Origin of the sequence: Streptomyces sp. NPDC058796 (assembly GCF_042745235.1) — a bacterium.
Taxonomy (GTDB): domain Bacteria; phylum Actinomycetota; class Actinomycetes; order Streptomycetales; family Streptomycetaceae; genus Streptomyces.
In genome coordinates, this window is sequence record NZ_JBHYOP010000009.1 from 253,286 (window position 1) to 307,688 (window position 54,403).

The 54,403-nt window shown below is 73.5% G+C and carries 54 protein-coding genes and 1 pseudogene (1 of these 55 only partly in view); 26 read left to right on the plus strand and 29 right to left on the minus strand.

Going from position 1 to position 54,403, the window contains the following annotated elements; all coding sequences use genetic code 11:
* Positions 1–127 precede the first annotated feature (127 nt).
* Positions 128–1,546, minus strand: a complete 1,419-nt coding sequence (locus tag ACFW47_RS23755) for a PepSY-associated TM helix domain-containing protein (protein WP_386306954.1) — start codon at positions 1,544–1,546, stop codon at positions 128–130.
* 138 nt (positions 1,547–1,684) lie between these two features.
* On the opposite strand from ACFW47_RS23755, the gene ACFW47_RS23760 reads away from it, so the two are divergent.
* Positions 1,685–2,335 (plus strand): peptide deformylase, encoded by a 651-nt coding sequence (locus tag ACFW47_RS23760; protein WP_386306956.1) that lies wholly within the window; start codon positions 1,685–1,687, stop codon positions 2,333–2,335.
* Between the two features lie 72 nt (positions 2,336–2,407).
* Here the strand turns inward: ACFW47_RS23760 and ACFW47_RS23765 are convergent, their stop codons facing one another.
* Complete coding sequence (locus ACFW47_RS23765; protein WP_386277705.1) at positions 2,408–3,844, minus strand: dihydrolipoyl dehydrogenase family protein; 1,437 nt, start codon at positions 3,842–3,844, stop codon at positions 2,408–2,410.
* A gap of 120 nt (positions 3,845–3,964) precedes the next feature.
* On the opposite strand from ACFW47_RS23765, the gene trxA reads away from it, so the two are divergent.
* A complete protein-coding gene (trxA, locus tag ACFW47_RS23770; RefSeq protein WP_386277707.1) occupies positions 3,965–4,354 on the plus strand; it encodes a thioredoxin in 390 nt (129 codons plus the stop codon).
* Between the two features lie 7 nt (positions 4,355–4,361).
* On the opposite strand, the gene ACFW47_RS23775 is transcribed toward trxA, so the two are convergent.
* Both ACFW47_RS23775 and ACFW47_RS23780 read right to left on the minus strand, forming a co-directional pair.
* Complete coding sequence (locus ACFW47_RS23775; protein WP_386277709.1) at positions 4,362–5,396, minus strand: LacI family DNA-binding transcriptional regulator; 1,035 nt, start codon at positions 5,394–5,396, stop codon at positions 4,362–4,364.
* A 100-nt stretch (positions 5,397–5,496) separates the two neighbouring features.
* A complete protein-coding gene (locus ACFW47_RS23780) occupies positions 5,497–6,165 on the minus strand; it encodes a TetR/AcrR family transcriptional regulator (protein ID WP_386277711.1) in 669 nt (222 codons plus the stop codon).
* A gap of 144 nt (positions 6,166–6,309) precedes the next feature.
* On the opposite strand from ACFW47_RS23780, the gene ACFW47_RS23785 reads away from it, so the two are divergent.
* Positions 6,310–6,873: an NAD(P)H-dependent oxidoreductase gene (locus ACFW47_RS23785; RefSeq protein WP_386277714.1), complete on the plus strand. Its 564-nt coding sequence runs from the start codon at positions 6,310–6,312 to the stop codon at positions 6,871–6,873.
* A 56-nt stretch (positions 6,874–6,929) separates the two neighbouring features.
* Here ACFW47_RS23785 and ACFW47_RS23790 read toward each other — a convergent pair whose 3' ends face one another.
* The gene (locus ACFW47_RS23790; RefSeq protein WP_386277716.1) at positions 6,930–7,835 is read right to left on the minus strand and encodes a LysR family transcriptional regulator; all 906 of its coding nucleotides are present in this window, start codon (positions 7,833–7,835) and stop codon (positions 6,930–6,932) included.
* Positions 7,836–7,943: 108 nt separating this feature from the next.
* On the opposite strand from ACFW47_RS23790, the gene ACFW47_RS23795 reads away from it, so the two are divergent.
* Together ACFW47_RS23795 and ACFW47_RS23800 are read left to right on the plus strand one after the other, a co-directional pair.
* On the plus strand, positions 7,944–8,147 hold the full coding sequence (locus ACFW47_RS23795; RefSeq protein ID WP_100047687.1) for a hypothetical protein: 204 nt from the start codon (positions 7,944–7,946) through the stop codon (positions 8,145–8,147).
* A 109-nt stretch (positions 8,148–8,256) separates the two neighbouring features.
* Positions 8,257–8,598, plus strand: coding sequence for a hypothetical protein (locus ACFW47_RS23800; protein ID WP_386277719.1), 342 nt, complete (start codon positions 8,257–8,259; stop codon positions 8,596–8,598).
* A gap of 6 nt (positions 8,599–8,604) precedes the next feature.
* On the opposite strand, the gene ACFW47_RS23805 is transcribed toward ACFW47_RS23800, so the two are convergent.
* Entirely contained in the window at positions 8,605–9,561 is a 957-nt protein-coding gene (locus tag ACFW47_RS23805) for a TerC family protein (protein ID WP_386277721.1), read from the minus strand.
* Positions 9,562–9,738: 177 nt separating this feature from the next.
* On the opposite strand from ACFW47_RS23805, the gene ACFW47_RS23810 reads away from it, so the two are divergent.
* Together ACFW47_RS23810 and ACFW47_RS23815 are read left to right on the plus strand one after the other, a co-directional pair.
* Positions 9,739–10,962, plus strand: a complete 1,224-nt coding sequence (locus ACFW47_RS23810; RefSeq protein ID WP_386306958.1) for a polysaccharide pyruvyl transferase family protein — start codon at positions 9,739–9,741, stop codon at positions 10,960–10,962.
* A gap of 30 nt (positions 10,963–10,992) precedes the next feature.
* Positions 10,993–12,420 carry an FAD-dependent oxidoreductase gene (locus ACFW47_RS23815; protein ID WP_386277725.1) on the plus strand — a complete coding sequence of 476 codons (1,428 nt, stop codon included), beginning with the start codon at positions 10,993–10,995 and terminating at the stop codon, positions 12,418–12,420.
* Positions 12,421–12,432: 12 nt separating this feature from the next.
* Here the strand turns inward: ACFW47_RS23815 and ACFW47_RS23820 are convergent, their stop codons facing one another.
* Genes ACFW47_RS23820 through ACFW47_RS23840 form a run of 5 tightly spaced genes read right to left on the minus strand, consistent with a single transcriptional unit; the run spans position 12,433 to position 16,751 of the window.
* The gene (locus tag ACFW47_RS23820; protein ID WP_386277727.1) at positions 12,433–13,449 is read right to left on the minus strand and encodes an RNA polymerase sigma factor RpoD/SigA; all 1,017 of its coding nucleotides are present in this window, start codon (positions 13,447–13,449) and stop codon (positions 12,433–12,435) included.
* 36 nt (positions 13,450–13,485) lie between these two features.
* Positions 13,486–13,830 carry a DUF6343 family protein gene (locus ACFW47_RS23825; protein ID WP_386277730.1) on the minus strand — a complete coding sequence of 115 codons (345 nt, stop codon included), beginning with the start codon at positions 13,828–13,830 and terminating at the stop codon, positions 13,486–13,488.
* Between the two features lie 31 nt (positions 13,831–13,861).
* Positions 13,862–14,287 (minus strand): CBS domain-containing protein, encoded by a 426-nt coding sequence (locus ACFW47_RS23830; RefSeq protein ID WP_386278585.1) that lies wholly within the window; start codon positions 14,285–14,287, stop codon positions 13,862–13,864.
* The gene (locus ACFW47_RS23835) at positions 14,281–14,724 is read right to left on the minus strand and encodes a PPC domain-containing DNA-binding protein (protein ID WP_386277732.1); all 444 of its coding nucleotides are present in this window, start codon (positions 14,722–14,724) and stop codon (positions 14,281–14,283) included. Before ACFW47_RS23835 ends, ACFW47_RS23830 begins: the two co-directional genes overlap by 7 nt.
* Before the next feature lie 56 nt (positions 14,725–14,780).
* Complete coding sequence (locus tag ACFW47_RS23840) at positions 14,781–16,751, minus strand: BTAD domain-containing putative transcriptional regulator (protein ID WP_386277734.1); 1,971 nt, start codon at positions 16,749–16,751, stop codon at positions 14,781–14,783.
* Positions 16,752–16,907: 156 nt separating this feature from the next.
* Here ACFW47_RS23840 and ACFW47_RS23845 point away from each other — a divergent pair, with 156 nt between their 5' ends.
* The gene (locus ACFW47_RS23845) at positions 16,908–17,786 is read left to right on the plus strand and encodes an alpha/beta fold hydrolase (protein ID WP_386306960.1); all 879 of its coding nucleotides are present in this window, start codon (positions 16,908–16,910) and stop codon (positions 17,784–17,786) included.
* A 141-nt stretch (positions 17,787–17,927) separates the two neighbouring features.
* Entirely contained in the window at positions 17,928–19,190 is a 1,263-nt protein-coding gene (locus tag ACFW47_RS23850) for an MFS transporter (RefSeq protein WP_386306962.1), read from the plus strand.
* A 1,067-nt stretch (positions 19,191–20,257) separates the two neighbouring features.
* On the opposite strand, the gene ACFW47_RS23855 is transcribed toward ACFW47_RS23850, so the two are convergent.
* Entirely contained in the window at positions 20,258–20,686 is a 429-nt protein-coding gene (locus ACFW47_RS23855; RefSeq protein WP_383276036.1) for a VOC family protein, read from the minus strand.
* Positions 20,687–20,849: 163 nt separating this feature from the next.
* Here ACFW47_RS23855 and ACFW47_RS23860 point away from each other — a divergent pair, with 163 nt between their 5' ends.
* Complete coding sequence (locus ACFW47_RS23860) at positions 20,850–21,491, plus strand: LysE family translocator (protein ID WP_386277741.1); 642 nt, start codon at positions 20,850–20,852, stop codon at positions 21,489–21,491.
* Positions 21,492–21,537: 46 nt separating this feature from the next.
* On the opposite strand, the gene ACFW47_RS23865 is transcribed toward ACFW47_RS23860, so the two are convergent.
* Both ACFW47_RS23865 and ACFW47_RS23870 read right to left on the minus strand, forming a co-directional pair.
* Entirely contained in the window at positions 21,538–21,963 is a 426-nt protein-coding gene (locus tag ACFW47_RS23865) for a PPOX class F420-dependent oxidoreductase (RefSeq protein WP_386277743.1), read from the minus strand.
* Positions 21,964–22,046: 83 nt separating this feature from the next.
* On the minus strand, positions 22,047–22,937 hold the full coding sequence (locus ACFW47_RS23870) for an NAD(P)-dependent oxidoreductase (RefSeq protein ID WP_386277745.1): 891 nt from the start codon (positions 22,935–22,937) through the stop codon (positions 22,047–22,049).
* A 193-nt stretch (positions 22,938–23,130) separates the two neighbouring features.
* On the opposite strand from ACFW47_RS23870, the pseudogene ACFW47_RS23875 reads away from it, so the two are divergent.
* A pseudogene (locus ACFW47_RS23875) lies at positions 23,131–23,523 on the plus strand (type II toxin-antitoxin system PemK/MazF family toxin).
* Here the strand turns inward: ACFW47_RS23875 and ACFW47_RS23880 are convergent.
* The gene (locus tag ACFW47_RS23880) at positions 23,508–24,347 is read right to left on the minus strand and encodes a TIGR02452 family protein (protein WP_386277747.1); all 840 of its coding nucleotides are present in this window, start codon (positions 24,345–24,347) and stop codon (positions 23,508–23,510) included. The pseudogene ACFW47_RS23875 and the gene ACFW47_RS23880 overlap by 16 nt on opposite strands.
* 286 nt (positions 24,348–24,633) lie before the next feature.
* Here ACFW47_RS23880 and egtA point away from each other — a divergent pair, with 286 nt between their 5' ends.
* The 4 genes from egtA to egtD are packed head-to-tail and all read left to right on the plus strand — an operon-like array spanning position 24,634 to position 29,046.
* A complete protein-coding gene (gene egtA / locus ACFW47_RS23885; RefSeq protein ID WP_386306964.1) occupies positions 24,634–25,935 on the plus strand; it encodes an ergothioneine biosynthesis glutamate--cysteine ligase EgtA in 1,302 nt (433 codons plus the stop codon).
* Positions 25,932–27,287, plus strand: coding sequence for an ergothioneine biosynthesis protein EgtB (gene egtB, locus ACFW47_RS23890; RefSeq protein ID WP_386277751.1), 1,356 nt, complete (start codon positions 25,932–25,934; stop codon positions 27,285–27,287). Before egtA ends, egtB begins: the two co-directional genes overlap by 4 nt.
* Positions 27,287–28,087 (plus strand): ergothioneine biosynthesis protein EgtC, encoded by an 801-nt coding sequence (egtC, locus tag ACFW47_RS23895; RefSeq protein ID WP_386277753.1) that lies wholly within the window; start codon positions 27,287–27,289, stop codon positions 28,085–28,087. Before egtB ends, egtC begins: the two co-directional genes overlap by 1 nt.
* A complete protein-coding gene (gene egtD, locus ACFW47_RS23900) occupies positions 28,084–29,046 on the plus strand; it encodes an L-histidine N(alpha)-methyltransferase (RefSeq protein ID WP_386306967.1) in 963 nt (320 codons plus the stop codon). The genes egtC and egtD overlap by 4 nt, the downstream gene beginning before the upstream one ends.
* A gap of 30 nt (positions 29,047–29,076) precedes the next feature.
* Here egtD and ACFW47_RS23905 read toward each other — a convergent pair whose 3' ends face one another.
* Positions 29,077–30,339 (minus strand): extracellular solute-binding protein, encoded by a 1,263-nt coding sequence (locus ACFW47_RS23905; RefSeq protein WP_386306969.1) that lies wholly within the window; start codon positions 30,337–30,339, stop codon positions 29,077–29,079.
* A gap of 249 nt (positions 30,340–30,588) precedes the next feature.
* On the opposite strand from ACFW47_RS23905, the gene ACFW47_RS23910 reads away from it, so the two are divergent.
* Complete coding sequence (locus tag ACFW47_RS23910) at positions 30,589–30,804, plus strand: dodecin (protein ID WP_386277759.1); 216 nt, start codon at positions 30,589–30,591, stop codon at positions 30,802–30,804.
* A 21-nt stretch (positions 30,805–30,825) separates the two neighbouring features.
* On the opposite strand, the gene ACFW47_RS23915 is transcribed toward ACFW47_RS23910, so the two are convergent.
* Positions 30,826–31,317 (minus strand): hypothetical protein, encoded by a 492-nt coding sequence (locus tag ACFW47_RS23915; protein ID WP_386277761.1) that lies wholly within the window; start codon positions 31,315–31,317, stop codon positions 30,826–30,828.
* A gap of 59 nt (positions 31,318–31,376) precedes the next feature.
* On the opposite strand from ACFW47_RS23915, the gene ACFW47_RS23920 reads away from it, so the two are divergent.
* On the plus strand, positions 31,377–32,396 hold the full coding sequence (locus ACFW47_RS23920; protein ID WP_386277763.1) for an LLM class flavin-dependent oxidoreductase: 1,020 nt from the start codon (positions 31,377–31,379) through the stop codon (positions 32,394–32,396).
* 63 nt (positions 32,397–32,459) lie between these two features.
* Positions 32,460–34,805, plus strand: a complete 2,346-nt coding sequence (locus tag ACFW47_RS23925; RefSeq protein ID WP_386306972.1) for an ATP-binding cassette domain-containing protein — start codon at positions 32,460–32,462, stop codon at positions 34,803–34,805.
* 45 nt (positions 34,806–34,850) lie between these two features.
* On the opposite strand, the gene ACFW47_RS23930 is transcribed toward ACFW47_RS23925, so the two are convergent.
* The 6 genes from ACFW47_RS23930 to ACFW47_RS23955 form a co-directional block, all read right to left on the minus strand.
* Positions 34,851–35,741 carry a DUF2382 domain-containing protein gene (locus tag ACFW47_RS23930; protein WP_386277768.1) on the minus strand — a complete coding sequence of 297 codons (891 nt, stop codon included), beginning with the start codon at positions 35,739–35,741 and terminating at the stop codon, positions 34,851–34,853.
* A 72-nt stretch (positions 35,742–35,813) separates the two neighbouring features.
* Positions 35,814–36,632 (minus strand): lysophospholipid acyltransferase family protein, encoded by an 819-nt coding sequence (locus ACFW47_RS23935; protein WP_386277770.1) that lies wholly within the window; start codon positions 36,630–36,632, stop codon positions 35,814–35,816.
* On the minus strand, positions 36,632–37,402 hold the full coding sequence (locus tag ACFW47_RS23940) for a GNAT family N-acetyltransferase (protein ID WP_386306974.1): 771 nt from the start codon (positions 37,400–37,402) through the stop codon (positions 36,632–36,634). Before ACFW47_RS23940 ends, ACFW47_RS23935 begins: the two co-directional genes overlap by 1 nt.
* Positions 37,403–37,606: 204 nt before the next feature.
* A complete protein-coding gene (locus tag ACFW47_RS23945; protein WP_386306976.1) occupies positions 37,607–38,353 on the minus strand; it encodes a succinate dehydrogenase/fumarate reductase iron-sulfur subunit in 747 nt (248 codons plus the stop codon).
* Positions 38,350–40,299 (minus strand): fumarate reductase/succinate dehydrogenase flavoprotein subunit, encoded by a 1,950-nt coding sequence (locus tag ACFW47_RS23950; protein ID WP_386277776.1) that lies wholly within the window; start codon positions 40,297–40,299, stop codon positions 38,350–38,352. Before ACFW47_RS23950 ends, ACFW47_RS23945 begins: the two co-directional genes overlap by 4 nt.
* Before the next feature lies 1 nt (position 40,300).
* Positions 40,301–40,972 carry a succinate dehydrogenase gene (locus ACFW47_RS23955; protein WP_386278587.1) on the minus strand — a complete coding sequence of 224 codons (672 nt, stop codon included), beginning with the start codon at positions 40,970–40,972 and terminating at the stop codon, positions 40,301–40,303.
* Between the two features lie 131 nt (positions 40,973–41,103).
* Between ACFW47_RS23955 and ACFW47_RS23960 the strand changes: the two genes are divergently transcribed.
* Complete coding sequence (locus ACFW47_RS23960; RefSeq protein WP_386306978.1) at positions 41,104–41,988, plus strand: LysR family transcriptional regulator; 885 nt, start codon at positions 41,104–41,106, stop codon at positions 41,986–41,988.
* Between the two features lie 171 nt (positions 41,989–42,159).
* Here ACFW47_RS23960 and rmdA read toward each other — a convergent pair whose 3' ends face one another.
* The 3 genes from rmdA to ACFW47_RS23975 all read right to left on the minus strand — a co-directional run bounded on the left by rmdA (position 42,160) and on the right by ACFW47_RS23975 (position 46,289).
* Entirely contained in the window at positions 42,160–44,304 is a 2,145-nt protein-coding gene (gene rmdA, locus ACFW47_RS23965; RefSeq protein ID WP_386277780.1) for a cyclic Di-GMP phosphodiesterase RmdA, read from the minus strand.
* Complete coding sequence (locus ACFW47_RS23970) at positions 44,301–45,113, minus strand: SAM-dependent methyltransferase (RefSeq protein ID WP_386277782.1); 813 nt, start codon at positions 45,111–45,113, stop codon at positions 44,301–44,303. Before ACFW47_RS23970 ends, rmdA begins: the two co-directional genes overlap by 4 nt.
* A gap of 225 nt (positions 45,114–45,338) precedes the next feature.
* Positions 45,339–46,289 (minus strand): SCO0930 family lipoprotein, encoded by a 951-nt coding sequence (locus ACFW47_RS23975; protein WP_386277784.1) that lies wholly within the window; start codon positions 46,287–46,289, stop codon positions 45,339–45,341.
* A 320-nt stretch (positions 46,290–46,609) separates the two neighbouring features.
* Between ACFW47_RS23975 and ACFW47_RS23980 the strand changes: the two genes are divergently transcribed.
* The 3 genes from ACFW47_RS23980 to ACFW47_RS23990 all read left to right on the plus strand — a co-directional run bounded on the left by ACFW47_RS23980 (position 46,610) and on the right by ACFW47_RS23990 (position 48,655).
* The gene (locus ACFW47_RS23980) at positions 46,610–47,176 is read left to right on the plus strand and encodes a hypothetical protein (RefSeq protein WP_386277786.1); all 567 of its coding nucleotides are present in this window, start codon (positions 46,610–46,612) and stop codon (positions 47,174–47,176) included.
* A 16-nt stretch (positions 47,177–47,192) separates the two neighbouring features.
* The gene (locus ACFW47_RS23985; protein WP_386277788.1) at positions 47,193–47,957 is read left to right on the plus strand and encodes a DUF4239 domain-containing protein; all 765 of its coding nucleotides are present in this window, start codon (positions 47,193–47,195) and stop codon (positions 47,955–47,957) included.
* A 188-nt stretch (positions 47,958–48,145) separates the two neighbouring features.
* Positions 48,146–48,655, plus strand: coding sequence for a hypothetical protein (locus tag ACFW47_RS23990; RefSeq protein WP_386306980.1), 510 nt, complete (start codon positions 48,146–48,148; stop codon positions 48,653–48,655).
* Between the two features lie 62 nt (positions 48,656–48,717).
* Here the strand turns inward: ACFW47_RS23990 and ACFW47_RS23995 are convergent, their stop codons facing one another.
* On the minus strand, positions 48,718–49,212 hold the full coding sequence (locus tag ACFW47_RS23995) for a hypothetical protein (RefSeq protein WP_386277792.1): 495 nt from the start codon (positions 49,210–49,212) through the stop codon (positions 48,718–48,720).
* Between the two features lie 331 nt (positions 49,213–49,543).
* On the opposite strand from ACFW47_RS23995, the gene ACFW47_RS24000 reads away from it, so the two are divergent.
* Entirely contained in the window at positions 49,544–50,209 is a 666-nt protein-coding gene (locus ACFW47_RS24000) for a class F sortase (protein WP_386277794.1), read from the plus strand.
* 30 nt (positions 50,210–50,239) lie between these two features.
* On the opposite strand, the gene ACFW47_RS24005 is transcribed toward ACFW47_RS24000, so the two are convergent.
* Positions 50,240–51,076 carry a polysaccharide deacetylase family protein gene (locus ACFW47_RS24005; RefSeq protein WP_386306982.1) on the minus strand — a complete coding sequence of 279 codons (837 nt, stop codon included), beginning with the start codon at positions 51,074–51,076 and terminating at the stop codon, positions 50,240–50,242.
* A gap of 110 nt (positions 51,077–51,186) precedes the next feature.
* On the opposite strand from ACFW47_RS24005, the gene ACFW47_RS24010 reads away from it, so the two are divergent.
* Both ACFW47_RS24010 and ACFW47_RS24015 read left to right on the plus strand, forming a co-directional pair.
* Complete coding sequence (locus ACFW47_RS24010) at positions 51,187–51,645, plus strand: universal stress protein (protein ID WP_386306984.1); 459 nt, start codon at positions 51,187–51,189, stop codon at positions 51,643–51,645.
* A gap of 102 nt (positions 51,646–51,747) precedes the next feature.
* The gene (locus ACFW47_RS24015; protein ID WP_386277800.1) at positions 51,748–53,163 is read left to right on the plus strand and encodes an amino acid permease; all 1,416 of its coding nucleotides are present in this window, start codon (positions 51,748–51,750) and stop codon (positions 53,161–53,163) included.
* On the opposite strand, the gene ACFW47_RS24020 is transcribed toward ACFW47_RS24015, so the two are convergent.
* Positions 53,160–53,975 (minus strand): alpha/beta fold hydrolase, encoded by an 816-nt coding sequence (locus ACFW47_RS24020; protein ID WP_386277802.1) that lies wholly within the window; start codon positions 53,973–53,975, stop codon positions 53,160–53,162. The two genes, ACFW47_RS24015 and ACFW47_RS24020, sit on opposite strands and share 4 nt — an antisense overlap.
* Before the next feature lie 57 nt (positions 53,976–54,032).
* Between ACFW47_RS24020 and ACFW47_RS24025 the strand changes: the two genes are divergently transcribed.
* On the plus strand, positions 54,033–54,403 hold the 5' portion of the coding sequence (locus tag ACFW47_RS24025) for a MarR family winged helix-turn-helix transcriptional regulator (RefSeq protein WP_386277804.1). The gene runs 103 nt beyond the window's last position; the window shows 371 of its 474 coding nt (coding positions 1–371); it begins with the start codon at positions 54,033–54,035; its stop codon lies off the right edge, out of view.

Here is a 54,403-nt window from a genome sequence, read left to right on the forward strand (position 1 = left end):
TGCGCCCACCCCCCGCGGGGTCGCGCCGCGGTGTGGGGGGGGTGGTCGGGGGACCATCGCGCCCCCCCGCCGCGGGCCCGGGGGGGTGCGGTGGGTACGGCGCCGTACCCACCGCTCGCCCGTCCGCTCACCTCGCCGCCGCTCTCCCCTCCCCGGCCCGGCGCCCGCGCCGGTGGGCGATCTCGCCCAGCACCACGTCGACCGCGACGAACACGGCCAGGGGGATGCCGAGCAGTGGCACGAACCAGCCGAGGACGGCCACCGCCGCCAGCAGCGGGACGAGCAGCGCCGGCGGGACGTGCTGCCACGCGCCGCGCGGGACCGGGCGGCCGAAGGCCGGGCCCCGGCCACGCTGCCACCACATGCGGTAGCCCCAGACGATGAGCAGGACCAGACAGGCGGCCAGCAGCATCAGGACGATCTGGTTGGGCAGCCCGAACAGGCTGCCGGTGTGCAGGTCGATGCCCCAGCGGCTGAGCTTGGCGAGCACCGGGTAGTCGGCGAAGCGCAGTACGTCGGTCACCTCGCCGGTCGCCGGGTCAACGGCGACCGAGTCCTGCTTCTCGGGCCAGCTGCGCTGCACCTGCTTGACGACGTAGGCGGAGGACGCGTCGGCGGGCGGGACGATCTCCACGGGGTCGCCCAGGCCCTCGGCGCGCGCGGCGGCCAGGACCTTGTCGAGACCGACGCCGTGCGCGGCGTCCCCGCCGGCGCCCGCCGCCGCGCCGTGGCCCGCGTGCTCACCGCCCCCGGCGGCCGACGCCGACACGGACGGGGTGGTCTGACCGAGCGAGACGCGTAGCTCCTCGATGTTCGCGCCGGCGTACGTCGACCAGGTCAGGCCGGTCGCCGAGAGGAAGACGAAGCCGGCCGCGACCCAGGCGCCGACCGTGCCGTGCAGGCCCAGGGTGCGGCGCCGGCCGCTGGTGCCGCGCAGCCTGCGCCGGGCCCGGCGGCGGGAGAACCACAGCACCAGGCCGCCGCCCGCGATCACCCACAGCCAGCTGGCGGCGAACTCGCTGTACAGACGGCCGGGTTCACCCAGGTGCAGGTCCCGGTGGAACTCGTCGATCCAGGTGCGCAGCGGCAGCGCCCCGGTCGATCCGTACTGCTCCAGCGCGCCGCGCACCTCGGCGGTGTACGGGTCGACGAAGACCGCGAGCGTGTGGTCCGGGTCCACGCCCGGGGCGCCGGACAGCAGCACCCTGGTGGTGGCGTCGGCCTCGGGCGAGGGCCGAACGGCCGACACCGTGCCCTCGGGATGGGCCTTGCGGGCGGCGGCGACCTGCTCGGAGACGGGCAGCTTGCGGTCGCCCACGTCCGGGACCGTCAGCTCGTGCGCGTAGACCATCTTCTCGGCCGGGAACGAGGCGGCGTACAGGAAACCCGTGGCCGCCGCGACCAGCAGGAACGGGGCCACGACGAGGCCGGCGTAGAAGTGGAGGCGCAGGACGAGCGGGCGCAGCGCGGACCACCCGCCGGGTCTCGGCGGCGGGGTCGCCGGCCCTGGGGCCTCATCGGTGGGGGTTGGGGAGGTGGTCGTCATCGATGGCGCTCCGGGGCGTCGTGGGGACGGGGGGTCCCAGTGGTCGGAGCCGGAGCGCGTGAGGTTCCCCAGCGGTGAGGTGACGTGCGCCACAGCGCTGGTGGCGATGGGTGCTGTGGGCCGTGGCATCCTGGCGCGATGGGAACTCCGAGTGACCGCACGCCTCTTGCCGAGCGTGTGGAGGAACTGCTCCTTGCCGGTGGGCCGTTGCCGATCACCGAGGCCGGTGACCCCGTGCTGCGGCGCGCGGCCGAGCCGTTCGACGGGCAGTTGGCGCCGCCGCTGCTGGCACGGTTCGTCGAGGCGCTGCGTCTGACCATGCACGCCGCGCCGGGGGTCGGACTGGCGGCGCCGCAGGTGGGGGTGCGGCTCAGGATCGCGGTCATCGAGGACCCGGCGCCGGTGCCTGAGGAGGTGCGGGCGGCCCGGGGGCGGGTGCCGCAGCCGTTCCGGGTGCTGGTCAATCCGTCGTACGAGCCCGTCGGGGACGTCCGGGCCGCGTTCTTCGAGGGCTGCCTGAGCGTGCCGGGCTGGCAGGCGGTGGTGGCGCGGCACGCTCGGGTGCGGCTGCGGGCGCGGGACGAGCGGGGGCGGGAGGTGGACGAGGTGTTCTCGGGGTGGCCGGCGCGGATCGTGCAGCACGAGACGGATCATCTCGACGGGGTGCTGTATCTGGACCGGGCGGAGATGCGGTCGCTGGCTTCGTCGCGGGCGATGGCTCAGTGGTGGGGGCAGGTCACCCCGGAGCGGGCGGCGGGGGAATTGGGATTCGGGCTGCCGGGGGTCTGAGGGGCGGCTGCGGGGGCGGCGGGCTGCCTTTACCACCGCCCACCCGTGCCGCCCCCGGGAGTACCTCCCGGGTCAGTTGTCGCGGTAGGCCTCCAGCAGTCGCAGCCACGCCTCGCTGATCGTCGGGTAGGACGGGACCGCGTGCCACAGGCGGCTGATCGGTACCTGACCGGCGACGGCGACGGTCGCGGAGTGGATCAGTTCGCCGACGCCGGGGCCCACGAAGGTGACGCCTCGGACGATCTCGTCCTCCAGGTCGACGACCATCCGGGCGCGCCCCTTGTAGCCGTCGCCGTAGAGGCTCGCGCCGGCCACCGTCGCGAGGTCGACGTCGACGGCACGGACCCGGTGTCCGGCCCGCTCGGCGTCGGCGAGGGAGAGGCCGACGGACGCCGCTTCGGGGTCGGTGAACACCACTTGGGGCACCGCGTCGTGGTCGGCGGTCGCGGCGTGGGCTCCCCAGGGGCCCGACTCCAGGTCCGGTTCGCCCGAGGCGCGGGCGGCGATGGCGGCGCCCGCGATGCGGGCCTGGTACTTGCCCTGGTGGGTGAGGAGCGCGCGGTGGTTGACGTCGCCGACGGCGTAGAGCCAGTCGTGGCCCTCCACCCGGAGGCTGTCGTCGACGGTGAGCCAGGCGCCGGGTTCCAGGCCGACGGTCTCCAGGCCGATGTCGGCGGTGCGGGGCGCGCGGCCGGTGGCGAAGAGGATCTCGTCGGCCTCGACGCGGTCGCCGGTGTCGGTGACGGCGACGACGGTGCCGTTCTCGCGGACCACGGACTCCACGGAGGTACCGGTGCGGATCTCGACGCCGGCCTCGGTGAGCGCGTCGGCGACCAGTTCACCGGCGAACGGCTCCATGCGGGCGAGCAGGCCGTCGCCGCCGCGCACCAGGAGCGTCACCCTGGAGCCGAGGGCCTGCCAGGCCGCGGCCATCTCGACGGCGACGACCCCGCCGCCGACCACGATGAGCCGCCCCGGCGCGCTTTCCGCGCTGGTGGCCTCGCGGCTGGTCCAGGGGCGCGCTTCGGCGAGGCCCGGCAGGTTCGGGAGGGCGGCGCCGCTGCCGGTGCAGACGGCGACGGCGTGCCGGGCGGTCAGCGTCCGGCGGGTGCCGTCGGGGGCGGCCACCTCGACCGTGCGCGGTCCGGCGAGCCGCCCGTGCCCGCGGTACAGGTCGGCACCGATGCCCTCGACCCACTGGACCTGGCCGTCGTCCTTCCAGTGGGAGGTGAACTCGTCGCGGCGGGCGAGGACGGCCGTGGCGTCCAGGGGCTCGCTCGCCGGCCCGCTCAGGCCGGGCAGGCGGCGGGCGTCCGCGCGGGCGATGACGGGGCGCAGCAGGGCCTTGCTGGGCATGCACGCCCAGTAGGAGCATTCGCCGCCGACCAGTTCGCTCTCCACGATCGCGGTGGTCAGACCGGCCGCGCGGGTGCGATCGGCGACGTTCTCCCCCACGGGGCCCGCGCCGATCACGACGACGTCGTACGCGATGGAATCCGTTTGCGTCATGGGGTCAGTCTGGTGGGTGGTGTGCGACGTGGCCACATGGGTACGTGCGCGGAATACCCACCAGGTCGGCAGTGTTGTGCCGACGGTTTACGCACCCGAACCCAGGAAGAGGGTCACACCATGAGCAGCACCGTGGAGCTCACCAAGGACAACTTCGACCAGACGGTCACGGACAACGAGTTCGTCCTGATCGATTTCTGGGCGTCGTGGTGCGGTCCGTGCAAGCAGTTCGCGCCGGTCTACGAGAAGGCCGCCGAGGCCAACCCCGACCTCGTGTTCGGCAAGGTGGACACCGAGGCGCAGCCGGAGCTGGCGCAGGCCTTCGGCATCCAGTCGATTCCGACGCTGATGATCGTCCGGGACCAGGTGGCCGTGTTCGCGCAGCCGGGCGCGCTGCCCGAGGAGGCGCTGACCGACGTCATCGGCCAGGCCCGCAACCTGGACATGGACGAGGTCCGCAAGGCGGTCGCCGAGCAGCAGGCGCAGGCCGGCGGGCAGGACGGTCAGTAGGAGCCGGTCAGCTCGACTCCCGGTGCACCACCGCCGCGCCCAGCACCTCGTGCCGCTCGGGCGCGGCGCCGGGGTCGTGGACCGCGCGGTCGACCAGCGCGGCCAGGTCGCGGCCGGAGGGCAGCTCCAGGTGGACGGTGCTCAGCCGGGGCCGCAGCAGGCGCCCGAGCATCAGGTCGTCGGCGCCGATCACGGCGGTGTCGCCGGGGATGCGGACGCCCTCGTCCTGGAGGGCGCGCATGAGCAGCATCGCGTACTCGTCGTTGTAGGCGAACACGGCGTCGAGGCCGAGTGAGTCCCAGCGGGCGGCCAGCCGGGCGGCGGCCCCTTCGTCGTAGGCGAGGGGCAGCTCGGTGACGGTGGCGTCCGTGTCGCGCACGGCTCGGCGGGCGCCGGCCAGGCGGGGCGCCGAGAAGACCTCCAGGCCGTCCTCCGCGGGCACGACGACGCCGATGCCGCGGTGTCCGCGCTCGTGGAGGTGGCGGACCGCGCTGTGCCCGACGATCTCGTGGTCCATGAGCAGGGCGTGCGCCCCGTCGACGGCCTCGTGGCCGAGGGTGACGACCGCCCGGGCGCCCGAGCGTTTGAGGATCTCCACGCCTCGCGGCCCCAGCCCGGCACCGGGGACGAGGACGGCGACCGGGCGGAGTTCGGCCCAGGCGCGGGCCGCCTCGTCGCCGTACAGGCCGGCGCCGCCGTACTGCACGACCGTGTAGTCGAGGCGGCCGAGGGCCCCCTGGAGTTCGCTGAGGAAGCGGCTGTAGAGCGGGCCGGCCGGGAAGGACGGCGCGGGCATCAGGACGGTCCGGCTGTGTCCGGCGCGCAGGGAGCGGGCGGCGGCGTGCGGTACGTATCCGAGTTCCCTGGCGGCCTCGTGGACGCGGCGGCGGGTGGGCTCGCTGATCCGGACGGCGCTGGTGTTGTTCAGGACGTAGGAGACGGTCGCGCGCGAGACGCCGGCCAGGCGGGCCACATCGGCGCTCGTGGGGACGGAGCGCGGTGCGAGGGACTCGGGGGCGGGCGGTTTCGGTATCTGCACCATGACGTACGGCATCTTGGCAGAGGCCGCGAGGGGCGCGCCGGGCGGGGCGGCGTCGTCCGGACCGGACGAACTTCCTTACCGGGGCGGGCCGGTGGCCGACTCAGGCCGGGGTCTCGGTGCGGGTCACCCGCGCGACCAGGTCCAGCCAGCCCTCCCGCAGCCGCTGCGGGGGCACCCCGCACTGTTCGGTGAGGTGGTGGACCAGAGCGGCGTCCAGGTACGCCAGCAGGGTGTGGGAGAGCAGCTCGCTGTCCGCGTCCGGGACCGCCTGCCGCAGCAGCAGCGCCACGTGGCCGCGCAGGAAGAGGCGCGGAGCGGACGTGTAGCGGCGTTCGGCGCTCGGCTCGGCGGCCAGCTGGAGTTCCAGTTCGTCGATGGAGCGGCGCAGCATCGCGCAGCCGAAGGCGCGCAGCCGCTCGACGGGCGGGGCGCCGGGCCCCAGGGGCGGCGGGCCGCCCAGGATCGCGGCCTGGAACTTCTTCTCGGAGTGGTCGAGCAGTGCCATCAGCAGGCCGGTGCGGTCGCCGAAACGGCGGAAGACCGTGCCCTTGCCCACCGAGGCGGCCGCGGCCACCGCCTCCATCGTGACGGCGGCGGCGCCGTGCTCGGCGACCAGCCGAGCGGCGGCCTCCAGCAGCCGTGCCCGGTTGCGCGCGGCGTCGGCGCGCAGGCAGGGCTCGTCCGCCTCGGCCCCCGTGCCGAGCTGCAGCAGCTCGGGCGGGCCGACGGTCTCCTCGGGCTTCGGGAAGGGCGGCAGGGCGGCGGACATGAAGCCAGCGTAAAGCATCGGGAAGAAAACTGGACCGCGGTCCGTTTGGGATGTTAGAACTTAAACGGACCCCGGTCCGGATCGTTACGGCAGTGTTTCAGCAGCGTCTGCGCCCGCAGCGCCGCGCCATCAGTGGGAGTACTCATGTCTGTCCGCATCCTTGCGCTCGTCGGCAGCCTTCGCGCCGGTTCGCACAACCGCCAGCTCGCCGAGGCGGCCGCCAAGTTCGCGCCGGAGGGCGCCGAGGTGCAGCTGTTCGAGGGGCTGGCCGACATCCCCTTCTACAACGAGGACATCGACGTGGAGGGCAACGTCCCGGCCGCCGCGGTGAAGCTGCGCGAAGCCGCCCAGGCCGCCGACGCCTTCCTGTTCTTCTCGCCCGAGTACAACGGCACCATCCCGGCCGTCCTGAAGAACGCCATCGACTGGCTGTCCCGCCCGTACGGCGCCGGCGCCCTCTCCGGCAAGCCCGCCGCCGTCGTCGGCACCGCTTTCGGCCAGTACGGCGGCGTGTGGGCGCAGGACGACACCCGCAAGGCCGTGGGCATCGCCGGCGGCAAGGTGATCGAGGACATCAAGCTCTCCATCCCCGGTTCGGTGACCCGCTTCGCCGAGACCCACCCGGCCGACGACACCGAGGTCGCCGCCCAGCTGACCGAGGTCGTCACCCAGCTGCTCGGCCACGCCGACGAGGCCGTCGCCGCCTGACGGCAGCGCCGCACCCACGGGACCGGAGCCGCGCACGGCTCCGGTCCCGACGTGTGTCAGGCCACCGCCGTCACCGCCAGCGAGCGCAGTTCCTCCAGCGCCACCGCGACCGCCGGACGCCGGTGGCCGCCGCTGCGGGTGCAGGTCAGCAGCTTGCGGTGCGGCCGGCCGGCGCAGGGCACCCGCACGATCGGCAGCCGCGGAGCCAGCCGGGCGAGCCTCGGGACCAGCGCCACGCCGAGCCCGTTGGCGACCAGGTGGCCGGTCACGTTCCAGTCCCGCGCGAGGTGGACCACGTCGGGCGTGAACCCGGCGGCGCCGCACGCCGACATCACGTGTGTCCGGCAGGGGCTGTCGGCCACGGGGGCGATCCAGGGCTCGTGCGCGACATCGGCGAGGTCGGCGCCGTCCCGTCCGGCCAGCGGGTGGCCCTCCGGGACGACCAGGTCGAACGGGTCGTCCATGAGCGGCCGCTGGTCGAAGCGCGCGTCCGCGGCCGGCGGGTTGGACGGGGTCGCCTCCACCACCGCCAGATCCGCCTCCCCCTCGAAGAGCAGGTCGAAGCTCTCCCCCACCTCGACCTCCCGGATCTGCACCGACAGCCGTGGATGCCGCTCACGCAGCCGCGCGGCCATCGGCGCCAGCAGCACCGCGACGGCCACCGGGAGCCCCGCCACCCGCAGCGGCCCGGCGGGCATCCCCTCTCCCGCCCGCAGGTCGAGCTCCGCCTCGTCCCAGCGGGCCTGGATGGCGTCGGCGTGCGCGAGCAGGCTCTCGGCGGCCGGGGTGAGCCGCACGCCCCGGCCCTGCGGCTCCAGGAGGTCGACACCCAGGTCGCGGGCGAGCTGCCGGATCTGCTGGGAGGCCGCGGACGGGGTGAAGTGCAGGGCGCGGGCCGCCGCGGTGACCGTGCCGTAGTGGGAGACGGCCCTGAGGACGTGCAGCCTGCGCAGGTCAATCATGAAGTGCACGCTTCACGGTCGAGTCCGTAAAGTCAACCTGGACGTGAACGGATCCGGGACCGCACGCTGTGTGTGTCGCAACGGTCGATCAAGCCACGAGGAGAAGCCATGTCCAGCACGACCGGTGTCGCCTGCCCGCACTGCGGGTGGCCCGACGGTGCCGAACCCTTCCAGGTGCTGTCCGCGCACCCCACCGCGGCGGGCGGCACCCTGTGGACCCGGTGCGCCTGCGGCTCGCTGCAGGCCCGCGTCGTCGACGGCCACGGCACCCGCGTCGTCTCGCGCGGCAGGCCCACCCCGGCGGGCTGCTGAGGCGATGGCCGGGCCGGCCGGGGCCACCCTGACAGGTCCGAGGTTCACGCGGCGGCCGCCGCCCCGTTGACTGGTCACGCCGACAAGACGCGACCTCACGGGAGTACGCATGCGCCGCAGGAAGAGCCTCGTCAGGGCGGGCCTCGCCGCCACCGCCTCCGCCCTGGCCCTCACGGCCGCCGGCTTCGCCGGGCCCGCACAGGGCGCACCGACGGCGGCCGGTGTGGACTGCGACGGCTGGGTGCACAACAACAATCCGGACCACGGCATCGCCGGCTGCAGCAACAACACCGACCGGACCATCACCTTCCGCGCCGAGGTGGTCTGCGGCTGGGCACCCGACGTCTCGGGCCAGTGGGTGACGCTGGCGCCCGGCCAGTACGGCGAGTCCTCGGGCGTGTGCGCGATCTACAGCTCGGGGGTCGGCAGCGTGGGCTGGACCATCCAGTAGAACGGGTCAGGCGTCCCGTTCCTCCTGCCGCCTCGCGGCCACCAGGCTGGTCACCGTGGTGACCGCGAGGACGAGCACGATGAAGCCCAGGGAGAACGGGATGCCGATCTCGGGGACGTGGACCCCGGACTCGTGCAGGGCGTGCAGCACCAGTTTCACGCCGATGAAGCCGAGGATGACCGACAGACCGTAGGAGAGGTGGACCAGCCTCTTCAGCAGTCCGCCGATGAGGAAGTACAGCTGGCGCAGGCCCATCAGGGCGAAGGCGTTGGCCGTGAAGACGATGTACGGGTCCTGGGTCAGGCCGTAGATCGCGGGGATGGAGTCCAGGGCGAACAGGACGTCGGTGGAGCCGATCGCCAGCATCACGACCAGCATCGGGGTCATGACGCGCTTGCCGTTCTCCTCGATCCACAGCTTGGTGCCGTGGTAGCGGTCGGCGACCCCGAAACGGTGCTCGATCGACTTCAGCAGCTTGTTCTCCTCGTACTCCTCGTCGTGGCCGCCCTTGCGGGCGTCCTGGACGAGCTTCCAGGCCGTCCAGATCAGGAAGGCGCCGAAGATGTAGAAGACCCAGGAGAAGGCGGAGATGATCGCCGCGCCGGCCGCGATGAACGCGGCGCGCAGCACCAGGGCCACGATGACGCCGACCATGAGCACCCGCTGCTGGTACTCGGAGGGCACCGCGAACTTGGCCATGATCAGGACGAAGACGAAGAGGTTGTCGACGCTGAGGGACTTCTCGGTGATGTAGCCGGCGAAGAACTCGCCTGCCGGGGCGCCGCCGGCGGCCACCCACAGCCCCACGCCGAACAGACAGGCCAGGACCACCCAGACGGCCGTCCAGATCCCCGCCTCCCGGATCGACACGTCGTGCGGCTTGCGGCCGATGAAGAAGTCGGCGGCGACGAGGACGCACAGGCCCGCGACGGTCAGCAGCCAGACCGTGAGCGAAACGTTCACTGGTGCTCCTGTTGCGGTGGGGGACGAAAGCGGGGGCCGGACCACGGACAGGTTCTTGGACAGGGTGTTTCCACGGGGCGGCGCAGGCAACCCGGCACCGTGCCCGATCCGCGCGGCCGCGCGATCCGCGCACCGCGGCCGGCGGGCCGGCCCACTCCGATCCGACGGGAGCCCCGGATGACCACTGCCCCCTCCCCTCCGCACCATGCCCTGCCGGGCCCGCGCATCGGCGTGCTCGGTTCCTACGGCGGCTTCAACACCGGCGACGAGGCGATCCTCACCTGCGTCCTGAGCTGTCTGCGTGCCCAGCGGCCCGGCGCGCGCCTGGTCGTCATGAGCCGCAACGCAGAGCACACCCGCGCCCATCACCCCGACGCCGACGAGGTGGTGCCCTGGGAGGGGGTCAGCCGCAACCACGTCCTGGACGTGCTGCCCGGGCTGGATCTGCTGGTGCTGGGCGGCGGCGGAATCCTCTACGACGGCGAGGCGCGGCGCTACCTGCGGCTGGTGCGCGCCGCGCAGACCCGGTCCGTGCCGACCTTCGCGTACGCCGTCGGCGCCGGGCCGCTGACGGACGCCGAGGACCGGGACGCGGTGCGCACCGTACTGGCGGACATGAACGACGTCGTGGTGCGGGACGAGGAGTCCCGGCTGGTGCTGGAGGAGGTCGGCCTGGAGCGCGAGGTCACGGTCACCGCCGATCCGGCCCTGCTGCTGGGGCCGGAGGCGTTCACCGAGGCCATGATGCGCGACGAGGGCATCCCCTCGGGCGCCCGGCTGGTGGGGATGTCGGTGCGCGAACCGGGCCGGGCCGCCGAGAAGCTGGACGAGGGCGACTACCACGCGCTGCTCGCCGACGTCGCCGACTTCCTGGTGCGGCGCCTGGACGCGCACGTGGTGTTCCTGCCGATGGAGCGGCACGACGTACGGCACGCGCACGCCGTGCTCTCCCACATGACGGCACCGGACAAGGGCCGGATCCTGCACGGCGACTACAGCCCGGGGCAGGTCCTCGGCTTCACGCGCCACCTGGACGTGGCCGTCGGCATGCGCCTGCACTTCGTGATCTTCGCGGCGCTCAGCGGTGTGCCGGTGCTGCCGTTGCCGTACTCCGGCAAGGTCTTCGACTTCGCGCGCCGGCTGGGCGCCCCGGCGCTGGTGGGCGTGGCGCGGGAGCAGGCCGGACTGCTGCTGGCCGAGGTGGACCGGATGTGGGACGAGTACCCGAACCGCCGGGACGACCTGCGGGCGCGGATGCGGGAGCTGTCCGCCGCGGCGCGGGAGACCTGCGTACGCTGCGGCTCCCTGCTGGACAGCCTCGACGAGGGCAGGGCGGGGCCGGGCTCCCGGGCGGCCGGGTACGCCCCGTACGCCGTCGAGCCGCGCCCCCTGCACGCCTGACCCCGCACAGCGACACCCGCGAGGAGAGCGATGCCGGTCCTGGAAGAGCCCCGCGAACCCCGTGAGGTCACGCTGCCGCCGCGAGCCGCCCGGCACGGGGGCCGGTGCGACGTGCTGGTGGTGGGCGGCGGACCCGCCGGGTTCGCCGCCGCGATCGGCGCGGCCGACGCCGGGGCCGACGTGGTGCTGGTCGAGCGGTACGGGTTCCTCGGCGGCAACGCGACCGCTGCGCTGGTGATGCCGCTGATGTCCTTCCACAACGAGCACAAGCAGGCGGCGTTCACCGAGGCCGGGGACACCTCCCGGCTGCTGCCCACCGACCACGGCGAGGGCGAGCCGGTCGTCGCGGGCGTCCTCTGGCAGCTGCTCGACCGGCTGATGGGCCGGGGCGGCTGCCTTCCGCCCTCCCCGAAGACCGGGTACACGGTGCCCTTCGACCCGGAGCTGTTCAAGTTCTCCCTGCTGGAGATGATGGACGAGGCGGGAGTGCGGATGCTCTTCCACTCGTTCGCGTCCGGCGCGCTGCCCCTGGACGACGGCTCCGGCTGGAGGGTGGTCTTCGAGACCAAGTCGGGTCCGGTGGTGATCGACGCCGGGGTGGTCGTCGACGGCACGGGCGACGGCGACGTGGCGGCCTCCTGCGGGGCGCCGTTCGAGATCGGCCGGCCCGAGGACGGGCTGGTGCAGCCGATGACGCTGATGTTCCGCGTCGCCGACTTCTCCCGGCCGGACTTCGCCGACTACGTGCGGGACCATCCCGGCCAGTGGCGTGGTGTGCACGGCCTGTGGGACCTGATCGAGGAGGCCAGGGCCGCCGGCGAGCTGCGGCTGCCGCGCGAGGACATCCTCTTCTTCGCGACCCCGCACCCGCGCGAGGTCGCCGTCAACAGCACCCGCGTCAACCGGGTCCTCGGCACCAGCGTGTGGGACCTCACCCGCGCCGAGTACACGGCCCGGCGCCAGCTGGCCCAGATCGACCGCTTCCTGCGCACCCGTGTGCCGGGATTCGAGGAGTCGTACGTGGTGCAGAGCGGCACCCACATCGGCGTGCGGGAGAGCCGGCGCGTCCTCGGCGACTACCAGCTGACCGGCCACGACATCCTGGCCGCGCGCACCTTCCCGGACGTGATCGCGCACGGCGCCTATCCGGTCGACATCCACAACCCGCGCGGCTCCGGCACCGTCCTCAAGCGGGTACCGCAGGGCAGTTTCTACGACATTCCGCTGCGCTGCCTGGTCCCCCGGGGCACGGAGCGGCTGCTGGTGGCCGGGCGCTGCATCTCCGGCACGCACGTGGCGCACTCGTCGTACCGGGTCATGCCCATCGCGATGGCGACCGGTCAGGCGGCCGGGGTGTGCGCCGCGCTGACCGTCCGGCACGGGCGCGGGCCACGCGGCCTGCCGTACCGGATGGTCCAGCACGAACTGCTGCGGCAGGGGGCGCGGCTGCGCACCTGACGCCGCGCGCCGTCAGCTCGCCCAGTCCAGGAGGCGGTCCCGGGTCTCGGGGGCGCGCAGGTGGTCGAGGGAGGCCTTTTCCAGCTGGCGGACGCGTTCCCGGGTCAGGCCCACCTGCTGGGCCACCTGGTGCAGGGTGCGCGGGCGGCCGTCGTGCAGGCCGTAGCGCAGGCTGAGGATCATCGCCTCGCGGGGCGCGAGGGTGCCGACGGCCTCCCGCAGCTCCGCCGCCAGCGCCTGGAACTCGGCGACCTCGGGGGCCTGGAGCACCTCGCTGTCGGGAATGAGGTCGCCGACGACGGTCTCGCCGGTCTCGTCGACCGGGGTGTCGAGGCTCACGGCGTCCCGGCCGACGCGGCGCAGCCAGACGACCTTGTCCCCGTCGATGCCGCTCTCGGCGGCCACCTCGTCGGCGGTCGGTTCGCGGTCGAGGCCCGCCCGGAGCTTCCGTTCGACCTTGGCGAGCTTCTGCAACTGCTCCACGACGTGCACCGGCAGCCGTACCGTACGCGCGTGCGTGGCCAGGCCCCGCTCGATGGCCTGGCGGATCCACCAGGTGGCGTACGTGGAGAACTTGAAGCCCTTGGTGTGGTCGAACTTCTCCACCGCCCGGATCAGGCCGAGGTTGCCCTCCTGGATGACGTCCAGCAGGGGCAGTCCGCGGTGGGCGTGCCGTTTGGCCATCGAGACCACGAGCCGCAGGTTCGCCCGCACCATGTGGTCCTTGGCGGCCTGGCCGTCGTGGACGGTCTCCTCCAGGGCGCGGCGCCGTCCGGGCGTGGGGGCGGGCTCGCCGGTGTCGGCCGACTCCAGTTCCTCCATGGCCCGGACGCCGGCCTCGATGCGCTGGGCGAGCCGCACCTCGTCCTCGGCCGTCAGCAGCGGGGTGGCGCCGATCTGCGCCAGGTACTGGCCGAGCAGGTCGGGTTCCTCGTCGGGTTCGGGGATGCGGCTGCGCAGCCGTGCGGTGCGGGCGGGGGCACGGCGGTCCTCGGTGCCGGCCCCGGGTGTTCGTGCCAGGGGAGCCATGTCGCTTCCTCCTCGTCCCCTCCTCGGGCTCTCGGGTCAGTGCGGGGCCGTCCCGGTGCGTTCGTGCCGCAGTCTGCGCAGTACGACCACCAGGTCCGCCGCCGCCAGCAGTGCGAACGCCGCGCAGACTACGGCGAGGACGATCAGGCTGCCGCGTCCGGGACTGTCCCCGGCTCCCGCGTCCGCGGCCCACACACCGAAGTACGCGGCTCCGGCCAGGAACAGCGGCAGGAAGACGGCGGACAGCACCAGGCGGAGTCCCAGCGGGCTCTGTGCCGTGACCGGTTCGGTGCCGGTGCGCGGGTGACGGCGGCCGAACGCGCCGGACCGCGCTCGGGAGGCGGAGTGCGTGGCCCCGTGGAGGTGGCGCCGGTCGTTCATGCGTGCCTCCTGCGTGAGGCGGTCCGGTGTGTCAGTGGCCGGGTGCGGCCCTGCTGATGTCCGCCAGGGCGGACTGGGGGTCGTCGGCGGCGGCGAGGTCGCCGAGGGTGACCACGCCGACCGGGACACCGCCGTGTTCGACGACCGGGAGCCGCCGGACGGCGTGGTGCCGCATCAGCTCGGCCGCGCGGTCGGTCGTGTCGTCCGGTCCGAGGGTGACGACCGGCGGGGGCGAGCACACCGAGCCGACCGTGGTGGTGTCGGGGTCGCGGCCGTCGGCGACGCCCCGGAGCACGATGTCGCGGTCCGTGAGCACGCCGAACAGGTCGCGGTCGTAGGTCACCAGGACGTCGCCGACGTCCTCCTCGCGCATCAGCCGGGCCGCCCGCGTCACGGTGGTCATGGGCTCGACGGCCACGGGGGCGGGTGACATCACATCTCGTATCCGTGTCATGATCGCGCCTCCAGGTCGATCAGGGCCAGTCCGATCTCGGGGTGGTGGGTCTTGGCCAGTTCCGCCGGGCTGTCCCGGACGACGACCTCCAGCGTCGGCCAGACCCGGCCGGACAGCAGGTGTCCGCCGCGGGTTGAGCCGTCGGACAGACCCAGTACGGCGTGCAGGTGCGGGGCCGGTACCCCGTCGGCGAGGGCGATGTCCCCGATCAGGGACAGCACCTCGCACTGCTCCTCCACCGGGATGTGACGGTAGTCCTTGGCCTGCCGGTCGAACCAGCCGACGACCGCCTCCGAGAAGGCGCCCACGGCGGTCACCTGGGACGCCCCGAGGGACCGGTCGCGGGCGAAGGCGGTGAGCTCGGCGACCGCGTCCTCCCCGGGGTCGAGCACCACCACGTACACCGCGGACGGTCCGTCCTGCACCTGTCGCCACTTCATGCCCGCCGGGTACCCGACGGGCAACGGGGCAACCCCGGGGCGGCGGCGTGACGGTCTCACGCGTCGAGTGCCCGGCGGATCGCGGCGAGCCACGTGCCGACCGGCCCGAAGGTGAGCAGCCCGCTGCCCGCGCCGGCGATCTCGCCGGCGGCGGGCAGCAGCCTGTCGTACGTCCGCTCCAGGGCCGCGCGGTCGCCGAGCCCGAGGGCGAGCGCGGCCTCGGCGCAGCACAGGGCCTCGTACAGCAGGTCGGGCGGCGGCTCGGCGAGGGACCGCAGGGCCGTGCGGGCCTCGGCCGCCCGGCCGTCGGCGAGGAGCGCGAACGGTTCGGCCCAGGGCCGGTACGGCCCCCAGTCGGCGCGCGGATCCACGTCGGCCGGCCTGCCGCGGGACAGGCGCAGGCCCAGCAGGGCGAGGGGCAGCAGCCCGCGTTCCAGGCCCGGCATGCCCGCGCCTTCGAGACGTGCGGCGGCGGACCGGTAGGCGGCCTCCGTACGGTCGTACGGGCTGCCGGTGACGGCGTGGCGCAGGGCTCGGTACCACTCGGTGAAGACGCCCACCAGCGGCCGTTCGTGCCGCTCGGCCAGCCGGTCCACGGCGGCGGCGTGCTCGTCGGCGGTGGTGAGGTCGGCGAGGGCCGAGCGGGCCTGGAGCCGGATGAGGTGGCCGAGGACCAGGTGGTTGACCAGGCCGTGCCGGGTGGAGAGCGCGACGAGTTCGGCGCCGATCGCGTCGCGGCGCGGGGCCAGTCCCGCGGTGGTGCAGGACTGCATGAAGGCGCCGTTGAGGGCGAAGGCGAGCAGTGCGGCGTCGTCGAGGCGGCGGGCGATGCGCTCGGCCTCGTGGGCGGCCCGGGGCCCGCGCGGGGACCGCACGCCGCGTGACTCCAGGGCGACGGTGGCCAGCAGGCGGCAGCGTGCCGCGTCGGCGGTGGTGTCGTCCGGCAGGGCGGCCAGGGTGCGTTCGGCCGCCGCGACGATCCGCCGGGCCAGTCCGGGGTCGTCGCCGCGGGTCCAGTTGGCGGGCACGTCGTAGGCGCCGATGACGCGGGCCGTCAGCTCCGCGTCGCCCGTCTCCTCGGCCGCCGCGACCGCCGCCATGCGCTGCTCCCGGGCCGCCTCGAGTCCGCCGCCGCCGGTGACCGCGAGGCCGCGCAGCAGGCCGACGGTGGACTCGAGGCGGGCGTGGGCGCCGGCGGCGACCGCGCGGTCGTACGCCTCGGTCGCGCGGGCCCACAGCCGGGCGGCCGCCTCCGCCGGTTCGCCGGGCGGGTCCAGCTCCGGGTCCTGGGCGAGGACGCGGGCCTCCAGGCGGCGCAGCCCGGACCCGGGGTCGACGCCCAGGTGGGCGGCGAGCAGGTCCCGGGCCCGGCGCAGCACCGCGAGGGCGTCCGCCTGGCGTCCGGTCCGGTACAGGGCGAGGGCGAGCAGCCGCCACGCCTCCTCGCGCCAGGGGTGCTCGGTCAGGTGCGCGTCGAGGTCGGGGACCGCCTCGGCGGCGCGGCCCGCGTCCACCAGGAGCTCCGCCCGGCGCTCGACCGCGCGCAGCCGCAGTTCGGTGAGCCGGGAACGCTCGCCGCGGGCCCACTCGGCCCCGGCGAAGTCGGCGTACGCCGGACCCCGCCACTGTCCGAGCGCGGCCCGGATGCGGTCCGGGGCCTGGGCGGCGGGCAGCCGGTCGGCCTCGGCGACGGCCGCCTCGAAGCGCCACGCGTCGACGGCGTCCGGGGCCGCGCGCAGGGCGTACCCGGGTCCTTCGGTGACGAGGAGCCGGGCCGGGGTGCGCGGCGGACGGCCGGGCTCCAGAGCGCGGCGGAGGTCCCCGACGAAGGTGCGCACCGCGCCCACGGCCCTCGGCGGCGGTTCGTCCCACAGGTCGTGGACGAGGCGGTCGAGCGGGACGACCCGCCGCCGGGCCAGGACCAGCCGTGCCAGCACCGCGCGGTGCCTGGGGCCCTTGAGGGCGACTCCGGCGCCGGCGCGTTCGGCGGTGACCGGTCCCAGCACGCCGAAGGTGACCGCTTCCATGTCCGCCCGCTCCGATCCGCACCGCTGCTCGCCGGTCACCACGGTACGCGTGCCGACGGATGCTGATCCGTTGCTGATTCGGGCCCGTGAGGCTGGGAGCAGTCACCAGCACGCCGGGGAACAGGCACGGCGTGCGTCGAAAGGCATGGAGCAGCCATGGCACCGACCATCCCCGATTTCACCTACGACCGCGTCACGGTCGCCGACGGCGTCGCCCTGAACGTGGCCGTCGGCGGCTCGGGCAGCCCGCTCGTCCTGCTGCACGGTTTCCCGCAGACCCACCTGATGTGGCGGCACGTCGCCGCCGACCTCGCGGCCGACCACACGGTCATCTGCCCCGACCTGCGCGGCTACGGCGCCAGCGACAAGCCGGCCGATCCCGGCGGCACCGCCTACGCCAAGCGGACCATGGCCGCCGACGTCGTCGCCCTCGCCCGCGCGCTCGGACACGAGCGCTTCGCGCTGGCCGGTCACGACCGGGGCGCGCTGGTCGCGGTGCGGGCGGGACTGGACCACCCGGACACGGTGACGCACCTGGCCGCGCTGGACGTGCTGCCGACCCTGGACATGTGGGACGTGCTGCACGGCACCTCGGCGGCGGTGGGCTTCCACCTCTACCTGATGGCCCAGCCGCCCGGGCTGCCGGAGCAGCTGATCGGCGCCGCGCCCGACGCGTTCTTCGGCCACTTCCTCGACGTCTGGACCCGCGATCCGGACGCCCTGCCCGCCGACGTACGCGCCGCCTACCTGGAGGCGTCCCGTGCGGCGGTGCCGTCCATCGTGGCCGACTACCGGGCCTCCGCCGGCATCGACGTCGACCACGACCGGGCCGACCGCGAGAGCGGGAACCGGCTGCGGATGCCGGTGACCGTCCTCCAGCAGGGCTGGGGCGCGGCCCTCGGCTACGACGCCGCCGCCCTGTGGCGGAGCTGGGCTCCGGACCTGGCCCACGAGACCGTCGGGTGCGGCCACTTCATGGCCGAGGAGGCACCGGGCGAGGTCGCCGGTGCGCTGCGGAAGCTGCTGGCGCGCTAGCGGGACGGCGGGGCCGGCACAGAGCGGACCGGCGTACAGCGGACCGATGCACAACCGTGGGTTGTACAGGGGGCCCGGCCCGTTGTTTGATCCGCGGGTGCCGTGCTCGCTTGGATGTCGGGCGTGTCGGTGTCGGGCGTGGTGAGTGGCAGGAGGTCGCTGGGGCGGCCGTTCGGGTGGTTGTGGGCGGCGTACGCCGTCAGCACGTTCGGCACCCGGCTGGCCTTCGACGCCTTCCCGCTGATCGCGGTCGTGGTGCTGGACGCCGGGCCGCGGCAGGTGGCGGCGCTCGCGGCGGCCGGGCTCGCGGTGGGCGCGGTGGTGGCGGTGCCGCTGGGCCCGTGGGTGGAGTTCCGGCGCAAGCGGCCGGTGATGGTCGCGATGGATCTGGTCCGGTGCGCGGTGCTGCTGAGCGTGCCCGTCGCGTACGCGTTCGGCCGGCTCTCCCTCGCCCAGTTGCTGGTGGTGTCGGCCGTCATGGCCGCGGCCGACATCGCGTTCCGGGCCGCCGCCGGTTCCTGTCTCAAGGCGCTGGTACCGCCGGGGGACCTGCTGAGGGCGAACGGCCGGTTCGAGGCGACCACCTGGACCGCGACGATGCTCGGGCCTCCGGCCGGCGGCGCGGCGATCGGGCTCTTCGGCCCGGTGGTCACGGTGACGGTCGACGCGGTGAGCCACCTGCTGTCGGCGCTGGGCGTCCGCGCCGTCGGCGGTGGCGAGCCGCAGCCGGTCCGCACCGGCCCGGCCCGGCCGCGGGCGGGTGACCTGCCGGCCGGCTGGCGGTTCATCCTCACCTCGCCGGGACTGCGCCCGCTGTTCCTGAACACGTTGCTGGTCAACGGCCTGATCATGGCCACGGCTCCGCTGCTCGCCGTCCTCATGCTGGGCGATCTGGGCTTCGCGCCCTGGCAGTACGGCCTGGCCTTCGCGGTGCCGTGCGCCGGCGGGCTGCTCGGCTCGCGGCTGGCCGGCCCGCTCGTGACGCGGTTCGGGGACCACCGGGTGCTGGTCGCCAGCGGGGCGCTGCGCGTGTGCTGGTCGGTGGGCCTGGCCTTCGTCGGTCCCGGCACCGGCGGACTCGTCCTCGTGATGGCCGTCGAGTTCGGTCTGATCACCTGCGCGGGCGTGTTCAACCCGGTGTCCGCCACGCGCCGCCTCGACCTGACGCCGGCGGACCGGGTCGCCCGCACCCTGACCGCCTGGACCGTCAGCGCCAGGCTGACGACCGCGGCCCTGACCGCGCTGTGGGGCCTCCTGGCCGGCCTCACGAGTCCGCGTACGGCGATCGCGCTGGCGGGAGTCCTCCTGCTGGTGACTCCCCTGCTGCTGGTGTGTCCCGGACGAGGGCCGGGAAGCGGCGGCGGGCCTCGGCGAACAGCGCCGGGTACTCGGGGCCGTGGGTGACCGCGGCGGCGAAGAGGGCGCCGAGTGCGGCGCGCAGCGGGTCCGGTTCGGCCGCGGCGAAGAGGGCGGGCAGGGCGGTGGTCCGCCGCAGCGGGTTGCCGCTCCCGTCCGGCGGGGCGGCCGCGCCGCACCGGGTGCGGGCGTCGGCGAAGAAGCGTCCCCAGACCCGCTCCGGGTCGCCGAACGGGTCGGGCAGGGGCTCCCCGCGGTCCAGTGCGGCCAGCGCGGGCGTGATCCAGTCGATGCCGTCGAGCCCCGCCTCGGTGAGCGCGCGGTGGGCGGCCCAGCGCGCGAGGCACCGCTGCGTCCTCGGGCACACGGCGTCGACGGCGTCGATCAGTTCGCGGTCGAGCGGCACCAGTCCGCGTGCGTCGCCGCCGGCCTCCCTGACGCGCCGGCTGGGCAGCCGGCCGCCCCAGGAGAGGGTTTCCCGGTCCCCCGGCGCGGTCTCCTGCCCGGCCGCCGGGAGACTGCGGGCGTGCCGGTGCCAGTACGCGGCGCTGCCGGAGGTCTGCCGGACGACGAGGTCCGGGGCGGGCGGGGCGGGCCAGAACTGCAGCAGATAGTGGTCCACCGGCGCGCCGCCCTCCAGCACGGCGAGCTCCTCGTCCCGCCCCCGGTCCATGCCGCGCCCGCAGTAACGCACCCGGTGGTCGGTCGGCAGCAGGTCCAGCGCGCACAGCGGACCGTCTCCCCACGGCAGGACGACCGCCGGGGCGCCGGCCGGCCGGAAGGACACCTCCACGGCCTCCTCCCAGGCCTCGTCGAGCGGCGGGGCCGCCCCGTGCACCTCGACGGTCAGACCGACCCGGCCGGTGTGCAGGCCCGTGACGAGGAAGAGGTGGCCGGGGACGGCCGCGCCGCACAGTCCGTTGCTCTGCCCGGCGCAGGCCGCCCACAGTGCCGGTCCGTCGTCGTCCCGCCGGCTGTCCACGTAGAACTGCCCGTAGCTGACGTGCAGTTCCCCGCTGTAGACCGTGCGCACGGCATCCCCCTCCTCACGTCCGGCTCACTCGAGGCCACCAGTATGGGGAGGGGGTCTGACAACGGTCCGCCGGCGACCGCGGTCAGCGTGCGCCCGGGACGTCCTCCGTGACGCCGTTGAGCGGCGAGGACGGGTCGCTTCCGTAGGGGCGGGTGAAGGCTTCCATGCCGTGCCCGGACGGGTCGCTGAAGTACACGCCCCGGCCGCCGTCGTTGCGGTTGATGCGGCGCGGGTGCCGGCCGTGCGGGTCGGCCTGGACGGGGACGCCGTCCGCGACGAGGCGGGCGAGGATCGCGTCGAACTCGTCCTCGGAGACGAGGAACGCGTAGTGCTGCACGGGGATGTCGATGTCGACGGTGGCGAAATCGAGGGTGACGCCGTTCGCGGTCGTCACCGGCAGGAACATCCCCGCGGGCTCGCCGACCTCCAGCCCCAGGACGGTGGCGAGGAAGTGCGCGGACTCCTCCCGGCTGCGGGAGAGAACGATGGTGTGGTTGAACTCGACTGACACGGGCAATGCCTCCACGGGCATCTCCGCGGCGCCTCCATGCCTCACCCGGACGGTGACCGGCACGCGATGCCGCGCCGTGGATCCTAGGCGAGGACCGAGCGGGTGTCGACGCCCGGCGAAAATCCCGTGGTAGGCCGAGCGGGTGCCGTGCTTGCATGACGCCATGGTGTCCGCCGACCGTCTTCTCGCCTTCGCGGCGCTGTCACTGCTGATCATCGTGGTCCCAGGCCCGAGCGTGCTGTTCGTGGTCGGCAGGGCGCTCTCCCGCGGCCGCCGCGCCGCGCTCACCACGGTGGCCGGGAACACGCTCGGCTCCTACGTCCTGGTCGTCGCGGTCGCCCTGGGCGTCGGGGCGGTCGTGGAGCGGTCGGCCGTCGTCTTCACGGTGCTGAAGCTGGCGGGCGCCGCCTACCTGGTGCACCTCGGAGTCGGGGCGTGGCGCGAACGCCGCTCCCTGCGGGCCGCGTTCGCCGGTGACGCCGGGTCGGACGAGGACCGGCGGCGCACCTTCTGGGAGGGCTTTGCCGTCGGGGTGACCAACCCCAAGACCATCGTGTTCTTCGCCGCCGTGCTGCCGCAGTTCGCCGACCGGGACCGGGGCGGCGTCGCCGTGCAGATGCTGCTGCTCGGCCTGGTCTTCAACGCCATCGCGCTGGCCTGCGACAGCGTGTGGGGCCTGCTCGCGGCCACCGCGCGCGACTGGTTCGCGCGGTCACCGCGCCGGCTGTCCGCGGTCGGCGGCGCGGGCGGCCTGGCGATGATCGGCCTCGGCGTCACCGTGGCCGTCACCGGGCGGAAGGACTAGGGCCTGTCCGGCGACGGCCTCGGGACACGGCGTTCGCGGCCGTCGCTCAGGTGGACGCCTGGTCGCTGTCCTTCATGGCACCCCAGCCGTGCCAGCGCTCGACCTCGACCCAGGCGCTGACCCGGGGCCGGACGCGGTCCGGGTAGGGGTTGCCCGTGTACTGCCGGGAGAGGCGGTCGATGCCGGAGAGGTCCGCGTCGTCGCGGATGTCGGTGACGCGGCCGATGAGGGTGACGTGCGTGTACCAGTCGTCGTCCGCGAGGACCGTGAGGGTCACCCGCGGGTCGCGGCGCACGTGCTTCAGGCGCACCCGGCCGGCGTCGAAGTTGATCAGGACCCGGCCGTCGTCCTCCCACAGGTACCAGGTGGCCGTGGAGACGGGGGCGCCGTCCGAGCGGACGGTGGCCATGACGCACGGGTTCGGGCGGCGCAGCAGTGCGACGGCCTCGTGCGGCAGCGGGGGCTTGGACATGGTGGCTCCTTGGATCTTGGTCTGTGCCGAGGCTACGTCGGCGTCCGGCTTCTCGCGCACCCTCACCGGTACCCCGGGCGCGGTCAGCCGGACGCCTTCTCCTCGAAACTGGCGAAGTAGGCCGCCGCCATGTCCTCGTCACCGTGCCCCTGCGCCGCCGCGCGCGCCAGTCGCCCGGCTCCGGCGGCGGCCAGGTCCAGGCGGACCCCGTTCGCCTCGCCGGCCTCGACGATGAGCCGGGCGTCCTTCGCAGCGGTGGTGACCGCGAACTGGGCCGGTGTCAGCGCGCCGTCCCGGATCATCCCCGCCTTGGCGCGCAGGTACCCCATGTCGAGCGGGCCGCCGCCGATGGCGTCGAAGAAGGCGTCCGGATCGACTCCCAGCGCCCTGGCGAGCGCAAGGACCTCGCCGGCCGCGTTGGTGGCGGCCAGTACCCAGCTGTTGGCCACCAGTTTCAGCCGGGTGGCGCTGCCGGCCGCGCCGTCCTCGCCGGTCCACACCGTGCGGGAGCCGACGGCGTCGAACACGGGCTCGACGGCGTGCCGGGCGTCGGCCGGACCGGCGGCCAGCACGAGCAGTTGCCCGGCCTCGGCGGGCTGCCGGGTGCCCAGCACCGGCGCGTCGAAGAAGACCAGGCCGTGCTCGTGTGCGAAGGCGGCCAGGTCGGCGACCGCGTCGACGCCGGCGGTGGTCGACTGCGCCCACGCGGTACCGGGACGCAGACCGGGTGCGGCCCGCCGCATGACGTCGAGGGCGGCCGGACCGTCGTACAGCATGGTGAGGACGACGTCGGCGCCCCGCACCGCCTCCTCGGGTCCGCCGGCGACGTGCGCGCCGTCGGCGGCCAGCGGCTCGGCCTTGTCCCGGCTGCGGTTCCAGACGCGGACGGAGTGTCCGGCGCGGACGAGGTTGCGGGCCATCGCGGCACCCATGATGCCGGTGCCCAGGACGCTCACGGTGAGCTGCTCGGTCATGACGTCGGCCTTCTGTGCTCGTACGGTCGGTGGCCGGGGCCGCGGCGTGCGGCCTCCGGTGATCAGCGTGATCAGCCTGCCACCCGCCCGGCGGCGGCGCCCGGTCCGTGCGCCCGCGCGTACGGCGACGGCACCGCGACCGGACGCTCGCACCTCCGCCGGGGCCGCCGTCGGCGTCCCGTACGGTACGGCCGTGCGTTCCTTCGCCGACGACACGGACGACGCCGTTCCCGGCCGTCACGGCACTTTCGCCACCACCGACGCCGATCCCCGGGCCGTGGGCCGGGTGCGGACCGAGCACTCCCCCGCGCACGTCGGCGACCCCGGTCCCGGCGATCGTCTGGACCTGGCTGCCCTACGAGGAGAACGACGGGCGCGGCTAAGCCGCTCCAGTGGAACCGGGGCCGGCACCGGGGGTGCCGACCGGGAGCGGGCCGTGGGACCGGTCCGGGCGGGACTCCTGGGTCGACGTCGACCGGGTGCTGCGGCTGCACGAAGCCGGGATGCGCGCGAGGCGTGCGCCCTGGACCGGATGCGGTTCGACCTCGTTCGGCGGCGGCTTCGGGAGCGCTACGGCTGGAGCTGACCGGGGCGGTCCGTGCCCTCGGGGAAGGCCCGCGCGAACGCCTGGCGGACCGTGCCGCCCGGCGTGCGGTCCAGGATGCCGAACGCCACCCGCTCGAAGGCCGCCGAGAAGCGACCGCCGGGTCCCAGCAGCGTCCGGAAGGCGCCCGCGACCTGGGCGGGGTCGTTGCGGAACACGCCGCAGCCCCAGGCCCCGAGCACGAGCCGCCGGTACCCGTGGGCCGTGGCCGTCTCCAGTACCCGCTCGGCACGCGCGGCCAGGGCGGCGGGCAGTTCGGCGGCGCGCTCGGGGGCCGTGCGCAGCACCACGCCCGCGTTCGGCGCGGCGCAGGTGAGGAAGCCCGCCGTGTGCGGCTCGTCGAGCAGGTCGCCGCGGTCGTCGCGGAAGACGGGGACGGCCGGTGAGTGGATGACGCGGTCCGTGTAGAACGGGTCGCGGTGGGCGCGGTGGTGGTCGTAGAACTCGCGGGCCCGCAGCAGGCAGGTGTACAGCGCGGAGGCCCGGCAGAGGGCCTCCTCCTGGGCCTGGGCGCCGTTGAGGTAGCCGCCGCCGGGATTGCGGGCGGAGGCGAAGTTCAGCACGGCGACCTCGCCGCCGAGCCGGCGGGCGGCCTCCAGGCTGCTCTCGCCGGTCACTTCGAACACCGTCCGCGCCGGGGTCCAGGCCGCCGGCTCCACCGGCTGCGGTCCGTGCGTCCGGGTGCCCTCACGTGCCCCGGCGACCGCGGCCGCCACGGACACCTCTCGTCCGCCGGGTGTGCGGTAGTACCCCGCCGTCACGATCTGCTCGGTCCGCTGTGCGATGCCGCGCAGGCGCGCGCTCATGGCGACACCCCCGTGGACGCCATGGCCGCGCGCCGCGCGGTCTCCCCCGTCGTGCTCATGTGGTGATCCTGGGTGATGCTGGTGCTGCGGTGCAACGGAGTTTCCCGGCCGGGGAACGCCGGGGAAAGCCCTCGGAAACGGACGGGCCGCGGAGACTTCCGAGCCGGAATGTCCCGCTGTGCACCCTTGTGCGGAGCCGTACGAGGGTCTTGGGTGGGACGAGTGTGCCGACCCGGCCCACCGTGAACGGGTCGGTGACATGGTGGAATCTCAGGAGGATCCCGACATGTCCGAAGCGGTAGGTGGCTGTATACAGCCACGCACCACTGTCACCGAAGCGGAGGTCGAGGCGCTGGTCCACGGCATCTGCTTCAAGACCGGTCCGCCCCGGCGCCTTGGCGTCGAGGTGGAGTGGCTGGTCCACGACACGCACGCGCCACGGCTCCCCGTGGCACCCGAACGACTCGAAGCGGTCTACGCCGCTCTGCGGACCGTGCCCCTCAGATCCGCGCTGACCGTCGAACCGGGCGGCCAGTTGGAGCTCAGCTCGCTGCCCGCCGCCTCCCTGACGGAGTGCGTCGGCGCCGTCTCCGCCGACCTCGACGCCGTACGCGCGGTCCTGCGCGAGGACGGTCTCGCCCTCGTCGGCCTCGGCCACGACCCCTGGCAGGCGCCCCGCCGCTTCCTGCGGCAGCCGCGCTACGACGCCATGGAGACCTGTCTCGACCGCACCGGCCCCGCCGGGCGTTTCATGATGTGCACCTCCGCCTCCGTGCAGGTGTGCCTCGACGCCGGTCAGGAGGAGCCCGGTCCGCTCGGGCACGTGCGCCGCTGGTGGCTGGCCCACCACCTGGGCGCGGTCCTGCTGGCCGCGTTCGCGAACTCCCCGCTGGCCGGCGACCGGCCCACCGGCTGGCGGTCCACCCGTCAGCTGCGCTGGACCCAGATCGGCACCGGGCGGGCAGGCGGCCCCGCGCTGGACTCCGACCCCCGCGGCGCCTGGACCCGGCACGTCCTGGACGCGCCGGTGATGTGCGTGCGCCGGGACGGCGGGCCCTGGGACGTGCCGGAGGGCATGACCTTCCGGGAGTGGACCCGGAACCGGACGCCCAGAGCGCCGACGCGGGAGGACCTGGACTACCACCTCACCACGCTGTTCCCGCCCGTCAGGCCGCGCGGCCATCTGGAACTGCGCATGATCGACGCGCAGCCCGGGGACGACGGCTGGATCGTGCCGCTCGCCGTGACGGCGGCGCTGTTCGACGACCCGGAGGCCACCGAGACCGCCTACCGCTCGGTGAAGCCCCTCGCGGAGCGCACGCTCGGCCTGCGCGCCCCGCACAACCCGCTGTACCAGGACGCGGCCCGCCTCGCGCTCACCGATCCGGAGCTGCGCGAGGCCGCCGTCACGTGCTTCACCGCGGCGCTCGGCGCCCTGCCCCGGGTCGGTGCCACGCCCGCGGTCACGGACGCCGTCGCCGGGTACCTGGATCGCTACGTCCTCAGGGGCCGCTGCCCCGCCGACGATCTGCTGGAGATGCCGGACGGCGCGAGCCGTGGCCCGCACGGGAGGGAGATCCGCCCATGACCGACCCCGCCATGGACACCGCCACCGACACCACCGCCGTACCCCCCGTCGACGCCGAGACCCTGCGCGAACGGGCCCTCGACACACTGGTCACCGCCCGCGACCGCACCACGCTGCTGACCAGCTGTGTGGAGGGTCCCGACCTCACCGCGCAGGTGTCGCCGCTGATGTCACCCCTGGTGTGGGACCTGGCGCACATCGGCAACCAGGAGGAGCAGTGGCTGCTGCGCGCCGTCGCCGGGCACGAGGCGATACGCCCGGAGATAGACAGCCTGTACGACGCCTTCGAGCATCCGCGCGCCGAGCGGCCCAAGCTGCCGCTGCTCTCCCCCGAGGAGGCCCGGCGCTACGCGGCCGACGTGCGCGGACGGGCGCTGGACGTGCTGGAGGCCACCGCGTTCCACGGGACGCGGCTGACCGAGGCCGGCTTCGCCTTCGGGATGATCGCCCAGCACGAGCAGCAGCACGACGAGACCATGCTCATCACGCACCAGCTCCGCAAGGGCCCGCAGGCCCTGACGGCGCCGGACCCGGATCCGGTGCCGCTGTTCACCGGCCCGGCGGAGGTCCTGGTGCCCGGCGGCCCGTTCGTGATGGGCACGTCGACCGAGCCGTGGGCGCTGGACAACGAACGCCCCGCGCACCGGCGCGAGGTGGCACCCTTCCACCTCGACACCACGCCGGTGACCAACGGCGCGTACCAGGCGTTCATCGACGACGGCGGCTACGACGACCCGCGCTGGTGGGCCCCTCAGGGCTGGGACCACATCCGCCGCCACTCCATCACCGCCCCGCTGTTCTGGCGCCGGGACGGCGGGCAGTGGCTGCGGCGGCGCTTCGGCGTCACCGAGGTGGTGCCGGCCGACGAGCCGGTGGTGCACGTGTGCTGGTACGAGGCCGACGCCTACGCCCGCTGGGCCGGGCGGCGGCTGCCCACCGAGGCCGAGTGGGAGAAGGCCGCCCGGCACGACCCGGCGGGCGACCGCACGATGCGCTACCCGTGGGGCGACACCGACCCGGGGCCGGACCACGCCAACCTCGGCCAGCGGCACCTGCGTCCGGCGCCCGCCGGCAGCTATCCGGCCGGTGAGTCGCCGCTCGGCGTGCGGCAGCTGATCGGCGACGTCTGGGAGTGGACGTCGAGCGACTTCGCCCCGTACCCGGGTTTCCGGGCGTTCCCGTACAAGGAGTACTCGGAGGTGTTCTTCGGGCCCGACTACAAGGTGCTGCGCGGCGGTTCGTTCGCGGTGGACGCGGTGGCCTGCCGGGGTACCTTCCGCAACTGGGACTACCCGATACGGCGGCAGATCTTCTCCGGCTTCCGCACCGCCCGGTCGGCGGAGGGCTCCTGATGTGCCGTCACCTGGCCTACGTGGGCCCCGGCGAGCCGATCGCCCGGCTCGTGGTGGCGCCGCCGCACGGGCTGTACCGCCAGTCCTGGGCGCCGCGGCACCAGCGGTACGGCACGGTCAACGCCGACGGGTTCGGCGTCGGCTGGTACGCCGAGGGGGACCCGGTGCCGGCCCGGTACCGCCGCGCCGGGCCGATCTGGGCGGACCAGTCCTTCGCCGACCTGGCACGGGTGGTGCGGACCGGCGCGCTGCTGGCCGCCGTGCGGGACGCGACGCTCTCCGGGGCCGACGCGGAGGCCGCGGCGGCCCCGTTCGCCGCCGGGACCTGGCTGTTCAGCCACAACGGCGCCGTGGCCGGCTGGCCCGGATCGCTGGCCGGGGTGGCCGCGACGCTGCCGCCCGAGGACCTGCTGGCGCTCGAGGCCCGCAACGACTCCGCACTCGTGTGGGCGCTGGTGCTGGCCCGGCTGCGCGCCGGGGACGACGCGGGCCGGGCGCTCGCCGAGACGGTGGCGGAGGTCGCCGACGCGGCCCCGGCCTCCCGGCTCAACCTGCTGCTGACCGACGGCGTCACCGTCACGGCCACCACCTGGGGCGACACCCTGTGGTACCTGACGCGGTCCGGCGGCGGCACGGTCGTCGCCTCGGAGCCGTACGACGACGACCCGCACTGGCAGGAGGTCCCCGACCGCACGCTGCTCGCGGCGAGCGGCACGGACGTGCTGCTCACTCCGCTGAAGGATCCGGGCGGCGACGCCCTCGCAGACGCTTTCGTCTCCCCTAAGGAGCCCCGCACGTGAGCCCGTTCCGTCTCACCCGCACGCTGCCCGAGGACGCCACGGACGCCGCCCTGCGCGACGACGTCCTGGCAGGGCTGACGAGCACACCGAAGTGGCTGCCGCCGAAGTGGTTCTACGACGCGCGCGGCAGCGAGCTGTTCGAGGAGATCACCGCGCTGCCCGAGTACTACCCGACCCGGGCCGAGCGGGAGATCCTCGTCGACCGGGCCGGCGAGATCGCCGCGGCGACCGGCGCCCGCACCCTGGTGGAGCTGGGTTCGGGTTCCTCGGAGAAGACGCGGTTCCTGCTCGACGCGCTGACCGGGCTGCGCGGTTACGTGCCGGTCGACGTCAGCGAGAGCGCCCTCACCCAGGCCGGGCAGGCGCTCGTCGCCGAGCGCCCGGACCTCCAGGTGCACGCGCTGATCGCCGACTTCACCTCGGGGCTGACGCTGCCCGGGACGCCGGGCCCACGGCTCGTGGCGTTCCTCGGCGGCACGGTCGGCAACCTGCTGCCCGAGGAGCGCGCCGCGTTCCTGACCGCCGTGCGGGGTCTGCTCTCCCCCGGCGACGCCCTGCTGCTGGGCACGGACCTGGTGAAGGACGAGCGGGTGCTGGTGCGGGCGTACGACGACGCGGCCGGGGTGACGGCCGCGTTCAACAAGAACGTGCTGTCCGTGATCAACCGGGAGCTGGCGGCCGACTTCGCGCCCGCCGCCTTCGAGCACGTGGCGCTGTGGAACGCGGAACGGGAGTGGATCGAGATGCGGCTGCGCTCGCGCACCGCGCAGACGGTCAAGGTGCAGGCGCTCGACCTGGCCGTCGACTTCGCGGCCGGGGAGGAACTGCGCACCGAGGTCTCCGCGAAGTTCCGGCAGGACGGTGTGCGCGCCGAACTGGCCGGGGCCGGGCTGGACCTGGCCCACTGGTGGACGGACCGCGAGGACCGGTTCGCGCTGTCGCTGAGCGTCGTGCGCTGATCCGGGGCGCCCCGGCCCGGGCCGCGCGGGTCAGCGCGCGTCCAGGTCCAGGAGTTCGGTGATGCGGTCGGAGGCCTTGCCGGCCTCCGACTCCGCGTCGCCCCCGGTGAGCACCTTCGTCATGTACTCCTTGATCGGATTGTCCGCCTCCACCGCGCCCCACCGGGGCGTGCCGGGGGTCGCCCGGCCCTGTGCGGCACCGGCGGCCATGGCGGCGACCGCTTCCTCGCCCGCGACGGCGTCGGCGAGGGACTTCTTGTTCGGGACGTAGTGCATGGTGCGGGCCAGGTCGGTGTTCCACTCGGTGCCGGCCAGCGCCTCGACGACGGCGAGGGCGCCCTCGTGCTGGTCGGTGTTCTTCGGCACGACGAGGTCGGAGCCGCCGGTGAAGACGGCGCCGGGCTTGCCGGCGGTCTTGCCGGGCACCGGGAAGAAGCCCAGCTTGCCCTTGAGGCCGGGGTTGTCCCGCAGAATGGTCTGGGCGACGGCCGGCACGGCGACGATCTGCGCGACGCCCCCGTCCGCGAACACGCCGGCCTGCGGCGGGTGTTCCTCGTCGGCGTCGACCGGACCGTCGCCCAGGGCCTGCAGTTCGCGGTAGAAGTCCATGCCGCGCAGGGCGGCCTCGGAGTCCAGGGCGCCCCGCCAGGTCCCGCCCTCCTCCACGGCCAGTTCGCCGCCCTCGTCCCAGATGAATCCGGAGAGCGTGTACCAGTCCTGCCCGGCCAGGTAGATGCCCTGGTCGCCGCCGGTGTCGAGCTTCTCGGTGGCGGTGAGCCACTCCTCGCGGGTGCGGGGCGGTCCGGTGATACCGGCCTGTTCGAACAGGTCCTTGCGGTAGATGACCACGCGGTTGGCCGCGTACCAGGGGATGCCGTACTGGTGGGACATCCACTGGCCCGGTTCGGCGAGGCCCGGCAGCCAGTCCTCAAGGCCCCAGTCCCGCATCGACTCCAGTGTCAGGTCCTGGAGCCGGCCGCCCTCCGCGTACTGCGGGACCTGGGTGTTGCCCACCTCGATGACGTCCGGCCCGTCGGTTCCGTCGGCCTTCAGCGCCGTCTGCACCTTGTCGCCGATCCCGGTCCACTCCTGGATCTTCACGTCGAGGTCGAGGTCGGGGTGTTCACGCTCGAACTCCTCGGTGAACCGCTTCAGGAAGTCGTCGGAGGCGCTGCCCTTCATCAGCCAGACCGTGACCGCACGCCGCTCGCCCTCGCCGTCCTGCGACATCAGGCCGCAGCCGCTGAGCAGGGAGGCGGACACGCAAACAAGGGCGAGGAGGCGACGTCTCACGGAGGGTCCTTCAGTCTGACGAACAGGGTGCGGGCGCGGACGGCGAAGTCCTGCGCATGCGAAGGGAGACCCGACGTGGGGGACGAGCCCGAAGCTCGAACGGGTGGCTGCCATGTTGGTATGGACCAATGCCGAGGTCAAGGGGTGACGGTCGGTTGCTCCGCCGGAGTCGACGCCTCGCGCCGCGTCCCGGCTTGGGGCACGGTGGAGTGACGCGGCACACCGCCGCCCGCGGAAGGGAGCACCCGCATGTCGAACCACATCTACCGGGTCACCGAGATCGTCGGCACCTCGCCCGACGGCGTCGACCAGGCCGTCCGCAACGGCATCACCCGCGCCACGCAGACCGTGCGCAATCTCGACTGGTTCGAGGTGACCCAGGTGCGCGGCCAGATCGAGGAAGGGCGGATCGCGCACTGGCAGGTCGGCCTGAAGCTCGGCTTCCGCCTGGAGGAGACGGACTGAGCGGAACGGGAGCCCGGCCGGTCAGGTGCGGCCCTCGCGCTCCTGCGCCACCCGCAGTTCGGCCGACCGCGCCGCCCAGCGGGCCCGGACGACCGTGAACCCGGCCCGTTCGGCGTCGTCACAGACCAGTTCGTCGTCGTCCACCAGGACCCTCACCTCGCGGGTCCGGGCGAGCCGCCGGAGGATCTCCAGCTTGGTGCGCCGCGCCGGCCGCCGGTCCGCGTTGCCCCGCATGTGCACGGGCCCCTGGGGCAGGCCGTGCGCGGCCAGCCAGTCGAGCGTGTCGCGCCGGCAGCGCTCGGGCCGCCCGGTCAGATAGACGATCTCGCACTCCTCGGCGCTCTCCCGCACCAGCGCGATGCCCTCGGCGAGCGGCGGGTCGTGCGGCGCGGCGGCGAAGAAGGCGTCCCAGTCGCGGGGCCGGCGCTCCAGGAACCGCTGCCGGTGCGCGGTGTCGGCGAGGGTGTTGTCCAGGTCGAACACGGCCACCGGGGGTTTCTCGCTGTCGGTCACCCGCCCACCCTAGAACGCGCTGCCGGGAATCCTGGCGCCGTTCATACGTTGAACCCGGTGTGACCTCAGTGATCGCGTCCACCCGCTTCTCCGTCCTCGACCGCTCCCGCATCCGCGAGGGACACACCGCCGCCGAGGCGCTGCGCGACACCGTGGCGCTGGCGCGGGAGGCCGAGCGGCTGGGCTACCACCGGTTCTGGGTGGCGGAGCACCACGGCGTGCCCGGCGTGGCGGGCTCGGCGCCGACCGTGCTGGCCGCCGCCGTCGCCGGTGCCACGCGCCGCATCCGGGTCGGCACGGGCGGCGTCATGCTGCCCAACCACCGGCCGCTGGTCGTCGCCGAGCAGTTCGGCGTCCTGGAGTCTCTCTTCCCCGGGCGGATCGACATGGGTCTGGGCCGCTCGGTGGGCTTCACCGACGGCGTGCGCAGGGCGCTGGGCCGGGACAAGGACGACGCCGACGACTTCGACGCACAACTGGCCGAGCTGCTCGGCTGGTTCCGGGGCACGTCCCCCACCGGCGCGCACGCCCGCCCGGCGGAGGGGCTGACGGTGCCGCCGTTCGTGCTGGCCATGGGCGAGGGCGCGGCCGTGGCGGCCCGGGCCGGGCTGCCGATGGTCATCGGCGACCTGCGCGACCGCGACCGGATGCTGCGCGGCATCGACCGCTACCGCGCCGGGTTCCGCCCCTCCGAGTGGGCCGGGGAGCCGTACGTCGTCGTCTCCGGCACGGTCGCCGTGGCCGACAGCCCCGAGGCGGCCCGGCGGCTCCTGGTCCCGGAGGCCTGGTCCATGGCGCAGGCCCGCACCCGCGGGTCCTTCCCGCCCCTGCCCCCGCCCGAGGAGGCCGCGGCCCGGACGATGACCGCCAAGGAGCGCGGCCTGTACGAGTCAGGTCTGTCCGGGCACCTCGCCGGCACCGAGGAACAGGTCGCCGAGGAGCTGGAGTCGCTCATCGAGGACACGGGCGCCCAGGAGGTCCTGGTCACCACGAGCACGTACGACCGCGAGGCCCTGCTGGACTCCCACCGGCGGCTCGCCCGCGTCACCGGCACGGAAACGGCCACCGCCGCGGCATAGAATCGCGGGGTTTGTCCCCTCCCCGGAAGCGACCGGGCCGAAGACCGTACGGAGTTCCCCGCGATGCACAGTCCCCACGACCCGTACGTCCGGGTGCGCGGCGCCCGTGAGCACAACCTCAAGGGCGTGGACGTGGACATCCCCCGGGACGTGGTGGCCGTGTTCACCGGTGTCTCGGGGTCGGGGAAGTCGTCGCTGGCCTTCGGGACGGTGTACGCGGAGGCGCAGCGGCGATACTTCGAGTCGGTCGCGCCGTACGCCCGCCGGCTGATCCACCAGGTCGGCGCCCCGAAGGTCGGCGAGATCACCGGACTCCCACCCGCCGTGTCACTGCAGCAGCGCCGCACGGGGCCGACGTCCCGTTCCTCGGTCGGCACGGTCACCAACCTCTCGAACTCCCTGCGGATGCTGTTCTCCCGCGCCGGCGACTACCCGCCGGGCGCGCCGCGTCTCGACTCGGACGCCTTCTCCCCGAACACCGCGGCCGGGGCGTGTCCTGAGTGCCACGGCCTCGGGCGGGTGCACCGTACGACGGAGGAGCTGCTGGTCCCGGACCCCTCGCTGTCGATCCGGGACGGCGCGATCGCGGCCTGGCCCGGCGCCTGGCAGGGCAAGAACCTGCGGGACGTCCTCGACGCGCTCGGCCACGACGTGGACCGGCCCTGGCGCGAGCTGCCCGCCGAGCAGCGGGAATGGATCCTGTTCACGGACGAGCAGCCGGTGGTCACCGTGCACCCGGTACGGGACGCGGGCCGCATCCAGCGGCCGTACCAGGGCACGTACATGAGCGCCCGGCGGTACGTGCTGAAGACCTTCTCGGACACGAGGAGCGCCACGCTGCGGGCGAAGGCGGAACGCTTCCTCACCAGTGCGCCCTGCCCCGTCTGCGGCGGCGGACGGCTGCGGCCGGAGGCCCTGGCGGTGACCGTGGGCGGGCGCACCATCGCCGAGCTGGCCGCGCTGCCGCTCACGGAACTCTCCGGGGCGCTGCCGACGGACGGCGAGACGGCCCGTGCACTCACCGGGAACCTCTCCTCCCGGATCGCGCCCGTCGTCGAGCTGGGCCTCGGCTACCTGAGCCTGGACCGCTCGACGCCCACGCTGTCGGCGGGCGAGCTGCAGCGGCTGCGGCTGGCGACGCAGCTGCGCTCCGGGCTGTTCGGGGTCGTCTACGTCCTGGACGAGCCGTCGGCGGGACTGCATCCGGCGGACACCGAGGCGCTGCTGACGGTGCTGGAGCGGCTGAAGGCGGCGGGCAACTCGGTGTTCGTGGTGGAGCACCACCTCGGCGTGATGCGCGGCGCCGACTGGATCGTGGATGTCGGTCCGCGGGCGGGCGAACACGGCGGACGGGTGCTCTACAGCGGTCCGGTCGACGGGCTGGCCGGTGTCGGCGAGTCCGCGACGGCCCGTCACCTCTTCGGCCGCTCCCCCGCGCCCGCCCGTGCGCCGCGCGCCCCGCGCGGCTCGGTGACGGTCGGCCCGGTCACCCGGCACAACCTGCGCGAGGTGACCGCCCGGTTCCCGCTGGGCGCGCTCACCGCGGTGACGGGCGTGTCCGGCTCGGGGAAGTCGACGTTGATCGGCGAGATCACCGAGGAGCTGCCGGGGGTGGGCCGGCTGGTCTCCGTCGACCAGCGGCCGATCGGCCGGACCCCGCGCTCCAACCTGGCCACGTACACGGGCCTGTTCGACGTCGTACGGAAGGTCTTCGCGGGCACCGACCAGGCTCGTCGGCGAGGTTACGGCGTCGGCCGCTTCTCGTTCAACGTGTCCGGAGGGCGCTGCGAGACCTGCCAGGGCGAGGGTTTCGTCAGCGTCGAGCTGCTGTTCCTGCCGAGCACGTACGCGCCCTGCCCGGACTGCGGCGGGGCGCGGTACAACCCGGAGACGCTCGAAGTGGCGTACCGGGGGCGGAACATCGCCGAAGTGCTGGACCTGACGGTGGAGGGCGCGGCGGAGTTCTTCGCGGACACGCCCGCGGTGGCCCGCAGCCTCGCCGCGCTGCTCGACGTGGGGCTCGGCTACCTCCGGCTGGGTCAGCCGGCGACCGAGCTGTCCGGTGGGGAGGCGCAGCGCATCAAGCTGGCGAGCGAACTGCAGCGGGGGCGGCGGGGCCGCACCCTGTATCTCCTCGACGAGCCGACGACCGGTCTGCACCCGGCCGACGTCGAGGTGCTGATGCGCCAGTTGCACGGGCTGGTGGACGCCGGGCACACGGTCGTCGTCGTCGAGCACGACATGGCCGTGGTGGCGGGCGCCGACCACGTGATCGACCTGGGACCGGGCGGCGGCGAGGCGGGCGGCCGGATCGTGGCCGAGGGTTCGCCGGCGGAGGTGGCACGGGCGGACGGGAGCGTCACGGCACGGTATCTGGCCGAGGCGCTGCACGGCGCGGGGCGCCGGTGATACCGGGTCGCCGGTGCCCCGCCCCGCGCTGAGGGGCGCGGAGGACTACTCGCGGCCCGGCCGCGTCTCGTCGTCGAAGCGCTCCGTCTCGGCCTCGATCCGTTCCTTGCGTACCCGGCCGCGCACGATCTCGTCCTCGGTGTGCTCCTCCGTGGTCATCCGGACGCGCTCCACCGGGACCGTCTCCGTCTCCACGACGGGGCGTTCCTCGTGCAGCGTGACCTCGTGCTCGGCCTCACTGATCTCCGGCCCGGCCAGCGCGTCCCCGCGGTTGGCCTCGGTGATCGGCTCGCGCTCCACCCGGACTTCCTCGTGGCTGACCGGAACGGTCTGCTGGACCTCCTCCGTGACCACGTACTTGCGCAGCCTGGCCCGGCCGGACTCCCGCCGTTCGACGCCGACGTGCATCTGCTCCTCGGAGCGGGTCATGGCGTCGTCGCCGCGCATGCCGGTGCGGTCCGCGCCCTCCTGACGGCCCGCCGTGCCGCCCGCCGTGCCGGCGGTGCCCGCCATGCCCGCCGCGCCCGCGGCTCCCGCCGCTTGGGCGGTGCCCGCCGGTCCGGGGCCGGCGGCGAAGCGGCCGTCGTCGGTGCGCTCGGCCTCCGAGAGCACGCTGTCCCAGTTGATTCCGTAGTAGTCGTAGAGCCGGTGCTCCTCCGACTCGGACAGATGGCCGCCCGCGTCGACGTCGACATTGGGTGCGTCCTTGACCTGTTCCTTGCGGTAGGGGACCTCGAGGTGGTCCTGCACCACCGCGGCGTCACGGATGGGTATGAAGGACTCGTTGGAGCCGAACATCCCCGTCTTGACGCTCACCCACTCGGGGCGCCCGGTCATGTCGTCGAAGAAGACGTGCTTGGCGTCGCCGATCTTGTTGCCGTCCCCGTCGTAGACCGGATGGTCCAGGACGTTGGCGATCTCTTCACGGGTGATCATCTGGCATCACCCTCCTTCCGGAGTGCCTGCCTTCCGGATGTCCGCATCAGCCGTACGAAAACGGCACATACGTCACAAAGTGCGCATACTTTTCGAATGTGCTTTCCCGAGGTGGCCGTGCTCCGGCTCGGCGGCCGCGGCGAGGGCGCGCCGGTCGCGGTGGCGGCCGGGCGGGAGCACGGGGCGCACCTCCACCTCGGCCGTCAGCCCCCGCGCCGACGCCACCCGCCACAGGGAGGCGAGCAGGGTGTCCTCGCCCACGAACGCGGCGGCCGTGCCCACCGCCCGTTCCCCGCTGAGGTAGCGGATGCGGACGGGCTGGACCGGCACCCCCGCGTCCAGGGCGGCCTGGAAGACGGCCCGGCGGAAACGGCCCCGGGCGCGTCCGCACCAGGTGCTGCCCTCGGGGAAGGCGGCGACCGCCGCGCCCGCGCGCAGGTCCCGCGCGATCACGGCGACCGTGCCGGGAAGGGCCCGCAGCCGGTCCCGTTCCAGGAACAGCACGCCGGCCCGCGCGGCCAGCGGGCCCGCCACCGGCCAGCGCCGCACCTCGCTCTTGGCCAGCATCCGGGCGGGCCGCACCGCGGCGAGGAGCGGGATGTCGAGCCAGGAGACGTGGTTGGCGACGAGGAGCAGCCCGCCCTCGGGCGGGACGGCGCCCGAGACGCGCACCCGGACACCGGCGGCCCGCACGACCCAGCGGCACCAGCACCGCACCAGGACGGCCGGGACGCGGGTGCGCAGCGGCGTCAGTACGACCGCGACGCCGGCGAGGAGCAGCACGGCGACCGCCGTGAGCCGCAGCACGGCGCGCGGCAGGGCCCGGGCGGCCGGGAGCGGCTCCACGCACGCCCCCGGGGTGCAGGGCGCGGTGGGCAGCCAGGCGCTCATCAGGCCGGGACGAGCGAGAGGAAGTGCCGCAGGTAGCGCGGGTCGACCCGGTTCATCGGCAGCAGCACGTACAGGTCGGCGACGCCGAAGTCCACGTCGTGCGCGGGCTCGCCGCAGACCCAGGCGCCGAGGCGGAGGTAGCCGCGCAGCAACGCCGGAAGCTCGGTGCGGCCGGCCGGCGCCGAGGCGCGCGGGACCCAGGGGAGCAACGGCCGCACCCGGTACTCCTCGGGCGCCAGGTGCTTGTCCCGCACCCGGTCCCAGGTACCGGCGGCGAGGGCGCCGCCGTCGGCGAGCGGGACGGAGCAGCAGCCGGCCAGCCACTCGTGGCCCCGTTCGGTCATGTAGCGGGCTATGCCGGCCCAGATGAGCCCGACCACGGCGCCGTCGCGGTGGCCTGGGCGCACGCAGGAGCGGCCGACCTCGACCAGGCCGGACCGGATGGCGTCCAGTGCCGTCAGGTCGAACTCGCTCTCCGCGTAGAGCCGTCCGGCGACGGCGGCCCGCTCGGGCGGCAGCAGCCGGTAGGTGCCGACGACCTGCCCGGTCGTCTCCTCGCGCACCAGCAGGTGGTCGCAGTACGCGTCGAAGGGATCGATGTCGTGTCCGGGCTGCGGGCTCGCCAGCAGGGCGCCCATCTCCCCGGCGAAGACGTCGTGCCGCAGCCGCTGCGCGGCCCGCACGTCCTCCTCGTCCCGGGCGAGGCTGACGGTGTAGCGGTGGGGTGCGGCGGGCTTTGGGGTGCGGTCTGCGGTCAGTACACCGGTCATGGGTGCTCTCCTGGTCACGGGGCGGGTCCGCTGGACGCGGGGCGGTCCGCCACAGTTCTTCCGACGCCGGCTGTACTGCGCGTGACCAGTGCCGGGAGAGCGGGTGTGCGCTTGCTGAATGCCGGGCGCGCATGCGAGACGGGGCCGGGATGAGCACCTGTCCCGGCCCCGCCCGTCCGCACCTTCCGGCGAACGTCCGTGGGGCTACTTGGCCACCTTGCGCGTGGCCCGCAGCCACTCCTTGTTCATGCTGGTGATGGACACCAGCGGAATGCCCTTCGGGCATGCCGTCGCGCACTCGCCGGCCAGTGTGCAGCCGCCGAAGCCCTCGTCGTCCATCTGCGCCACCATGTCCAGCACCCGCGTCTCCCGCTCGGGCGCACCCTGCGGCAGCACGTTCAGGTGGTTGACCTTCGCGGACGTGAAGAGCATCGCGGCGCCGTTCGGGCAAGCTGCGACGCACGCGCCGCAGCCGATGCACTCGGCGTGCTCGAAGGCGAAGTCCGCGTCCGGCTTCGGCACCGGCGTGGCGTGGGCCTCGGGGGCCGCACCGGTCGGCGCGGTGATGTAGCCGCCGGCCTGGATGATCCGGTCGAAGGCCGAGCGGTCGACGACCAGGTCCTTCACGACCGGGAAGGCGGCGGCCCGCCACGGCTCGACGTCAATGGTGTCGCCGTCCTTGAAGGACCGCATGTGCAGCTGGCAGCTGGTGGTCCGCTCGGGCCCGTGGGCGTCACCGTTGATGACGAGCGAGCAGGCACCGCAGATGCCCTCGCGGCAGTCGTGGTCGAAGGCGACCGGCTCCTCGCCGCCCAGGATGAGTTCCTCGTTGAGGGTGTCGAGCATCTCCAGGAAGGACATGTCGGGCGAGATCCCGTCCACCTCGTACGTGGACATGGCGCCTTCGGCGTCGGCGTTCTTCTGCCGCCAGACGCGCAGGGTGAGCTTCATGCGTAGCTCCGCTGGGTGGGGTGGACGTACTCGAAGACCAGGTCTTCCTTGTGCAGGGTGGGGGCCTCGCCGGTCCCGGTGAACTCCCAGGCCGCCGCGTAGCCGAACTCGTCGTCCTTGCGGGCCGCCTCGCCGTCCGGGGTCTGGGACTCCTCGCGGAAGTGGCCGCCGCAGGACTCGGCGCGGTGCAGCGCGTCGAGGCACATCAGCTCGGCGAGCTCCAGGTAGTCGACGATGCGGTTGGCTTTCTCCAGGGACTGGTTGAACTCCTCGCCGGTGCCCGGGACCTTGATCCGCCGCCAGAACTCCTCGCGGATCTGCGGGATGCGCTCCAGGGCCTTGCGCAGCCCGGAGTCGGTGCGGGCCATGCCGCAGAACTCCCACATCAGCTCGCCGAGTTCGCGGTGGAAGGAGTCCGGGGTGCGGTCGCCGTCGACGGAGAGGAGCAGGTTGATCCGGTCCTCGGTCTCGGCCAGCACCTCCTGGACCACCGGGTGGTCCGCGCCCACCTCGTCCTTGTGCGGATTGCGGGCGAGGTAGTCGTTGATGGTGGCCGGCAGCACGAAGTAGCCGTCGGCCAGACCCTGCATCAGTGCGGAGGCACCGAGCCGGTTGGCCCCGTGGTCGGAGAAGTTGGCCTCGCCGATGGCGAAGAGGCCGGGGACGGTGGTCTGGAGGTCGTAGTCGACCCACAGTCCGCCCATCGTGTAGTGCACGGCGGGGTAGATCCGCATGGGTACCCGGTACGGATCCTCGTCGGTGATCCGCTGGTACATGTCGAAGAGGTTGCCGTACTTGGCCTCGACGGCCTTGCGCCCCATGCGCTTGATGGCGTCGGCGAAGTCCAGGTACACGCCCTGGCCGCCGGGCCCCACTCCCCGGCCCTCGTCACAGACGTTCTTCGCGGCGCGGGAGGCGATGTCGCGGGGGACGAGGTTGCCGAAGGACGGGTAGACGCGCTCGAGGTAGTAGTCGCGCTCGTCCTCGGGGATCTTGTTCGGCGGCCGGTCGTCGCCCTTCGCCTTCGGCACCCAGATCCGGCCGTCGTTGCGCAGCGACTCGCTCATCAGCGTCAGCTTGGACTGGTGGTCGCCGGTGCGCGGGATGCAGGTGGGATGGATCTGTGTGAAGCAGGGGTTGGCGAAGTAGGCGCCGCGCCGGTGCGCCCGCCACACGGCGGTGGCGTTGGAGTTCATGGCGTTGGTGGAGAGGTAGAAGACGTTGCCGTAGCCACCGCTGGCGAGGACGACCGCGTCCGCGAAGTACGTGTCGATCTTCCCGGTGATCAGGTCCCGCGCGACGATGCCGCGCGCCCGCCCGTCCACGACGATCAGGTCGAGCATCTCGGTGCGCGGGTGCATCTCGATGTTGCCGGCCGCGATCTGCCTGCTGAGCGCCTGGTAGGCGCCGAGCAGCAGCTGCTGGCCCGTCTGGCCGCGGGCGTAGAAGGTGCGGGAGACCTGGACGCCGCCGAAGGAGCGGGTGTCGAGCAGGCCGCCGTACTCGCGGGCGAAGGGCACGCCCTGTGCCACGCACTGGTCGATGATCTCGACGGAGATCTGCGCGAGCCGGTGCACGTTGGACTCGCGGGAGCGGAAGTCGCCGCCCTTGACGGTGTCGTAGAACAGGCGGTGGATCGAGTCGCCGTCGTTGCGGTAGTTCTTCGCGGCGTTGATACCGCCCTGCGCGGCGATGGAGTGGGCTCGGCGCGGGGAGTCCTGGTAGCAGAACTGGACGACGCGGTAGCCCTGTTCGGCGAGGGTCGCGCCGGCCGAGCCGCCCGCGAGACCGGTGCCGACGACGATGACGGTCTGCTTGCGCCGGTTGGCCGGGTTGACCAGCTTCGCCTCGAAGCGGCGCGTGTCCCAGCGCTCGCTGACGGGCCCGGCGGGGGCCTTGGTGTCGGCGACCGGCTCACCGGTCGTGTAGTCGGCGTAGGTTGTCATGTCAGCTCACCACTCCGGTCATGACGCCCACGGGTACGGCGACGAAGCCGATCGTGAGCAGCAGCGCGAGGACGTTCGCGGTCGTCTTCAGGGCGCGGTCGCGGGTACGGCTGCCGGCGCCGAGGGTCTGGGCGGCGGACCAGAAGCCGTGCCGGATGTGCAGGCCGAGGGCGAGCATCGCGACGATGTAGATCGTGTTGCCGTACCAGGTGGAGAAGGTGTCCACGACGTTCTGGTAGGGCTTGCCGGTCTCGAAGCCGCCGGAGTGCACGGTGCCGGTGGTCAGGTCCAGGATGTGCCAGACGATGAACAGGCCGAGGATGATCCCGCCCCACCGCATGGTGCGCGTCGCGTAACTGGCCCGCTTCCGCTTGTGCACGTACTTGCTGGGCCGCGCCTTGATGTCGCGGCGGCTGAGCTGGTACGCGGAGACGGCGTGGGCGACGACGGCGACGACCAGCACCACGCGGATCAGCCAGAGCGTCCACTCGTAGTGCATGAACGGCTCACCGACCGTGCGCAGCCAGTGGGCGTACTCGTTGAACTCGGCCGTCCCGAAGAAGATCTTCAGGTTCCCGATCATGTGGGCGGCCAGGTAGAGCAGCATGACGAGACCGCTGACCGCCATCACTGTCTTCTTGCCGACGGTCGAGTCCCACACGGTGCGCGCCATGGACGGCCGTCGGTCCGTCCGCGTTGCCAGAGCCATGTCACAAGACGCTACGGGGGCGAAGTGCCATCGGTCCAAGACATGGTCCGCCTTGTTTCCATAGGCTGTGGCTATCGCCGACGTAGGGTGGTCGCATGCAGTTGCAGCAGCTCCAGTACTTCGTCGCGGTCGCCGAGACCCGGCACTTCACCCGGGCCGCCGAGACGGTCCACGTGGCGCAGCCGTCGCTGTCGCAGCAGATCAAGGCCTTGGAGCGGGAGCTGGGCGCGGATCTGTTCCAGCGCGCGCGGGGCAACATCACGCTCACCGACGCCGGGGAGGCCCTGCTGCCGCTGGCCCGGCGCATCCTCGCCGACGCCGACACCGCCCGGCACGAGGTGCTGGAACTGGCGCAACTGCGGCGCGGGCGGGTGCGGCTGGGCGCCACGCCGAGTCTGTGCACCGGGCTGCTGCCGGACGTGCTGCGCGCCTTCCACGACCGGTATCCCGGCGTCCGGCTCATGATCGAGGAGGGCGGCTCGCACGACCTGGTGCGGGAGCTGGCGCGGGGCGCGCTGGACCTGGCGCTGGTGGTGCTTCCGCTGCCCACCGCGTCACCGGCGCTGACGACGGTCGAGCTGCTGCGGGAGGACCTGGTGGTGGTGTCGTCCCCGGAGGCGCCCCGGCCGGGCGGCGGACGGCGCGCCGTACGCGTCGCCGACCTGGAGGGCGAGCGCCTCGTGATGTTCCGGCACGGCTACGACCTGCGGGAGCTGACGGTGGCGGCGTGCCGTGCGGAGGGCTTCGAGCCGGACTTCGCCGTGGAGGGCGGGGAGATGGACGCGGTGCTGGGGTTCGTGCGGGCGGGGCTGGGGATGGCGGTGGTGCCCCGGATGGTGGCGGCGCGCTCAGGGCGCGGTCTGCGGGTCACTCCGCTGGCTCGGCCGGGGCTGCACCGGACGATCGCGCTGGCGCACCGCAGTGATGTGGCTCCGCCTCGGGCGGCGCGGGAGTTGCAGCGGATGCTGTTGGAGCGGTGACTGTCCCTCTCGGCGCAGGCAGGGGCCGGTGGCGCCGCAGGGGTGGTTGTTCGCCCAGGTGCGGGTGATCCGTGGCTGCTCGCGCCCACGCGGCGAAGCCGCACAATGTCAAAGCCCCGCCCCCCTGACGGGCGCTCCCCCGGCGCCCGTGACAGGGCGCGGGGGAGACAGTCACGCCGTCGCGTCCACCAGCGCCAGTTCGTGCAGCCGCTCCGGTGGCCCCGGGCGGGCGTAGTACCAGCCCTGGGCCGTGTCGCAGCCGAGTATGCGCAGTTGTTCGGCCTGGGCGCCGGTCTCCACGCCCTCCACGGTGACCTTGAGGTCGAGGCTGTGGGCCAGGGCGACGATACCCTCGACGATCTTGAGGTCGACGGGGTCGGCCGGGAACCGCTGCATGCTCTGGGTGAAGGAGCGGTCCAGCTTGAGGACGCTCACCGGGAGCCGGCGCAGGTTGGCGAGGTTGGAGTAGCCGGTGCCGAAGTCGTCCAGGGCGATGTCCACCCCCAGCTCGGCCAGCCGGCGCAGCGGCTTCAGGAGGTCGTCGTCGGCGCCGATGAGGGCCGACTCCGTCACCTCCAGGCAGAGCGCGTCCGGGGTGACGCCGGCGCGCTCCAGGATGTCGACGGTGTCCTGGACCAGGCCGGGATGGGTGAGCTGGCAGGGCGAGAGGTTGACGTTGATGCGCAGCGGGCCGGCGGAGGTGATCGCGTCGTACCGCTCGCGCCAGTCGCGGGCCTGCCGGACGGACTGCTCCAGGACCCAGCGGCCCAGCGGCACGATCAGCCCGGTGTGCTCGGCGAGCGGGATGAAGCGGTCCGGGCCGAGGACGCCGTGCTGCGGGTGCAGCCAGCGCACCAGTGCCTCGGCCCCGTGCACGCTGCCGTCGCCGAGGTGGACCAGCGGCTGGTACTCGATGAAGAACTCGCCGCGCTCCAGGGCCGCGGGCAGCGCGGTCGTCAGACCGTGCCGGGTGATGACCCGGGCGTCGGCCTCCGGGTCGGCCAGCTCGAAGCGGTTGCCGCCCGCCGACTTGGCCCGGTACATGGTGATGTCGGCGCTGCGCAGCACCTCGGCCGGGCTGCGCTCGCCCGCCGGGCCCTCGACGACGCCGATGCTGCCGCGCACGGTCAGTTCGCGGCCGTCGACGCTGATCGGGGCGAGCAGCGCGTTCATGATGCGCCCGGCGAGCTCGTCGACCTCATGCGGGGTGTCGGGGCCGGTGGTCAGCGCCACGAACTCGTCGCCGCCGAGCCGGGCGACCATTTCGCCGGGCGCGGTGGCACAGGCCTGCAAGCGGTCGGCCACCTCGACGAGGAGGCGGTCGCCCGCCGCGTGGCCGAGGCTGTCGTTGACGGTCTTGAAGCCGTCGAGGTCGAGGTAGCACAGGCCGAAGCGCTGGCCGGGGCCCGCGTTCAGGGCCTTCTCCAGGCGTTCGAAGAAGAAGCTGCGGTTGGGCAGGCCGGTCAGCGCGTCGTGCGTGGCCTCGTAGCGCAGCCGGAGGTTGAGCAGCCGGCGTTCGGTGGTGTCCTCCATCAGCGCGAGCTGGTACTGCGGGGTGCCGTCGGCGTCGCGCAGGAGGGAGACGGTGAGGTTGGTCCACAGGACGGTGCCGTCGGGCCGGTAGAACGCCTTCTCCACGTGGTAGTGCTCGCGCTCGCCGCGCACCAGCTCGTCGTAGAGCCGCCAGGTCTGGGGCGCGTCGTCGGGGTGCGACCACTCGCGGACCTTGCGGCCGCGCATCGTGCGGTCCGTGATGCCGAACATGCGCATCAGCGCCTCGTTGACCTGGAGGACGTTGCCGTCCAGGTCGGCGATGCCGATGCCTATGGCGGCGCCCTCGAAGACCGCGCGGAAGCGGGCCTCGCTGGCGTGCAGGGCCTCGGCGACCACGCCCTGGGCCTTCAGGGCCGCCTGCGCGATGGCCTCCTGTTCGGCCAGGGTCCTGGCCCGCAGTGCCCCGGCGAACCCGGCCGCCATCGCGTGCTGGAGCCGGGCCGAACGGGCCCGCAGGTCCTCGGGGTCGCCGTCCTCGCCGCAGTAGAGCACCAGGTAGGCGTCCACGCAGTCCAGGGTCCGGGTGAGCGCCTCGGGGTCGGTGCAGTGCGCGTCGACGAGCGCCGCGCCGACCGCCCTGGCCTCGTCGGCGTCGAAGCTCCGGGCCCGCAGCACCCCGCACAGCCTGCGGGCCAGCGGCAGCAGCTGTTCCTCGAACTCGGGCCGGGTCGACGACGTCGAGGTCACCGGGAAGACCGCCCGGCTCCAGATGGTCGCGAACCGGCGCAGTCTGTCCTCCGGCCCGCCCGGCTGTGCCGTCACGCCGTACGCCCCACGCCGGCGAGCCCGGAGAAGGCGTACGGGTCCTCGTCCTCCGGTGCGCCCTCCGGCCGCCAGCGCGGCATCGGCACCAGTCCGGGTTCCACCATGTCGTACCCCTCGAAGAACCGCGCGATCTCGTCGCGCGAGCGCATGATCAGCGGATTGCGGATGTCCTTGTACACGTCCACCGCACCCTCGGCCCGCTCCGCGGGCAGCGGGATGCCCTCGTACGAGGCATGCGTGAGGACGAGCATGCTGCCCGGCGCGAGCGCGCCGCTCAACTCGGCCACCGCGCCGTAGGGGTCGTCCGCGTCTTCCACGAAGTGCAGTATGGCAACCAGCAGCAGGGCCACCGGCCGATTCAGGTCGATCAGCCGCTCCACCTGAGGACTGGCGAGGATCTCCCGCGGCTTGAGGAGGTCGGCGGCCACGACGCCCGCGTCGTCGTCGCCCGCCAGGACCGCCTCGCTGTGCGCGACCGCCACCGGATCGTGGTCGACGTAGACGACGCGGGAGCCGGGGCGGCTGCGCGCGGCCACCTCGTGGACGTTGCCGAAGGTGGGGATGCCGGAGCCGATGTCCAGGAACTGGTCGATGCCCTCCGCCGCCGCGAAGCGCACGGCGCGGCGCATGAACGCCCGGTTCGCCTGCATGATCTTGGGGAGTCCCGGCATGAACTCCATGGCCCTGCGGGCCGCTTCCCGGTCCACCTCGAAGTTGTGCGAACCGCCCAGGTAGAAGTCGTAGATCCGGGACACGCTGGGCACCGTGATGTCGATGCTGCGGGGGGCCCAGGCGGGACGCTCCATCTAGCACTCCAAGGCATAGGCGATCCGGTGTTCGAGCAGAGGCTACTGATCGCCCGCCAAACGGGCGAGCCCAACCGGAAATTGACCGTCCGTTCCCGGTCACTGCCCGCGGCACGTGCCACGCGACAAGGCAGGCCGAAGCACGCGAACGGGGCCGTCCCCTCCGCCTGGGTGCGGAGGGGACGGCCCTCGGGTCGCGCGCCAGTGGTGGCGGGCGGGAGGCCGCTACTTCTTCGGCGCGCCGACCGGCTTTCCGTCGGGCGAGACGGCGTACCAGGTGCCGCCGACGCCCTGGCCGTTGGTGTCGCCGGGCTTCTTGTCACCGGCGAAGGTGTAGATCGGCCAGCAGTCGACCGTCTGCTGCTCGGCCCCGTCGGGCCGGGTGAAGGTCATCAGGTCCTTCTTCACGACGCCCTCGGTGTCGTTCGGTTCCACGGGCGCCACGATCGGCCACTTCTCCAGGCACTCGCCGGTGCACGCCGACACGGGCTTCGGCCACGCCTCGTCCTTCATGAAGCGGTAGACGGTCATCCCGTTCCCGTCGACGACGATCTCGCCGAGCTTCGGGTCGTCGCGGGTGGACAGTCCGGGCGCGTCGTTGGCCTCGGCCTTCTTGCCGTCGGCGGCGAGCGCGTACCACTTGCCGCCCACCCCCTGGCCCTTGACGTCGCCCGCGGCGGTGTCCTTGGCGTAGCGGTAGGCCGGCCAGCCTCCGATGGTGAGCTGTTTGGTGCCGTCGGGCCGGGTGACCTCGCCGAGCAGCTTCTCGTCGATGCCCTCGCCGGCCAGCACGTCGTCGGCGGCCACGGGCGGCCAGGCGGTGGCGCAGTCGTTCTCGCAGGTCGTCTTGGGCGGCTCGGCGGTGTCCGCGTCGAAGCGGTAGAGGGTGCGGCCGGCTCCGTCGGTCACCAGTTCGCCGATCTCGGCGTTCGTGGAGACCGACAGCTTGCCCGCGGGCTGCGGCGCGTTCGCCGACGCCCGCCCGTTCGCGCCGGTGCCGCTGCCGAGTCCCTCGCCGGCCCCGGTCCCGATGTCGCCGACGTCCCCGGGCGCGGCCGTGGCGCCCACGTTCTGGCTGCCGGTGGCGCCGCCGCCGTCCTGGCCGCACGCCGTCGTCAGCGCCAGCACCACCGCAGCGCCCGCCACGAGTGAGGCGCTCCGCCAGGAGGTCTTCATCGATAATCCCCGATCGTCACGAAGGTTCCGGGACGGCTGGGCGCCGCCGCACGACACTGGGTACGCACGCGGACGCCGGTCGTGTTCAATCGGGACGCGGTCTTCTTTCCCGCCCGGCACGGTGCCGACGCCGTCGTACACGGGTACGGACCGGGGCGCGCGCAGAGCCGCGCTGGTCAAACCGCCGACGGCCCCGCTTACCCCCTTCGGGTCAATCGTCCGGTAATCGGGACTGTCCCGGCTCGCGCGGGCCTCATGATCTGCTCGTGCATGGACCCGAACCGACCCGATCCGCCTGTGCCGGACGGGTGTTGGCCCTGGTGACGCTGACGTTCACGCTCGTCGGCGCACCGGTCGGCCCGGCGCGGGCGGACGCCTGCGCGTACGCCTCGACGGGACCGGGCGGCATCGACGCCGTGGCGGTCGCCGGGAGCGGCACCTGGCCCACCTTCCCGGCGTGCCCCGAGCCCTCTCCGACACCTCCGCCCGCCCCGCCGCCGACGCCCGCGCCACCACCGCCGACGCCCGCTCCCCCGCCACCGCCCGAGCCGGAGCCCGAACCGGAACCGCCGGCGCCGCCCGCACCGAGACCCGAGCCGCCGCCTCCCGCGCCGCCCCCGCGACCGGCACCGGAGCGGCCCGCGCCGACCCCGCCCCCGGCCCCTCCGCCGGCGTCCACCCCCGCACCGGACCGGCCGGCGCCCCCCGCGCCCTCCCCGTCCGTCACGCCCACGCCCCGGCCGTCGCTGAGTCCGGTGCACTACCCGCGCTACCGCGCCGCCCGTCCGCAGCAGCGGTCCTCGCGCGGGGCCACCTCGCCGCTCGTCTTCGTCCTGCTCATCACGGTGCCCGCGGTGGTCGCCGTCGCCGCGCTCCGTGCGCGCTGATCCCCTGGAGCCTGTCTTGCCGGAATGGCTTGTTCTCACCCTCGCGATGGTGGCCGCCGGTGTCGTGGTGGTCATCATCACCTTCGTGCGGCACCGCCGGGCGTCCGACGACGAGGACATCACCGAGACCCCGGACGTCATCGAGTACATGACGATGTGGATCGGTGTGGTGTACGCCATCGTCCTGGGTCTGGCCATCGCGGGTGTCTGGGAGGCGCGCAGCGCCGCCCAGGACCACGTCCAGGCGGAGGCGGTCGCGCTGCACGAGATCTCGGAACGCGTCCGCGTCTACCCGCCCGACGTCCGTGACCGCATCCGGGAGGATGTCAACGCCTATGTCGGACACGTCGTCACCACCGAGTGGAAGGTGATGGCCGACCGGGGCGAGGTGACCGAGCGCGGCACCGAGCTCCTCGACCGCGTCCGGGCGGACGTCACGGACTACGAACCGAGGACGGACTTCGAGGCCCAGGCGTACCAGCCGCTCGTCGACCAGGTGACCGCCGCGGACCAGGCCCGCATCGCCCGCGCGGAGTCGACCGGTGCGACGATGCCGGGCGTGGTGTGGTTCGGCCTCATCACGGGCGGTGTCGTCACGGTCGGAATGGTCTTCGCCCTGCAGATCCGGCGCACGGCCCGTGAACTGATCCTGGCCGGGCTGTTCTCGGCGCTGATCGCCTTCCTGCTCTTCCTCATCTGGGACTTCGACGCACCGTTCAGCCGCGGTGTGGCGGCGTCGACGGACCCGTTCCTGAACCTCTTCCCCGGAGCACGGGACTGAGGTTCCCCGCCCCAGGGGGCGCCCGACACGCCGTCGGCGTCCCCTGAGCGGCCCACACGGCTGCCCCATTCGCGCGACTGCGATCGCGGCGGACCCTCCGGGTTCCTAGCGTTTCGGACATCGAGGTGCATCACTGGCGCGAGCGGAACAGGTCCGCCCGCTGCTCCTCGGGGACCCGGAGGATTCACATGCGCGCGATACCCGCCGCCTCGGTCGCACTGCTGGGCGTCGCCGCCCTCTCCGCCTGTGTACCCGCCCACGGTTCGACTTTCGGCTTCACCCTCAGCCCCGCCACCGTCGCGCCCGGCGGAGAGGTGACGCTGGGGGCGGGCCGCGGGGCAGGCGGCTGCAAGGGCCGCGTCACCGTCTCGTCGGCGGTGTTCGACACGGTCACCATCCCGCGGCACGAGCATTCGGCGACGGCGGAGGTCGACCGGGACGCCAGACGCGGGGCCGTCTACGAGGTCAAGTTCACCTGCGACGGCAGGACCGAGGCCCTGGACCTGACCATCGCGGGCCACCCCGGCCACCCCACGCACCAGCCCCGCCACCCCGACAAGGGCGTCCACGCCGGCGAGGGCGGCAGCGTCGCCGGATTCGACGTGAAGGAGATCGGGCTCGGCGCCCTGCTCGTCGCGGGCTCGGTCGGCGCGGCGTACCACCTCTCGCGCCGCCGCTCCGGCGAGGACGCGGCCTGAGCCTCCACCGGCAGGAGTTCGCCCCGGACCCGCGAAGGGCCCGGGGCGAACTCCCGTGTCGGTCAGAAGCGGCGCTCGGCGCGGCGGCGCATCCAGAACAGGCCGCCTCCGGCGAGGGCCGCGGCGACGAGCCCGCCGCCGATCGCGATGTCGGTCGGGGTGGCCCCGCTGGTGCTGCTGCCGCCGATGCCGCCGCGGACACCGCCGATGACGGTGAAGGCGGCCGGACGCGTCAGGCGCCGGCCCGAGCAGTTGACGGTGATGTCGTACGAGCCCGGGCGGGCGTCCTCCTTGATGGTGGCGGTGCCCTTGGACGTCTCGTTGGCGCCCTTGACCGGGGTCAGGTGGGTCGTCCGGAAGGCGTCCGAGGTCATCGTGCCGCCCTGGGGGCAGCCGTCGACCGTGACGGTCATCTGGCCGCCGCGTGCGATCACACTGGGCAGGGCGACGATGTTGCTCGGCTGGTTGTGGTCGCCGCCCGCGGTGGCCGTGGGGGCGGCCAGCCCGAGGACAGCGACCGCGGCGCCGGCGGCCGCGAGGGCACGAGTGTTGCGCATGTGATCCTCCGCGAAAGACGCCCCGGGACCCGTCCCCGGTCGATCGGCGAGAAAGCGTCTCCCAGAAAGACCCTCAGTTGCCCTGCCCGGGGCCGCATTTCGGGAATGGTCCGTCCTGGTGAGGGGCCTACCGGGCCGGAACCGCGCGATCCGGTATCGCCGCAGGTCACGGACCGTCAGGCGATTCCGTTCGGCCGCATCCCGGATGGCTCACGGGCGGACGGTCCCGCCACCCGTTCGCCACCGCCCCGTCGCCGGTCGCCCGCGCGGCGCTTAGCGTGCCCGTATGCGCGAACGACACGGCGACGGCCGGGTCGAGAGGGGAAGGCCAATGGACGCGTCCGAGTGGGCCGAAGAGGAGGAGCGGCGCAGGAAGCGCGCTCCCTGGGGCGTGATAGCGCTGGTGCTGCTGACCGGGCTCGCGCTCATCCGGAACGGTTCGGGCGAGTTCGACCAGGGCCCCCCGCAGCCGGCGTCGGCCGCCGCCTCGGACACCCGCGCCGCGGACGGTGGCGCGGCCGCCACGGGACTCGCCCCGCTGCCGTACTCGGTGCCCGACCGGGTCGGCATCCCCGCCATCCAGGTCGACGCCCCCGTCATGCCGGTCGGCCTCGACGCCGAGGGCTGGGTCGACGCGCCGCCCCCCGAGGACCCGAACCTGGCCGGCTGGTTCACCGGCGCGGTCACCCCGGGCGAGAAGGGCACGGCGGTCGTGGTCGGCCACGTCGACAACCAGCAGGGTCCCGCCGTCTTCTACGGACTCGGCGCCCTCAAGAAGGGGAACAAGGTCGAGGTGCACCGCCAGGACGGGAAGACGGCGGTCTTCGAGATCTACGGCATCGAGGTGTTCGCGAAGGACGACTTCCCCGGCGACCGGGTGTACGCGTCCAAGGGAAGCCCCGAACTGCGGGTCATCACCTGCGGCGGGGGCTTCTCCAAGCAGAACGGTTACGAGGGGAACGTCGTCGCCTTCGCCCGCATGACCGAGGTCCGCTGAGCGGGCCCCGGTCCTCGGGCGCGGCGGGCGTCAGACGAACCGGCGGCGGGGCACGGTGAGGTGGTAGCCGGAGTCCAGCAGCTCGGGAAGGTACCTGCGCAGGGCCCGGACGCTCTGCGAACGGTCGCCCCCGGCGTCGTGCGAGAGCACCACGACGCCGGGGGCGGCGCCGTCCTCGACCCGCTCGACGATGGTGCCGGTGCCGGGGGTGGTCCAGTCGAGGGTGTCCACGGTCCAGGCGAGCGGTTCCATGCCCAGCTCCGCGCCGAGCTGGAAGGCGGCGCGGTTCCACGCCCCGTAGGGGGCCCGGAACCAGCGGGGCGGCTCCCCGTAGGCCTGCTCGACGACCTCGCTCGTGCGCTCCATCTCGGAGCGGATGCGGCGCCGGTTCAGCCGGGTCAGCAGCGGGTGGGACCAGGTGTGGTTGCCGACGACGTGTCCCTCGTCGGCCATCCGGGACAGCAGGTCCCGGTTGTGTTCGGCCATCTCCCCGCAGACGAAGAACGTCGCGCGTACGTCGTACTCGGCCAGCGTGTCCAGGATGTCCGGGGTGTACCGGGGGTCGGGACCGTCGTCGAAGGTGAGCATCATGATCCGGCCCCGGCCCGACACCCGCAGGATCGGCTCGCTGCGCACCGGGGGCCGCCGGGGCGCGTCCCCGGGCGCGCCGTATCCGGTCAGGGGCTGGAGGCGGTAGGCGGACGGCTTGAGCGGGCGGCGCGCCGCGGGGCCCGGGGCGGGCGCGGCCGGCGGGGCCGATCCGCCCCCCGGGCCCACCGCCAGCACGCCGGCGGTACCGGCCGCCCCGACGGCCGCGGCACCGGCCAGCAGTGCGCGGCGCCGGGTGAGCAACTGATCCTTCTGCATGACTCATCAGTCGCCCGGCAGAGGTCCGGCGCACCTGAGAAACACCGGGGCGGCGGCACGGAACCACCCGCACGGAGCAGGGCCGGGAGCCACTCCGATAGCCTCACCGCGTGACGGAACAGCACGCCCGGCAGTTCGAGCGGGGCACGGACGGGCCCAAGGTCGTCGTCGGGGTGGACGGCTCCGACTCCTCGCTGCGGGCGGCGGCCTACGCCGGCGGTCTGGCCCGGCGGCAGCGCGCGCTGCTCGCCGTGGTGTACGTGCAGCCGGTGGTGGCGGCGGGCGCGGTGCTCGGGGCCCCGGTGGCGGAGACGACCGACGAGATCGCCGAGGGCCTGGTGGCGCACATCCGGGAGGCGACCGAGCGGGCCAAGGGGATATTCGACGTGCGCTGGGAGTTCCACACCTTCCGCGGTGATCCGTACAACGGTCTGGTGAAGGCGGCCGACGAGCTCAAGGCCGACGCCGTCGTCGTCGGCGCGTCCGAGCAGGCCGGGCACCGGATCGTGGGGTCGGTCGCGGTGCGGCTGGTGAAGGCGGGGCGCTGGCCGGTGACCGTGGTGCCGTAGCACCGGTCGTCGTGGCGTGTGCGTCGTGGCTTCCGTCGCGGGCGTGTGTGAGTCATCATGATCCACCGTCAGCCGTTTGCCGTTCACAAAGAGGTGAGGCGCATGGCCGGGTTCCGTACGGGCGAAGGCGTTCTCCGTCGCAAACCCATCGAGCAGATCGAGGACACGGAGGGCGGCGAGGGCGCCGGCCTGCAGCGGACGCTGGGGCTGTGGCAGCTGACGGCGATCGGTGTGGGCGGCATCATCGGGGCGGGGATCTTCACCCTGGCCGGCACGGTGGCCAACGGCACGGCGGGCCCGGCGGTCCTCGTCTCCTTCCTCATCGCGGGCGTCGCGAGCGCGGCGGCGGCCCTGTCGTACGCCGAGTTCGCCGGCATGATCCCGAAGGCGGGCTCCGCCTACACCTACGGGTACGCGGTCCTCGGCGAGCTGGCGGGCTGGTTCATCGGCTGGGACCTGCTGCTGGAGTACACGGCGATCGTGGCGGTGGTCGCGATCGGGATCTCCGGCTACTTCAGCTTCCTGGTCGGGGAGATGGGCGCCGACATCCCGAACTGGATGCTGGGCGCGCCCGGTACCGGCGACGGCCACCGGGTCGACCTGTTCGCCGCGCTGCTGTGCCTGCTCATCGCGTACCTGCTGAACCTGGGCATCAAGAACGCGGCCCGGTTCGAGATGGTCGTGGTGGTCCTGAAGGTGCTGGTGGTGCTCCTGGTGATCGCGGTCGGCGTCTTCCACATCGACACCTCGAACTACAACCCGTTCTTCCCGTACGGGGTCGGCGGGGCGTTCACCGGTGCGGCGACGGTGTTCTTCGCGGTCTTCGGCTACGACGCCATGTCGACGGCGGCCGAGGAGTCCAAGGACGCCCAGCGGCACATGCCGAAGGCGATCATCTACTCGCTGGTCATCTCGATGGTGCTGTACGTGGCGGCCTGTCTGGTGCTGACCGGCATGCAGAACTACACGGACATCGACCCGGAGAGCGGCTTCTCGACGGCCTTCAAGTCGGTGGGGCTGAGCGGCCTGGCCGACGTCATCGCGGTGGGTGCGATCATCGGCATCCTGACCGTGATGTTCACGTTCATGCTGGGCGTGACCCGAGTGTGGTTCTCCATGTCGCGCGACGGACTGCTGCCCAAGTGGTTCGCCAAGACGCACCCGACGCGCCACGTGCCGACCCGGGTGACCTGGATCGTCGGTGTCGCGTCGGCGCTGATCGCCGGGTTCCTGCCGATCGGCGAGGCGGCCGAGCTGACCAACATCGGCATCCTGCTCGCCTTCGTGGTCGTGTGCGCGGCGGTGATCGTGCTGCGCTACCGGCAGCCGGACCTGCCGCGCACGTTCCGTACGCCGTTCATGCCGTTCGTGCCGGCACTGGGCATCGTCTTCTCGATCTGGCTGATCACGTTCCTGCAGTGGCAGACGTGGGCGCGGTTCGCCGTGTGGTTCGCGCTCGGCCTGGTGATCTACTTCGGGTACTCGTACCGGAAGTCGGAGCTGGCACGGCGGGGTTAGAGGCCGGCCAGGAAGCCGGAGACGATCTCGTTGTAGGTTTCCGGCCGTTCCATGTTGGGGTAGTGGGCCGTGCCCTCGACGACGACGGAACGGCCGTCCGGGACCGTGCGGGCGAGCCGTTCCGCCTCGGCGATCAGGTCGGGCGCGTCCAGGGCGCCGTTGACCGTGAGGACCGGTACGTCGATCTTCGGGACGCGGGACCAGGTGCCGGTCATCGGCACGTGGTGGTTCTCCTCGTCCGGGGTGTGCTTGGCGAGGGTGCCGAGGGCCATCTCCCGCAGCCGGGTCAGGACGGCGGGGTCGATGTCGTCGAGGGTGCGGTGCTCGCCGGGCACGAAGCGCAGGAACGCGGCGAGCCAGCCCTCGACGTCACCCGCGCCCAGGGCGCGGGCCTGGTCGGCCTGCACCCGCCGCACCCACGGGTCGGTGTACTCGAACTCGCTGGTGGCCGCGCCCGAGACCACCACCGCGCGCACCAGCTCCGGGTACTCCAGCACCGTGTCGGTGGCGATGGCCCCGCCCATGGAGACACCGACGAGCACCGCGGGCCCGGCGTCGAGGTGGCGCAGCAGGGCGGCGAGGTCGTCGGCCCAGCGGAACGGCCGGGTGGCGTTGGCCGAGGCGCCGTGACCGCGGACGTCCGGCGCGATCACCCGGTGTCCGGCGGCCAGGGCCGGGATCTGGGCGTCGAAGACCCGGTGGTCGACGAAGCCCGAGTGCAGCAGGACGACCGGGTCGCCGGTCCCGGTGTCGCGGTAGGCGAGGTCACCGTCCGAGGAGGCGAAGAAGCGCATGTCCGAAGCAGCCATCATGACAACCAAGGTGTCATTCTGCGTCCGTTCTGGCAACCCAGGTGTCATCATGGCGGGGTGAAGGACACCGACACGCCCCTCCCGCCGGACGCGCTGGCCCAGCGGCTCACCGAGGTCTACGACCTGGTCGGCCCCCTCTACCGGCGCGCACAGCGCAGCGTCGAGCAGGGCCTGGCCGCCCACGGCCTGTCCGTCGGCGTGCGCGCCGTGCTGACGCTCCTGCACCGCAACGGGCCGATGACCGTGCCGCAGATGGGCCGGGCCCAGGCGATCAGCCGGCAGTTCGTGCAGCGCATGGTCAACGAGGCGGCGGCGCAGGACCTGGTCGAGAGCGTCCCGAACCCGGCGCACCGGCGGTCGTCGCTGATCCGGCTGACCGGACCGGGCCAGGACGCCGTCACCGCCGTACTGGACCGGGAGCACCGGCT

Excerpts from the sequence above, each read along its gene's own strand:
- ACFW47_RS23755 (WP_386306954.1), bottom strand. The coding sequence starts at position 1,546 with ATGACGACCACCTCCCCAACCCCCACCGATGAGGCCCCAGGGCCGGCG.
- ACFW47_RS23760 (WP_386306956.1), top strand. The coding sequence starts at position 1,685 with ATGGGAACTCCGAGTGACCGCACGCCTCTTGCCGAGCGTGTGGAGGAA.
- ACFW47_RS23765 (WP_386277705.1), bottom strand. The coding sequence starts at position 3,844 with ATGACGCAAACGGATTCCATCGCGTACGACGTCGTCGTGATCGGCGCG.
- trxA (WP_386277707.1), top strand. The coding sequence starts at position 3,965 with ATGAGCAGCACCGTGGAGCTCACCAAGGACAACTTCGACCAGACGGTC.
- ACFW47_RS23775 (WP_386277709.1), bottom strand. The coding sequence starts at position 5,396 with ATGGTGCAGATACCGAAACCGCCCGCCCCCGAGTCCCTCGCACCGCGC.
- ACFW47_RS23780 (WP_386277711.1), bottom strand. The coding sequence starts at position 6,165 with ATGTCCGCCGCCCTGCCGCCCTTCCCGAAGCCCGAGGAGACCGTCGGC.
- ACFW47_RS23785 (WP_386277714.1), top strand. The coding sequence starts at position 6,310 with ATGTCTGTCCGCATCCTTGCGCTCGTCGGCAGCCTTCGCGCCGGTTCG.
- ACFW47_RS23790 (WP_386277716.1), bottom strand. The coding sequence starts at position 7,835 with ATGATTGACCTGCGCAGGCTGCACGTCCTCAGGGCCGTCTCCCACTAC.
- ACFW47_RS23795 (WP_100047687.1), top strand. The coding sequence starts at position 7,944 with ATGTCCAGCACGACCGGTGTCGCCTGCCCGCACTGCGGGTGGCCCGAC.
- ACFW47_RS23800 (WP_386277719.1), top strand. The coding sequence starts at position 8,257 with ATGCGCCGCAGGAAGAGCCTCGTCAGGGCGGGCCTCGCCGCCACCGCC.
- ACFW47_RS23810 (WP_386306958.1), top strand. The coding sequence starts at position 9,739 with ATGACCACTGCCCCCTCCCCTCCGCACCATGCCCTGCCGGGCCCGCGC.
- ACFW47_RS23815 (WP_386277725.1), top strand. The coding sequence starts at position 10,993 with ATGCCGGTCCTGGAAGAGCCCCGCGAACCCCGTGAGGTCACGCTGCCG.
- ACFW47_RS23820 (WP_386277727.1), bottom strand. The coding sequence starts at position 13,449 with ATGGCTCCCCTGGCACGAACACCCGGGGCCGGCACCGAGGACCGCCGT.
- ACFW47_RS23825 (WP_386277730.1), bottom strand. The coding sequence starts at position 13,830 with ATGAACGACCGGCGCCACCTCCACGGGGCCACGCACTCCGCCTCCCGA.
- ACFW47_RS23835 (WP_386277732.1), bottom strand. The coding sequence starts at position 14,724 with ATGAAGTGGCGACAGGTGCAGGACGGACCGTCCGCGGTGTACGTGGTG.
- ACFW47_RS23840 (WP_386277734.1), bottom strand. The coding sequence starts at position 16,751 with ATGGAAGCGGTCACCTTCGGCGTGCTGGGACCGGTCACCGCCGAACGC.
- ACFW47_RS23845 (WP_386306960.1), top strand. The coding sequence starts at position 16,908 with ATGGCACCGACCATCCCCGATTTCACCTACGACCGCGTCACGGTCGCC.
- ACFW47_RS23860 (WP_386277741.1), top strand. The coding sequence starts at position 20,850 with ATGGTGTCCGCCGACCGTCTTCTCGCCTTCGCGGCGCTGTCACTGCTG.
- ACFW47_RS23865 (WP_386277743.1), bottom strand. The coding sequence starts at position 21,963 with ATGTCCAAGCCCCCGCTGCCGCACGAGGCCGTCGCACTGCTGCGCCGC.
- ACFW47_RS23870 (WP_386277745.1), bottom strand. The coding sequence starts at position 22,937 with ATGACCGAGCAGCTCACCGTGAGCGTCCTGGGCACCGGCATCATGGGT.
- ACFW47_RS23880 (WP_386277747.1), bottom strand. The coding sequence starts at position 24,347 with ATGAGCGCGCGCCTGCGCGGCATCGCACAGCGGACCGAGCAGATCGTG.
- egtA (WP_386306964.1), top strand. The coding sequence starts at position 24,634 with ATGTCCGAAGCGGTAGGTGGCTGTATACAGCCACGCACCACTGTCACC.
- egtB (WP_386277751.1), top strand. The coding sequence starts at position 25,932 with ATGACCGACCCCGCCATGGACACCGCCACCGACACCACCGCCGTACCC.
- egtC (WP_386277753.1), top strand. The coding sequence starts at position 27,287 with ATGTGCCGTCACCTGGCCTACGTGGGCCCCGGCGAGCCGATCGCCCGG.
- ACFW47_RS23910 (WP_386277759.1), top strand. The coding sequence starts at position 30,589 with ATGTCGAACCACATCTACCGGGTCACCGAGATCGTCGGCACCTCGCCC.
- ACFW47_RS23925 (WP_386306972.1), top strand. The coding sequence starts at position 32,460 with ATGCACAGTCCCCACGACCCGTACGTCCGGGTGCGCGGCGCCCGTGAG.
- ACFW47_RS23930 (WP_386277768.1), bottom strand. The coding sequence starts at position 35,741 with ATGATCACCCGTGAAGAGATCGCCAACGTCCTGGACCATCCGGTCTAC.
- ACFW47_RS23935 (WP_386277770.1), bottom strand. The coding sequence starts at position 36,632 with ATGAGCGCCTGGCTGCCCACCGCGCCCTGCACCCCGGGGGCGTGCGTG.
- ACFW47_RS23940 (WP_386306974.1), bottom strand. The coding sequence starts at position 37,402 with ATGACCGGTGTACTGACCGCAGACCGCACCCCAAAGCCCGCCGCACCC.
- ACFW47_RS23945 (WP_386306976.1), bottom strand. The coding sequence starts at position 38,353 with ATGAAGCTCACCCTGCGCGTCTGGCGGCAGAAGAACGCCGACGCCGAA.
- ACFW47_RS23950 (WP_386277776.1), bottom strand. The coding sequence starts at position 40,299 with ATGACAACCTACGCCGACTACACGACCGGTGAGCCGGTCGCCGACACC.
- ACFW47_RS23955 (WP_386278587.1), bottom strand. The coding sequence starts at position 40,972 with ATGGCGCGCACCGTGTGGGACTCGACCGTCGGCAAGAAGACAGTGATG.
- ACFW47_RS23960 (WP_386306978.1), top strand. The coding sequence starts at position 41,104 with ATGCAGTTGCAGCAGCTCCAGTACTTCGTCGCGGTCGCCGAGACCCGG.
- ACFW47_RS23970 (WP_386277782.1), bottom strand. The coding sequence starts at position 45,113 with ATGGAGCGTCCCGCCTGGGCCCCCCGCAGCATCGACATCACGGTGCCC.
- ACFW47_RS23975 (WP_386277784.1), bottom strand. The coding sequence starts at position 46,289 with ATGAAGACCTCCTGGCGGAGCGCCTCACTCGTGGCGGGCGCTGCGGTG.
- ACFW47_RS23990 (WP_386306980.1), top strand. The coding sequence starts at position 48,146 with ATGCGCGCGATACCCGCCGCCTCGGTCGCACTGCTGGGCGTCGCCGCC.
- ACFW47_RS23995 (WP_386277792.1), bottom strand. The coding sequence starts at position 49,212 with ATGCGCAACACTCGTGCCCTCGCGGCCGCCGGCGCCGCGGTCGCTGTC.
- ACFW47_RS24000 (WP_386277794.1), top strand. The coding sequence starts at position 49,544 with ATGGACGCGTCCGAGTGGGCCGAAGAGGAGGAGCGGCGCAGGAAGCGC.
- ACFW47_RS24005 (WP_386306982.1), bottom strand. The coding sequence starts at position 51,076 with ATGCAGAAGGATCAGTTGCTCACCCGGCGCCGCGCACTGCTGGCCGGT.
- ACFW47_RS24015 (WP_386277800.1), top strand. The coding sequence starts at position 51,748 with ATGGCCGGGTTCCGTACGGGCGAAGGCGTTCTCCGTCGCAAACCCATC.
- ACFW47_RS24020 (WP_386277802.1), bottom strand. The coding sequence starts at position 53,975 with ATGATGGCTGCTTCGGACATGCGCTTCTTCGCCTCCTCGGACGGTGAC.